Genomic DNA, 56,824 nt, shown 5'->3' with positions numbered 1-56,824 from the left:
GCAACGTGGTCGATGTCGACCACGGTAATGGCTACGTCACCCGCTACGCGCACAATTCGCGCCTGGTGGTGAAGGCCGGTGACCTGGTCCGTGCCGGGCAGGAAGTGGCCAAGGCCGGTTCCACCGGACGTTCGACCGGCGCCCACGTGCACTTCGAGGTGTGGGAGAACGGCAACGTGGTCAACCCGCGCAAGTTCCTCGGCGACGGCGGCAACACGCCGGTCGGCCGCATCAGCCGCGGCTGATGCCCGGGTCGGATCCCTTCCGCGCCGCGGTAGGGCTCTGACCCGATGCGGTTGATCTGGTAGTGCCGGCCGCTGGCCGGCAACCTCATGATCTTCGGCAGCATCGCGGATCACCGGCCAGCGGCCGGCACTACCTCTCGGGGTTGAAACCTCAGCCGCCCGTCCCAAGCTACAATGGGTGTTGCCATCGACAGGGCGCCAGGCGCCCTGTTTCGTTTGCGGCGGACGGATCCCAAGGGGGAGGCCGGGCGTCGTGTCCATCCAACCCGGTTCCTTCAATGATCAACAGCCTGCTTACCCGCGTATTTGGCAGTCGTAACGAACGACAGCTGCGCCAGCTCAACCGCATCGTCGCCAAGATCAATGCGCTGGAGCCGGAGATCGAGAAGCTTTCCGACGAGCAGCTTCAGGCCAAGACGCCGGAGTTCAAGCAGCGCATCGCCGATGGTGAAGCCCTGGACAAGGTGCTGCCGGAAGCCTTCGCGGTCTGCCGTGAAGCCGGCCGCCGCGTGCTGGGCATGCGCCACTACGACGTGCAGCTGATCGGCGGCATGGTGCTTCACCTGGGCAAGATCGCAGAAATGCGCACCGGTGAAGGCAAGACCCTGGTGGCGACCCTGCCGGTGTACCTCAACGCGCTGGAAGGCAAGGGCGTGCACGTGGTCACCGTGAACGACTACCTGGCCCGCCGCGACGCCGCGCAGATGGGCAAGCTGTACAACTGGCTGGGCCTGAGCGTGGGCGTGGTCTACCCGGGCATGCCGCACAGCGACAAGCGCGAAGCCTACGCCGCCGACATCACCTACGGCACCAACAACGAATTCGGTTTCGACTACCTGCGCGACAACATGGCGCTGTCCAAGGCCGACCGCTACCAGCGCGGCCTGCACTACGCCATCGTCGACGAAGTCGACTCCATCCTGATCGACGAAGCGCGTACCCCGTTGATCATCTCCGGCCCGGCCGACGATTCCCCGGAGCTGTACATCCGTGTCAACCGCGTCGTGCCGCACCTGGTCAAGCAGGAAGCGGAAGACGGCGAGGGCGACTTCTGGGTCGACGAGAAGGGCAAGCAGGTGCACCTGTCCGAAGCGGGCATGGAGCACGCCGAGCAGCTGCTGGTGGAAGCCGGCATCCTCAACGGCGAAACCGAAGGCCTGTACGCGGCGCAGAACCTGACCGTGGTCCACCATCTCAACGCCGCCCTGCGCGCGCACGCGATCTACCAGCGTGACGTTGACTACATCGTGCGCGACGGCGAAGTGGTCATCGTCGACGAGTTCACCGGCCGTACCCTGGCCGGCCGCCGCTGGTCCGATGGCCTGCACCAGGCGGTGGAAGCGAAGGAAGGCGTGCCGGTCCAGCGCGAGAACCAGACGCTGGCGAGCATCACCTTCCAGAACCTGTTCCGCATGTACAAGAAGCTGTCCGGCATGACCGGCACGGCCGATACCGAAGCCTTCGAGTTCCAGAGCATCTACGGCCTGGAAGTGGTGGTGATCCCGACCAACCGCCCGACCATCCGCAAGGACAGCCCGGACCAGGTGTTCCTCAACCGCAAGGGCAAGTTCAATGCGGTGCTGGCCGACATCGAAGAGTGCGCCAAGCGCGGCCAGCCGGTGCTGGTCGGTACCACCTCGATTGAAACTTCGGAAATGCTGTCCGAGCACCTGAGCAAGGCCGGTGTGAAGCACGAAGTGCTCAATGCCAAGCAGCACGACCGCGAAGCGACCATCGTCGCCAACGCCGGCCGTCCGGGCGCGGTGACCATCGCCACCAACATGGCCGGCCGTGGTACCGACATCGTGCTGGGCGGTTCGTTGGAAGCAGAGCTCCACGCGCTGGGCGAGGACGCGACCGACGAGCAGAAGGCCGCGGTCAAGGCCGACTGGCAGAAGCGCCACGAGGCAGTGAAGGCGGCGGGCGGCCTGCACATCGTCGGCACCGAGCGCCATGAGTCGCGCCGTATCGACAACCAGTTGCGTGGCCGTTCGGGCCGCCAGGGTGACCCGGGTTCGTCCCGCTTCTACCTGTCGCTGGAAGACAACCTGATGCGCATCTTCGCCTCCGACTGGGTGCAGAAGGCCATGCGCATGATGGGCATGAAGGAAGACGACGTCATCGAAGACCGCCTGGTCAGCCGCCAGATCGAGAAGGCGCAGCGCAAGGTCGAGGCCCACAACTTCGACATCCGCAAGAACCTGCTGGACTTCGACGACGTCAACAACGACCAGCGCAAGGTGATCTACGCCCAGCGCGACGAACTGCTGGACGCCGAGTCGGTGAAGGACAACGTCGACGGTATCCGCGACGATGTGATCTTCGACGTGGTGGCCCGCTTCGTGCCGCCGAACTCGATCGACGAGCAGTGGGACCTGCGTGGCCTGGAAGCGACCCTGGAGTCGGACTTCGGCCTGCAGATGTCGCTGACCGACCTGGTCAAGGAACACGAGGAGCTGGACGCCGAGGCGATTGCCGCCAAGGTGCAGGAACGCGTCAACCAGCACTTCGCCGAGAAGGAAGCCGGCGTGGGCGAAGAGACCATGCGCGCGCTGGAGAAGCACGTGATGCTGACCGTGCTGGACCAGAGCTGGAAGGAGCACCTGGCGCGCATGGATTACCTGCGCCAGGGCATCTACCTGCGTGGTTACGCGCAGAAGCAGCCGAAGCAGGAATACAAGAAGGAAGCCTTCGAGCTGTTCTCGGACATGCTGGAAAACGTCAAGCGCGAAGTGGTGACCCTGCTGTCGCGCGTGCGTATCCGCAGCGACGAGGAAGTGCAGGCGCTGGAAGCGGCCGAACGCCAGCAGGCCGAAGCCCGCCTGAGCCAGTCGCAGTTCCAGCACCAGGACGTGGGCGGCTACAGCGCCGACGAGGAAGCCGCGCAGGTGCAGGCTGCCCAGCAGGGCGTGGCGCAGATGCAGCGCGACGAGCCGAAGATCGGCCGCAACGATCCGTGCCCGTGCGGCAGTGGCAAGAAGTACAAGCACTGCCACGGCCAGCTGAGCTGATGCCGAAGAGCCCCGCGAAAGCGGGGCTTTTCGTTTGTGGCAGGGGAGTTGCAGCGGATCCGTGATTGCGCCGGCCGCCCTGTTCTGGGCATGCTTCCCCCATGCCTTCCCCCACCCGATCGATCCATGTCGTGGCCGCCGTCATCACCGACGCCCGTGGCCGCGTGCTGCTCAACCGCCGTACCGAGAACCGCGACATGGCCGGCCTGTGGGAGTTTCCCGGCGGCAAACGCGAATCCGGCGAGACCTCCGAACAGGCGCTGGTGCGCGAGCTGCGCGAGGAACTGGGCATCGAGGCCGATGTCGGCGAGTGGCTGATGGATGTGCCGCAGCGCTATCCGGACAAGCACCTGACCCTGGAGGTGCGCCATGTACGCAGCTGGAAGGGGACGCCGCGCGGGCGGGAGGGCCAGGCAATCACCTGGGTGGCGCCGGACAAGCTGGGCCGCTATTCAATGCCACCGGCCGACCTGCCGGTGGTGGCTGCCCTGCGCCAGCCCGACAGCTACCTGATCACCCCGGCACCGGCCGATGATGAGGGCGGCGTGCAGCATTGGCATGAACAGCTGCAGCGCGTGGTGGCCGCGGGCCAGCAGCGCATCCAGCTGCGGTTGCCGACGGCGCATCCGCAGCGGCAGGCGATGGTCGAACAGGCCGTGCGCGCGCATCGTCGCAGTGGGGTGCAGTGGCTGCTCAATCGCGATATCGAACTGGCGCGTGCATTGGGCGTGGGCGTACACCTGGGCAGCGAGCAGTTGCAGGAACTGTCGCAGCGTCCACTTCCCCAAGGCCAGCTGGTGGCCGCATCCTGCCACGACCTGCAGCAGCTGCAGGCAGCACAGCAGCTGGGCTGCGACTTCGCCGTGCTGGGCCCGGTGCAGGCCACGGCCAGCCATCCGGACGCGGTGCCGCTGGGTTGGGACGCGTTCGCCGAGCTGCGCGCGCAGGTGTCACTGCCGATCTATGCGCTGGGCGGCATGGGCCGCGGTCACGTCGCCGAAGCGCGTCGCCATGGCGGGCAGGGCATCGCCGCCATTCGCGGGCTGTGGCCAGAGTGAGCCGGCATGCGGGGTCAGATCCCTGCGCAGCAGGGCTCTGCCCCCTCCCGATCACAGCGTGATCCAGAAACAACCATATTGCCGCCGCAACCCCAGCACCGTCGAGGCGCGCGCCACGCTGCCCGGCAACGTCTGCTCCAGGCGCAGGCCGACCGGATGGCGCACGGCCGGCGGCTCGGGGTCGAACCCCTGCGCAGCAGGGCTCTGACCCTCCTCCGGCACTGCGACCTGGTCCTGCCGCGGATACACCGGCACCACGTCCACCAGCGGCCGCCGGGCCAACGATTCCAGTTGGCCGAGAATGCGCTGCGCGCCCGCGTCGGACACCGAGCCCCACAGGTACAGCGAGGACAGCCGATTGACGTCGTTGCTGAGGATGCCGTTGCGCAATGCGTCCACGAGCTCGCTCAGCCGGCGCGGGCAGCGTGCACCCAGCGTGTCGCGCGCTGCGGTATTGCCGGTCGGGGAGGGCGGCGGCAGCCGTGACCGTGCACCCACGCTGTCGCAGGGCCGGTCGGTATACACGCTCTGGCCCTGCGCATCGGTGCAGCGGTTCAGGCGCGTGGACTGTGCGTGGGCGACGTTCGACAGCACGCATAGCGGCAGCAGCAACAGCAGGAAGGAAAGCCGGATCATCCTCGCAGGGTAGCGCCGATCCGGTCCGCATGGCGTGCTTTCAGCCGTGCAGCAGCTTCAGCACCGAGGTGGTCGGCTTGGCCAGGTTCAAGGTGTAGAAGTGCAGGCCGGGCGCGCCGCCTTCGATCAGGCGCTGGCACAGCCGGGCCACCACTTCCGTGCCGAATGCACGTACCGACTCGGCGTCATCGCCGTAGGCCTGCATCTTGCGGCCGATCCAGCGCGGAATCTCCGCACCGCACTGTTCGGAGAAGCGGCGCAGCTGGCTGAAGTTGGCGATCGGCATGATGCCGGGCGTGATCGGCACCTGCACGCCGAGCCGGCGCACTTCATCGACGAAGTGGAAGTAGGCATCCGGGTTGAAGAAGTACTGGGTGATCGCCGCATCGGCACCGGCATCGATCTTGGCCTTGAAGTGCTTCAGGTCAGCCAGCGCATCGGTCGCCTGCGGATGCGTTTCCGGATACGCGCCCACTTCGATGTGGAACGCATCGCCGTGCTCGGTGCGGATGAAGTCGATCAGCTCGGCGGCGTAGCGCATGTCGCCGGGGAAGCCCATGCCCGAGGGAAGGTCACCGCGCAGCGCGACCAGGCGACGGCAGCCGATGGCGCGGTACAGCTTGAGCAGTTCGCGGATCTCCTGGCGGGTGCCGCCCACGCACGACAGGTGCGGCGCGGCATCGAACCCATGGTGCTGGTTGAGGTGGCGCACGGTCTCGGAGGTATAGCTCAGGGTCGAGCCACCGGCGCCGAAGGTACACGACACGTATTCGGGGGCGTAGTCCTTCAGCTTGGCCGCAGCACGGTCCAGCTGGCTGCGCTGTTCGTCGGTCTTGGGCGGATAGAACTCGAAGCTGATGGCGGTCATGGCGCGGATGGCGGCGGCGGGTGCAGATCAGTATATCGCTTCATCAAGATGGATGTGCGATTGATATGTGAGGGTGGGCCATCCATGGCATGCGACCGTTCGCCCCGCCGTGCGGCCGCTGCTCCGAAATCGCAACCGGGGTGCCTCCGCCAGGCCCACGCTGCTCCCATCCCGGCACCACCCACCCAATGAAGGAGCAGACGATGAAGATCTTCCTGGCACTCTGGTACGCAATGAAGGCCCTGGCCCGGCTGGCGATGATCGGCATGGCGATGGCCGTGCTCGGTTCCGGCTCGGCGCATGCGGCGGCCGCCACCGGCACCGGCAAGGTGCAGGTCGAGGTGGTCGGCAAGGGCCGTCCGCTGCTGATGATCCCCGGCCTGAACAGCAGCGCCGAGGTCTGGCGCGAGACCTGCCCGGCGCTGAAGGACGTGCAGTGCCATCTGGTGCAGCTGCCGGGCTTTGCCGGCGCTGCGCCCGTCGACCCGCGCCCGGCCGAATTCCTGCCGGCCATGCGCGGGCAGCTGCTGGCCTACCTGCATGACCAACAGCTGGGCCCGGTGGTGGTGATCGGCCACAGTCTTGGCGGCCTGCTGGGGCTGCAGATGGCGCAGGCCGAGCCGAAGGCAGTCAGTGCGCTGGTGGTGGTCGACGCATTGCCGTTCCTGCCGGCCGCGCGTGACCCGAACGCCACCGCAGACAGCGTGCGGCCAATGGCCGACCAGCTGCGCAAGGGCATGCTCGCCGCCGATGCCGCGCAGTGGCAGGCGCAGCTGAAGGCCGGCCTGCCGGGCATGACCCGCGATCCACAGCGGCAGGCCGAGCTGGGGCGCTGGGGCGAAGCCAGCGACCGCCAGACCACCGCTGACGCCATGCATGCGGTGATGACCACCGACCTGCGTGACAACATCGCCTCGATCACCGCACCGACGCTGGTGCTGGGCAGCTGGGCCGGCTACCAGCCGATGGGCGGCACCGAGGACAGCACGCGCGCGGTGTTCCAGGCGCAGTACGCGAAACTGCAGGGCGTGCAGATCGCGATGAGCGCGCAGGGTTTCCACTTCCTGATGTGGGATGATCCGCGCTGGCTGCGCGGTCAGGTGCAGGCCTTCCTCGACCACCACCACTGAGTTTCAACACGCCTCGGAATGGACATGCCGGATTCCTCCTCGACGGTACGCTTCTGGCTGCTCAATGCGCTGGTGTGGGTGCTCTATGGCGTTGCCGGAATCGGCCTGCGCCAGGCCTATTTCAGCGATGCCGGAAGCGCAGGCGTGTTGATCACGCTGGGTCTGGCGTTGGCCCTGTTCGGGTGCAGCGGTGCCATCCGCGCGCTGGCGCTGCGTGCCGACTGGTGGGCGCGCGGCACGGCCGGGCTGTTGCTGCGGCTGGCGCTGTCGGTGGCATTGGGCGCGGCAGTGGCGCAGCTGCTGGTGAACATCGCGCTGCACTCGGCGCTGGCCTGGAACTGGGTGAGCCTGGGACGGCAGACGGCCGACTTCAGCCCCAAGGCGCTGCTGCTCTACTGGTACACCACTGCGGTGATGCTGGCCCTGTGGGCAGCGCTCTGGGCAGGCCTGCACAGCCTGCGCCGGATACGCAGTGCGGAACTGGCCCGCCTGCGCGCCGAGGCCGAGCGCAGCGCGCTGGAGCGCGATGCACTGCGTGCACGGCTCAACCCGCATTTCATGTTCAATGCGCTGAACAACCTGCGCGCGCTGATCCTGGAAGATCCTGAGCGTGCGCGCGACATGGTCACCCGCCTGTCGCGCACGCTGCGCCAGGCGCTGGCACACAACCGCAGCGAGCAGGTCACCCTGGCCGAGGAACTGGTGGTCGTGGACGACTACCTGGCCATCGAGGCAGTCCACTTCGAACAGCGCCTGCAGGTAAGCCAGCACATTGATGCCGATGCCATGCAGGCACAGCTGCCGGCGATGGCGCTGCAGCTGCTGGTGGAGAATGCGATCAAGCATGGCATCGCCAGCCGCCCGGGCGGCGGTGAGGTGCAGATCCGTGCCACGCTGGACAATGATGTGCTGCGCCTGCAGGTGGACAATCCGCTGGGCAGCGCCAACGAGCCCACCCATGGCCATGGCGTTGGCCTTGCCTACCTGCGTGCGCAGCTCGGCACGCAGGGTCGTTTCACCCTGCAGCCGGTCGGCGACCGCATGCAGGCCCTGCTGGAGATTCCGCAATGAGTGGCGTGCTGCGTGTGTTGATCGTTGATGATGCACGGCTGGCGCGGCAGGAGCTGCGCACGCTGTTGTCGGCGCTGCCATGGGTGCAGTGCGTGGGCGAGGCCGACGATGTGCCCGCTGCACGCGAGGCGATCGCCACACTGGCGCCAGACCTGGTGCTGCTGGATGTGCAGATGCCCTCCGGCAGCGGCTTCGATGTGCTGGATGGGCTGGAGACGGTTCCGGCGGTGGTCTTCGTTACTGCCTACGACACCTACGCGGTGCGCGCGTTCCAGGCCAATGCGCTGGATTATCTGGTGAAGCCGGTCGAGGCGCCGCGCTTGCTGGAAGCGTTGCAGCGGGCGCGCCAGCGCGAGGTGGTGGCGGGCGAAACGCCGGAGCCGCGCAGCACGCTGGGCGCGCAGGACCAGGTGTTTGTGCGCGAGGGCGAACGCTGCTGGTTCGTCGCGGTCTCGGAGATCCGTCGGCTGGTGGTGGATGGCAACTACACACGGCTATGGTTCCGCGACCAGAACGCCCTGCTGACCCGCAGCCTGAGCGCGCTGGAAGCACGCCTGCCGCCGGAGTTGTTCTTCCGCGCCAACCGCAACACGCTGGTCAACCTGCGCCGCATCCGAGGCGTGACGCCCAGCATCGCTGATGGCTACGACCTGGCGCTGGACGACGGCAGCGAGGTGGAGGTATCGCGGCGGCAGGCACGTGAACTGCGCGAGCGGATGGCGTTGTAGCTGCCGCTACAGCTCGGCACTGACCGGGCTGGTGATGAATCCCCACAGCAGGCGTGCCATCACTGCGGGCGAGCGTGCCTGCCTGCGCGCATAAGTCTGTAGCGCATCCAGCCGCGGGTGGTCATAGAGGTGGCCGGCCAGCAGCACGGCATGCACGCGGCGGGTATTGGCGATGTCGTGCAGCGGGTTGCCATCAAGCAGCACCAGGTCTGCGGCTTTGCCGACCTCGACGCTTCCATGCGATGCCTGCCGTTGCAGATGACGTGCGGCCTGCAGCGTAGCTGCGCGCAGCACGTCGGCCTGGCTCAGGCCGGCCTGTCGCAGCCACTGCAGTTCATCGTGGTAGCGGAAGCCGCCCAATCCGGTATCGGTGCCGACCAGCACGGTGACGCCAGCACGATGGGCCGCACCGGTGAGAGCCAGGCCATGCTCGAAGTAGGTCTTCAGTGCGTCTTGGCCGCGTCGGCCGGGATAGCGCGCTGCGGTGGCCTGCAGGTCATCACGCCACGCCCAGCGTGAAAGCGGGTCCAGATAGGCCAGGCGCGGATCGTCGACGAAGGCGGGGTCGCTTGCGCGTGCATCTTCTTCGCGGGTGACATGGGTCGGTACGAACGCGGCACCGCTGGCCTGCATCAAAGCGAACGCCTTGTTGCAGAGCGTGGGCTGATAGCTGGCAACCATGCGTTCGGCCAATACGATCGGGTCTTCGCCGTCGAGCGTGCCACCGCGCCATGCCGCCGCGTTGTCGAAGCAGTGGCGCACGAACAGATGGGCGTGCTCGAAGCTGCGCTGGCCCGCCTGCACCGCGTCGTCCAGAGGCACCGCCTTGGGCAGGTGGCCGACCAACGGACGGCGCAGCTGCTGCGCCTCGGTGGCCAGCCGCTGATAGGTGTCCGCACGCAGCCGGTTGTAGACCTTCAACGCCTCGACCCCGCGCGCGCTGTACGTCCGTGCACGCGCAGCGGCGGCCTCCGGCGTGAGTGACGGATCTTCGAAGTAGAAACTGGCGATCTGTACGAAGCGCGGTGCAACCTGCTGCCCGGCAATGGCCTGTGCGGTCCAGCGGCGCTTGTCGGCCACGCAGGCGATCAGCGGATCGGTGGTCTGCGGGCAGTCCATCATGTCACGGGTGCCGGTGATGCCGTTGGCCAGCATCAGCGGGAACTGCAGCTGCGGCGACAATTGCAGTGCATGGGTGTGCATGTCCCAGAAACCGGGCAGCAGCCAGCGGCCGCCGGCGTCGAGCACGGGAAGCCGCGCGTCCTGCGGATCTTCCCCAATGGCAGTGATGGTGCCGTGGCGCACTGTCACGGTGGTGGGTTCGCTGACCTGGCCGCGCGCCACGTCCACCACCCGCGCGTTGACGATCACGCGGCTGTTGCCCGGCTCGGGCAACGGCGGAGCCGACAGCGGCCAGAGCAGAGCGGCGGCGAACAGCAATGGCGGCGCCAGCAGGAGGATGACCAGTACGATCGGCCACTGCCGAAGGTGGGCGGAACGGGGCAATGCGCATGCTGCATCCATGAGCCGGCGATCCTTGTAGTGGGTCGCCCGCAGGGTGCTGCAAGCGGGACGCTGGCGCCAGTGACCATCGGCATCCGGCCCTGTCTGCCTCCGGGGCGGTTACCCTGTGCAGCAGAACTCCTGATCACACCCGCGCCATGTCCATCGTCCTCACCGATTTCGCCCGTCCCCGCCTGTTCCCGCGCGTGCCGCGTGGCAACACCATCCAGGACTGCACTGCCGAGCAGTTCGAGGCACACCTAAATGCGCATGCGCCGCTGAAGGTGCTGGATGGCTACGCGCCGTTCTGCAAGCTGTTCGTCTACGAGAACTGGACCAGCACGCGCTGCCTGACCGTACCGATCACCGAGGCCAACCGCCACCTGCTGCGCAGTGGTTACGAAGCGCGCAACCGCGAGGAACTACCGGTCCTGGTGCGCTGGTTCGAGGGCGTGGAATCACCGCGTGCGAACTACCTGGTGGTGATCCTGTACAGCGCCGGGCAGCTGGCCAGGGAAGGCTCGCCGATCGAGGCCGACTGGGGCATCGTCGGCTGCATCTACACCGCCGAACCGGAAGAGGTACCGATGGCGCCGATCACGATGATGCGCAATGCGCTGGGCGTGGACGAGGGCGGATCCGGCGTGCCGCTGGACCGCGAAGCCTACCGGCGTTCCGTCGAGTTCTGGGAGAACAACGCGAACTGGCGGCCGTGAGCAACATTTGTCATCCACGCATCGCGTGAATGTGCGGACCGCAGTAGAGCCACGCCATGCGTGGCCGCTTGGCCTTCAGGCAGCTTTCCATTCCCACCACGGGTAATGGTACTCGCGGTCGATGGCCTGCCAATGCTGGCCGCATTGCGTGCAGGCAACGGTGTGGCAGTCGCCCCAGCAGCCCTCAGCCTCTTCCACCGAGAGCAGCTGCATCTGTCCTTGTTCAATCAGGCGACGGGGATCGAAGAACGGGTAGCCGGGGTTGAGCGCGCACAGGCAACCCTCGCGTGCACGCCAGTAACGCAGCCGACGCAGGGCGGCCTTCAGATACGCCTGGTTGCTGATCAGCATGCCGCCAAGCGCGATGCCCTGGCAGCGTTGTTCGATCAGATCCACATGTGCGCTCAACGCGTCCAACGATGAGGCACTGAACAGTCGTGCGACAACGCGGGCGGCATCGGTGATGCGCGTTGCGTCGCGCGACAACAGGTCCTGCAGCAGCACATCGGCCTGTGCATCGTCGAGCCGGGGAATGGGCGCTGCAGACCACGGCCAGCGCATCAGCGTGACTTGCCGATGGCAGCGTAGTTGCCGGTTGTCAGGCGCAGCAGATCGGCCGGCGCCAGTTCCACTTCCAGACCGCGGCGACCGGCGCTGACATGCAGCCTGGGCAGCGCTTCGGCGCTGGCGTCCAGGAAGGTGCGCAGGCGCTTCTTCTGCCCGAGCGGGCTGATGCCACCGACCAGGTAACCGGTCGCGCGCTGCGCGGCATCAGCAGCAGCCATCTCGCACTTCTTGCAGCCGGCCGCTTCGGCCAGTGCCTTCAGGTCCAGCTGGCCGGCCACCGGCACGATCGCCACCAGCAGTTCGTGTGCCTCGGTGCTGGCCAGCAGGGTCTTGAACACCTGGGCCGGATCGAGGCCGAGCTTGTCGACAGCTTCGCCGCCATAGGATTCGGCGTGGGCGTCATGCACGTAGCTGCGCACGGTGTGGGCGATCTTCTCGCGCTTGAGCAGGTTGATGGCCGGGGTCATGTAGGCATGGTAGCGCGCGCTGGGCGCGTTGCCTTGACCGAGCCTACTGCCGGAGAGCATCCACGCATGGCGTGGATCTACCGTGGGGACTGGATGAGGGGTGTACGGCCACACGCAAACGCAGAACGGACGCCCGAAGGCGCCCGTTCCGTGTGTTGCATGCACCGGTGGTGCCGGCCGCTGGCCGGCACCCCGCAGGCATCAGTAGCGGTAGTGGTCCGGCTTGAACGGGCCTTCCACCGGCACGCCGATGTAGTCGGCCTGTTCCTGGCTCAGGGTGGTCAGCTTCACGCCGATCTTTTCCAGGTGCAGGCGGGCCACTTCCTCGTCCAGCTTCTTCGGCAGCAGGTAGACCTTCTTCTCGTAGCTGTCCTTGTTCGCCCACAGGTCGATCTGTGCCAGGGTCTGGTTGGCGAAGCTGTTGGACATCACGAAGCTCGGGTGGCCGGTGGCGCAGCCCAGGTTCACCAGGCGGCCTTCGGCCAGCAGGAAGATCGCGTTGCCGTTCGGGAAGATGTACTTGTCCACCTGCGGCTTGATGTTGACGTGCTTGATGCCGGCGAACGACACCAGCGCATCGACCTGGATCTCGTTGTCGAAGTGGCCGATGTTGCAGACGATGGCCTGGTCCTTCATCGCGCTCAGGTGCTCGATGCGGATGATGTCCTTGTTGCCGGTGGTGGTGACGTACAGGTCGGCACGGCCCAGGGTCGATTCGATGGTGTTGACTTCATAGCCTTCCATCGCCGCCTGCAGGGCGCAGATCGGGTCGATTTCGGTGACGATCACGCGCGCGCCGTAGGCACGCAGCGAGGCGGCGCAGCCCTTGCCGACGTCGCCGTAACCGCAGACCACGGCCACCTTGCCGGCCAGCATCACGTCCATCGCGCGCTTCAGGCCGTCGGCCAGCGACTCGCGGCAGCCGTACAGGTTGTCGAACTTGCTCTTGGTGACCGAGTCGTTGACGTTGATCGCCGGGATCAGCAGGGTGCCGGCCTGGGCCAGCTGGTACAGGCGGTGCACGCCGGTGGTGGTCTCTTCGGAGACGCCCTTCCAGTCCTTGACCACGCGGCCCCAGTAACCCGGGCGCTCCTTGGCGACGCGCTTGAGCAGGTTCTTGATGACCTGTTCTTCGTGCGAGGCAGAGGGGGTGTTGACCCAGTCGCTGCCGTTTTCCAGTTCGTAGCCCTTGTGGATCAGCAGGGTCACGTCGCCGCCGTCGTCCACCACCAGCTCCGGGCCGGTCAGGGTGCCATCGGCCAGGGTGAAGGTCAGCGCGTCCAGGGTGCAGTCCCAGTACTCTTCCAGGGTCTCGCCCTTCCAGGCAAACACCGGGGTGCCGGTGGCCGCAATGGCGGCAGCGGCGTGGTCCTGGGTCGAGAAGATGTTGCACGAGGCCCAGCGCACGTCGGCGCCGATGTCCTTCAGGGTCTCGATCAGCACCGCGGTCTGGATGGTCATGTGCAGCGAGCCGGTCACGCGCACGCCCTTCAGCGGCAGCTCGGCCTGGTACTTGCGGCGGATCGACATCAGGCCCGGCATTTCGTGCTCGGCGATGTCCAGTTCCTTGCGGCCCCAGTCGGCCAGCGTGATATCGCGGATCTTGTAGTCACCTTCGGTGGAGAAGGTCTTGGCAACAGCGTTCATTCGTGTGCTCCGGTTGTGGACGAGCGGGTGCTCGCATCTAGCCGGGCGCCGTTGTTACAAAGCCACCTTACCGAGCCTGGCCGGGCCTCGTGGGATCCGGTCGCAGCGCCCCTCGGCAGGGGAGAACCCCCATTATATCGCGGCCCCGACGTGACATCCGGATGACCCAACCATCGGCAGATGGGGCCGCGTGCACGGCCTGTTAAGGTCGGTGTTTTCACGCATCACACAGGTGGAACGATGAGCATGCACGCGCGCCGTACTCGGCGCTGGACCGGCCTGGTCCTGTCGATGGGACTGCTGGCGGTGGCCCCGCTGGCCTGGGCCGCAGCGCCGCAGCCGGTGGCCGCACAGGCCCAGGGCGTCAACGGCTACGAACTGCCGTCGGCCGCGCTGCAGGCGGTGGTGGACGCGCCGCGTGCACCCTCGTTGTACCTGTCGCCGCGCCGCGACGTGGCCGCGATGATGCAGATGCCGTCGCTGCCTTCGATCCAGGTGGTGGCGCAGCCGGAACTGAAGCTGGCCGGCCTGCGCATCAACCCGCGCACGTTCTCCGACAGCCGCTTCAGCTTCGGCGAGAAGCTGTGGCTGATGAACGTGGCCGACGGCAAGGAGCGGCAGATCAGCGGCCTGCCTGCCAAGCTGTCGATCGCCAGTGTGACGTGGTCGCCGGACCAGAAGTGGCTGGCCTTCAACCAGGTCGACGCCGGCAGTGGCGCCAATGAACTGTGGCTGGTGGACGTGGCCGGCGGCAGCGCCCGTCGCCTGGTTGCCGGCCTGAACACGGTGATCGGCAGCGGCTACCAGTGGCTGCCGGACAGCCGCGGACTGGTGGTGTTCACCCGCCCGGCCAACCTCGGTGCGGCCCCGGCCGCCGACGGCATTCCGACCGGCCCGGCCGTGCAGCAGACCAGCCAGGGCGGCGGCGTGGTGTCGATCCGTACCTACCAGGACCTGCTTAAGAACGAGGCTGATGCGCGCCAGTTCGATTACTACGCGACCACCCAGCCGATGGAAGTCAGCCTGGATGGCACTACCCGCGCGATCGGCGCGGCCGGCATCTTCATGGGCTTCTCGGTGTCGCCGGATGGCCGCTTCGTGCTGCGCCAGCCGGTGCAGCGCCCGTATTCGTACGTGGTGCCGGTGGACAGCTTCCCGCGCCGCATTGAAGTGATCGACCGTGCCAGCGGCAAGCTGGTGCACACCGTGGCCGTGCGCCCGCTGGTGGAAGGGCTGCCGACCGGCAACGACGCCGAAGTGACCGGCGTGCGCGACATCCGCTGGCGCGGTGATGCCGACGCCACGCTGGTCTGGGCCGAAGCGCAGGACGGCGGCGACCCGAACAGGGACGCCAAGGTACGCGATGCGGTGCTGATGCAGGCCGCGCCGTTCGACAAACCGCCGGTCACCCTGGCCCAGCTTGGCAGTCGCCTGGCCGGCATCAGCTGGGGCCGCGGTGACCTGGCCCTGCTGACCGAATCGTGGTGGAAGACCCGCAGGACCAAGACCTGGTTGATCGCCCCGGACAACGCCGGTGCCGAGCCGCGCCTGCTTTGGGATCGAGACGGGCAGGACCGCTATTCCGATCCGGGCCGGCCGCTGTTGTCCAGCGACGACCGCGGGCGCTCGCTGCTGCAGACCAGCGCCGATGGCAGCAGCCTGTATCTGGCCGGTGCCGGTGCATCGCCGGAAGGCGATCGTCCGTTCGTGGACCGCTTCGACATCGCCACGGGCAAGGCAACCCGCCTGTTCCACTCGCAGGCGCCGAGCTATTCGCTGCCGGTGGCATTGCTGGACAACCAGGGCAGCTCGCTGCTGCTGAGCCGCGAGAGCCCGGACGAGCCGGCCAACTTCTACGTGCAGTCGCTGGCCGATGCTGGGAGCGCACCGCGCGCGCTGACCCACTTCGCCCATCCGTTGCCGCAGCTGAAGGGCGTGCAGAAGGAGCAGATCCGCTACAAGCGCAAGGACGGCGTCGACCTGACCGCGACTCTGCTGCTGCCGCCGGGCTACGACCCGAAGCGCGACGGCCCGCGCCCGCTGCTGATGTGGGCCTATCCGGGTGAGTTCAAGAGCGCAGCCGCGGCCAGCCAGGTGACCGATTCGCCGTACCGCTTCAATGCGGTCAGCTACTGGGGCCCGCAGGCGTTCCTGGCCAAGGGCTACGTGGTGCTGGCCAGCCCGTCGATGCCGATCATCGGCGAGGGTGACAAGGAGCCGAACGACACCTACATCGAACAGCTGGTGGCCAACGCGCAGGCAGCCGTGGATGAAGTGGTGCGCCGTGGCGTGACCGATCGCGATCACATCGCCATTGGTGGCCATTCCTACGGTGCGTTCATGACCGCCAACCTGCTGGCGCATACGCGCCTGTTCAAGGCGGGTATCGCGCGCAGCGGCGCCTACAACCGCACACTCACGCCGTTCGGCTTCCAGGCCGAGGAGCGCAACTACTGGCAGGCGCAGGACGTCTACCAGAAGATGGCGCCGTTCAACTACGCCGACAGGATCAAGGACCCGATCCTCTTCATCCACGGCGTGGACGACAACAACTCCGGCACCTTCCCGATCCAGAGCGAGCGCATGTTTGCTGCGGTGAAGGGCCTGGGTGGCACCGCGCGGCTGGTGATGCTGCCGAACGAATCGCACGCCTACCGCGCACGCGAATCGATCATGACCATGCTGGCCGAGAGCGAGCGCTGGCTGGAGCAGACCATCGGCCCGGCCGAGCAGGGCAAGGCGAAGAAGAAGCGCTGACCGGGCCCGGTAGTGCCGGCCGCTGGCCGGCAACCTCATGGAGCCATGCAACCTGAGGTTGCCGGCCAGCGGCCGGCACTACCAGATGAAACCATTTTTGCATCGCAGCACGACGCCCGATCTGGGATAGGCTTGGGGCCTGGATCCGTTGACCGAGGCCTGTGCGTCGCCGATGAACGAGTACCGCAGCAGCATCGAATTTGCTTCTCCCGATCTTCCGCTTCGCGATGATGTGCGCCGGCTTGGCGCACTGGTCGGCGACCTGCTGGTCGAACAGGTGTCGGCCGCGTTTCTTGATGACGTCGAGGACGTGCGTACCCGCGCCATCGCCCGTCGCGAAAACCAGGCGCCGCTGTCGGAGCTGGCCGATGGCCTGGCCGGGCGCACGCCGCAGCAGGCCGAGACCATGGTGCGGGCCTTCAGCACCTACTTCCAGGTGGTCAACATCGCCGAGCGCGTGCATCGCATCCGCCGCCGCCGCGATTACCAGCGCGCCGGTACCGCCGCGCCGCAGCCCGATGGCCTGCAGGATGCGCTGCAGCACCTGAAGGCACAGGGCGTGGGCCTGGACGAACTGGCGCAGTGGCTGCCGCGCATCGACATCGAACCGGTGTTCACCGCGCATCCGACCGAAGCGGTGCGCCGTGCGCTGCTGGAGAAGGAACAGCTGATGGTGGCCAGTCTGGTCGACAACCTCGACGGCCAGCGCACGCCGGGTGAAGCCGCCGCCGATGCCGCGCGCTTCCGCATGGCGCTCACCGCGTCGTGGCAGACCACCGATTCCTCACCGGTGCGGCCGACCGTCGATGACGAGCGCGAGCACGTCGGCTTCTATCTGGGGGAGGTGCTGTACCGGGTGATCCCGGTGCTGTACGAATCGCTGCAGCAGGCGCTGCGCGATACCTACGGCGAAGAACTGCCGCTGCCGCGCCTGCTGCGCTTTGGTACGTGGGTGGGCGGCGACATGGACGGCAACCCGAACGTGGATGCCACCACCATCCGCAACACGCTGGATGCGCAGCGGCAGGCGGTGCTCGGGCGCTACCAGAAGGAACTACTGCAGCTGGCCAGCCTGCTCAGCCAGTCCACCGAGCGGGTAGGGGTGAGCGATGCGCTGCAGGCGCGCGTGGCGCAGTACCAGCAGCTGCTGCCGCAGGTGCAGTCGCGCCCGCGCCATGCCGACATGCCGTACCGCCTGCTCAACGACCGCATGCGCGCGCGCCTTCAGGCCACGCTGGATGATGGCGAAGGCAACTACGCTGGCCCGGACGAGCTGATCGAGGATCTGCAGCTGATCCTCGACAGCCTGCGTGCGAACCGCGGCGAGCATGCCGGTGGCTTTGCCGTGCAGCGCCTGCTGTGGCGGGTGAAGACCTTCGGCTTCCATCTGGCGCGGTTGGACGTGCGCCAGGAGTCGAGCGTGCACGCGCGCGCGCTGGCCGCCGTGCTGGGCGGCGAGGAGGCCTGGCAGGCGCTGGATGCACTGGGTCGTGCGCGGCTGCTGGGCCCGCATGCCAGCGGTGAAACGGCATTGCCCAACGGTGACGACGAAGGCAACCAGCGGCTGGATGCGGTATTCGCGGCACTGGCCGATGCACGCGCACGCCATGGCGGTGATGCGCTGGGCAGCTACATCATCTCGATGGCACACGACCGCAGCGATGTGCTGGCGGTGCTGGCGCTGGCACGCCGTGGCGGGCTGGTGGAAGAGAACGGATCAGTGCCGCTGGATATCGCGCCGTTGTTTGAAACGGTGGACGACCTCAAGCGCGGTACCGCCACCCTGCGCGACCTGCTGGCGGACCCGGTGTACCGCGCCCATCTGCGTGCGCGCGGCGACGTGCAGATGGTGATGCTGGGTTATTCGGACAGCAGCAAGGACGGCGGTATCGCCGCCTCGCGCTGGGGCCTGCAGCGCGCGCAGGTGGAACTGCTGGAGGTGGCGGCCGAGGCGGGCATCCGGCTGACCTTCTTCCATGGCCGCGGCGGCTCGATCAGCCGTGGCGGTGGCAAGACCACGCACGCAGTCGACGCGTCGCCGCGCGGCAGCATCGACGGCCGCCTGCGGGTGACCGAGCAGGGCGAGGTGATCCATCGCAAATACGGCATTCGTGCGTTGGCGCTGCGTTCGCTGGAACAGGCCACCGGCGCGGTGCTGCGCGCCAGCCTGCGCCCGCGCGCGGCTGAGCCGCGCGAGGACGACTGGCGGCCGGTGATGGACGTGGTGTCCGCTGCCAGCAGCGAGGTCTACCGTGGCTTCGTCGGCCAGGCCGGCTTCATGGACTACTTCCGCACCGCCACGCCGATCGATGTGATCGAACGGATGACGCTGGGCTCGCGTCCGTCGCGCCGGCTCGGCCAGGACGCAGCACTGGGCAACCTGCGTGCGATTCCCTGGGTGTTCGCCTGGAGCCAGGCGCGTGCCGTCATTCCCGGTTGGTATGGCGTGGGCAGTGGCCTGCAGGCGGCGGTGGATGCCGGTCACGAGGGTACCTTGCGCGAGATGGCGCGCGACTGGCCGTTCTTCCGCACCTTCCTGGACGACATCGCGATGGTGCTGTCCAAGGGCGATATCACCATCGCCGAGCAGTTCTCGAAGCTGTCGGGCGAACTGCACGAACGCTTCTTCCCGCAGGTGCAGCGCGAGCTGGACCTGACCCGGCACTGGCTGCTGGCGTTGATGGACCAGCAGACGCTGCTGGACCACGACGCGCGGCTGGCGCTGTCGATCCGCCTGCGAAATCCCTACGTCGATCCGATCAGCGTGCTGCAGGTGGATCTGCTGCAGCGCTGGCGGGCCAGCGGCCGCGAGGACGACGACCTGCTGCGCGCGCTGGTTGCGTGCGTGAACGGTGTTTCGCAGGGCGTGCAGAACACCGGGTGAGGTGTAGCGGTAGTGCCGGCCGCTGGCCGGCAACCTCATGATGTTTGGCGGCACGCACGAGGTTGCCGGCCAGCGGCCGGCACTACCTCATTCCTCCGGCGACGGCGGGTTCGACGCCAGCAGTTCCAGATGGCGCTGTTCCATTTCCTGACGCAGCTGGCGGCGGATCTGTGCGGCGGCCTGGCGGCGCTTCTCGTCGGATGTGGCCGGCTGCAGGGGCGGCACCGGCGTCGGCCGGCCTTCCTCGTCCACCGCCACCATCGTGAAGAAGCAGCTGTTGGCGTGGCGCACGCTGCGCTTGAGGATGTCCTCGGCCACCACCTTGATGCCGATCTCCATCGACGAGGTGCCGGTGTAGTTCACCGAGGCCAGGAAGGTGACCAGTTCGCCCACCGCGATGGGCTGGCGGAACATCACCTGGTCCACCGACAGGGTGACTACGTAGCTGCCGGCGTAACGGCTGGCGCAGGCGTAGGCGACCTGGTCGAGCAGGCGCAGGATCGCACCACCGTGGACCTTGCCGGAGAAATTGGCCATTTCCGGCGACATCAGCACGGTCATGGACAGCTGGTGGGTTTTCAGTTCGGTCGACATGCGGCGGATTGTATCGGCAACCGCGCGATTGTTTCCGGAGGCCATGAAAAAGCCGGCCAGCGGCCGGCTCTACCAGAAAGCAGAAGGGCCGCTTGCGCGGCCCTTCTTCAAGGTCAGCCGACTAACAGTCGGCTCTACCGGTCGGCTCTACCCGCCGGCTTTACTTCAGCTTCGCATCGGCGCGCAGGGCGGCGGCGCGGTCGGTCTTCTCCCAGGAGAAGGCCGTGGCGTTGACGGTCTCGCCTTCGCCGTTGAGGTAGCTGAACTCCTTCGGCTTGCGGCCGAAGTGGCCATAGGCCGCGGTCTGCTGGTACATCGGGTGGATCAGGTCCAGCATCTTGATGATGCCGTACGGGCGCAGGTCGAAGTGCTTGCGGATCAGCTTCTCGATCTTGTCGTCGCTGATCTTGCCGGTGCCGAAGGTGGTGACCGAGATCGAGGTCGGCTCAGCCACGCCGATGGCGTAGGAGACCTGCACTTCGCAACGGTCGGCCAGGCCGGCGGCAACCACGTTCTTGGCGACGTAGCGGGCCGCGTAGGCCGCCGAACGATCGACCTTGGACGGATCCTTGCCGGAGAAGGCGCCACCACCGTGACGGGCCCAGCCGCCGTAGGTGTCGACGATGATCTTGCGGCCGGTCAGGCCGCAGTCGCCCACCGGGCCGCCGATCTCGAACTTGCCGGTCGGGTTGATGTGGAACTTGGTGCCCTTGTGCAGCCACTTGGCCGGCAGCACCGGCTTGATGATCTCTTCGCGGACGGCCTCGATGAGGTCCTTCTGCTTGATGCCCGGGGCATGCTGGGTCGACAGCACCACGGCGTCGATGGCCGAGACCACGCCGTTTTCATAGCGCAGGGTGACCTGGCTCTTGGCGTCCGGACGCAGCCACGACAGCGGCGAGTTCTTCTTCTTGCGGATCTTGGCCTGCTGCTCGACCAGGCGGTGCGACAGGTGGATCGCGGCCGGCATGTAGCTGTCGGTCTCGTTGGTGGCATAGCCGAACATCAGGCCCTGGTCGCCAGCGCCCATTTCTTCCGGCTTCTTGCGATCCACGCCCTGGGCGATGTGCGGCGACTGCTTGCCGATCAGGTTCAGCACGCCGCAGGTGGCGCCGTCGAAGCCGACGTCGGAGCTGTCATAGCCGATGTCCGTGATGACCTTGCGGGTCAGGGCTTCCAGGTCGATCCAGGCGCTGGTGGTGATTTCACCGGCCACGATGGCAACGCCGGTCTTGACCATGGTCTCGCAGGCCACGCGGGCGCGCTGGTCCTGGGTCAGGATCGCGTCCAGCACCGCATCGGAGATCTGGTCGGCAACCTTGTCCGGATGGCCTTCGGAGACCGACTCGGAGGTGAAGAGATAGCTGGACATCAGGCGTAATATCCCTTGATTCGGATGGAAAGATGGGCGCGCATGATACACGGGGTGCGCCGCCTGTGCATTGTGAACCTGTACCGGTTGCCGGTGGTTAAGCCCGCGTAGGCCCGGCAAGGGCCGTCCTGACGGGATTGGGCCCCGGCCTCGAGGCCCAGTGTTCCACCAGTGTGACGGCGGGCCGGGTGGCGAGGGGGGCGGTTGCGGCCCCTCCGGCCGGGGACGACCGTCATCGTTCTGCCCCGAAACCGCCATCTGGCTGCCGCCTGCCGGGCGCAGGCTGTCGGCCAATACGGCCGCCGGGCATGAGTGGATCCGCCATGCAGGAACTTGAACAGCGTCTCCAGCAACGCTTTCCCGATTGGTTCCATGGCCGTCGTGGCCAACTGGCGCGGCCATTGCTTCGCAGCGTCGGGCGCTGGTCGCGGTTGGACCAGATCGAAGCATTCCTGCAGCGCAGTGCAGGATTGCGCGGATTCGGCTTCGTCGCCGCCGGGCTGGAGTTCATCGATGGCCAGTACCAGGTGGATCCGGCCGCGTTGGCGAAGATCCCGGCCACCGGTCGCTTGCTGATCGTCGCCAACCACCCGTCCGGCGCACTGGACGCGCTGGCCCTGCTGGACGCGGTCGGCCGCATCCGCCGCGATGTGCGGATCGTGGCCAACGACCTGCTGGGGGCGATTGCGCCACTGCAGGACCTGCTGTTGCCGGTGCGCATCCTTGGTGGCAAGGCCCAGCGTGGCAGCCTGCACGCTGTGGAGGAGGCGTTGGCCGCCGAGCAGTGCGTGATCGTGTTCCCGGCCGGCGAGGTCTCGCGCCTCTCGCTGCGAGGCATCCGCGATGGTCGCTGGCAGCGCGGTTTCGTCCGCTTTGCCCGTGCCGCCGGCGCGCCGGTGCTGCCGGTACGGGTGGAAGCGCGCAACTCGGCGCTGTTCTACGGCGCCTCGACCCTGTTCAAGCCGGCCGGCACCGCGCTGCTGGCGCGCGAGATGTTCACCCGCCGCGGCCGCCCGCTGCGCCTGAGCATCGGTGAGCCGATGCAGCTGGGCAAGGGCGGTGACCCGGGCGCGCAGCTGCTGTCGGTACGCCGCGCGCTGTATGCGCTGGGCCGCAATGGCGCGGCCGGCAATGCCGCTGCCTTCGCAGGCCCCGAGCCGCTGGCGGCGCCGGTGCCACCCTCGCAGGTCGCCGCTGGGATTGCCGCAGCCACCCAGCTGGGCCAGACCGCCGACGGCAAGCAGATTCTGCTGGCCACTTGTACTGCCGATTCGCCGCTGCTGCTGGAGCTGGGCCGCCTGCGCGAACTGACCTTCCGCCAGGTGGGCGAGGGCACCGGGCGCAGCCGGGACCTGGACGATTACGACCCGCAGTACGAGCACATCGTGATCTGGGACGCGGCCGCGCAGCGCATCGCCGGCGCGTACCGGATCATGCGGGGCGCCCATGCGCTGGCCCGGCACGGACTGTCCGGGCTCTACAGCGCGTCGCTGTTCCGCTATTCCGACGATGCCATCACCCACATCGCCGAAGGCCTGGAACTGGGCCGCAGCTTCGTGGTGCCCGACTACTGGGGCAGCCGCAGCCTGGACTACCTGTGGCAGGGCATCGGTGCCTACCTGCAGTGCCGGCCGGGTATCCGCTACCTGTTCGGCGCCGTGTCGATCAGCGCGGCGCTGCCACGCGATGCGCGCGAGCAGCTGGTGGCGTACTACCAGCGCTATTACGGCGGTACCGCCGGCCTGGCCGAATCGAACCGCCCGTTCCAGTACTTCGCCGCGCCGCCGAGTTTTGGCGAGCTGGATGCAGGCGCCGCGTTCGATGTGCTCAAGGCCAACCTGGCCGCACTCGGCACCGGCGTGCCGACGCTGTATCGCCAGTACACCGATCTGTGCGAACCCGGTGGCGCGCGCTTCCTCGCCTTCGGTGTCGACCCGGACTTCAGCGATTCGATCGACGGCCTGATCGAAGTGGACCTGTGCGCGATCCGGCCGAACAAGCGCAAACGCTACCTGCGCGATGCGGGGATGCCGGCATGAGCGTGCTGGCGAACCTGTCGCCGCACCGGCGCGCAGTGTTCGTCTCCGACGTGCACCTGGGTTCACGTCATTGCCATGCCACCGAACTGGCACGTTTTCTCTCGCAGCTGCGCTGTGAGCGTCTGTACCTGGTCGGTGACATCATCGACCTGTGGTGGATGGCCCATCGCCGTGCCAACTGGCGGCAGTCGCACAGCGAGGTCATCCAGGCCCTGCACGCGCTGCGCCGTGCCGGCACCGAGATCATCTACATTCCCGGCAACCACGATGCCTCGCTGCGCCAGGTGTGCGGGCTGATGCTGCCGGCGATGCAGGTGCGCCGCCGCGCCATCCACGTGACCGCCGATGGCCGCCGGCTGCTGGTCGCGCATGGCGACGACTACGACGGCGTGACCCACTTCGGCGGCCTGCAGGAAAAGTTCGGTGACTGGCTGTACTACCGCATCCTCACCGGCAACCAGGCGCTGAATGCAGTGCGGCGCCGGCTGGGCATGCGCTACTGGTCGCTGTCGGAGTTCCTGAAAAAGCGCAGTGGTGCGGCCGAACGCTACATCGAGCGCTTCGTGCAGGCCGGGCTGGACGACGTGCGCCGGCGTGGCCTGGATGGCATCGTCTGTGGCCATATCCACCGCGCCGCGCTGGTCGAACGCGACGGCCTGGTCTATGCGAACGATGGTGACTGGGTGGAAAGCCTGACCGCGCTGGTCGAAGACCACGACGGCGCGCTGCGCCTGCTGGACCACAACGGGCAGACCTTGGTGGAGCTACCGGGCGCGCGCTTGTCACAGGCGGCGTAACCCGTTTCCGTAGAGTCGACTGTTAGTCGACTATCGCGCGCAGCGCGCGGTGTCCGCAGCCTGATGGAAGAGCAGTCGACTAACAGTCGACTCTACAGAAACGGTGTCCGGGAGTGAGACGGCACGCCCGTAAGCCGTTAGCATCGGCCCATGGATTCCCTGACCCAGATCGTACTTGGTGGCGCCGTCGCCGCTGCCATTGCTCCGCCCGGCCATCGCCGTGCGGCACTGCTGGCCGGTGCCGCGCTCGGTACTCTGCCGGACCTCGACGCGCTGTGGCTCGGCTTCACCGCCACCGGCCCGGTAGCGAACATGGTCGAGCACCGCAGCTTCAGCCATTCGTTGCTGGTGCTGCCGTGGGTGGCGGCGCTGATCTGGTGGTTGTTCAAGCGCTTTGGAAATGGCCGGGTCGCGCAGTCACCGGTGCGCTGGTTCTGGGCGATCCAGCTGGCGCTGGTGACCCACCCGGTGCTGGATGCGTTCACTGTCTATGGCACCCAGTTGTGGTGGCCGCTGCGGCCACATCCAACCATGGGCTCCAGCGTCTTCATCATCGACCCTGCATACACTGTGTGGCTGCTGCTGGGCTGCGTAGTGGCCTGGTTCGGTCGTGCGCGCCCCTGGGTCGGCAAGGTGCTGGGCGTGTCACTGCTGGTCAGCAGCGCATACCTGGGCTGGGGCCTGATCGCCAAGGCGCAGGTCGACCGCGTCGCGCAGCAGAGCCTGGCCGCGATGGGCCTGGCCGATGCGCCGCGCTTCTCGGTACCGATGCCGTTCAACACGCTGCTATGGCGGGTAGTGGCGATGACGCCCAATGGCTACGTGGTCGGAGACCGCTCGCTGGTCGCCGATCATGGGCCGATGCAGTTCGAAGGCCATCCCTCCAACGTGCAGGCACTGCGCGAGGCGCAGGCGATTCCGGCGGTGCAGCGACTGCAGTGGTTCAACCGCGGCTTCATGCGTGCGCAGGTCGTTGACGGGCGCCTGGTGCTGAGTGATCTGCGCATGGGCCTGGAACCGGATTACACCTTCAACTTCGCCGTGGCCGAACAGGTGGGCGGGCAGTGGCGGCCGATCGTGCCCGAACAGCTGCGCGTGGACTACAGCAGCCCGGCAGCACGCGCCGACGCCGGGCGCCGGCTGGCGGCGATGTGGCAACGCATCTGGCACGAGCCGGCAGCATCCGCGACCGGCGCTGCGCACCCGTAGATCCACGCCATGCGTGGATGGCGCGAACAACAGCCACGCAGGGCGTGGCTCTACTGCGGCTGGCGGTTGAGCTTGATCGAACGGTTCAGCACCTGGCGCGGCACGTTGGCGATGTCAAAGCCAACGAACGCCAGCAGGAACTGCAGCCCGGAGATCAGCGCGACCATGGCGATCATGATGGTACCCACCGGCGTGGCGACATCGGCCTGGGCCGACCGTACCCAGTGGTACAGCCCGAACAGCCCCCCGAAGGCGAGCAGGCTGCTGCCGGCGATCAGCTCCAGCGACGCGATGCTGAGGTCGCGCAGGAAATAGTTGTAGGCAATGCGCTTGAGCGTGTTGCGCAGGTGCTTGAAGGTGAACTCACCCAGGATGCGACCAATGCGCAGGTTGCTGGTTTCGTCGCCGTAGTGGGCATCCATTGCCACATCCTGCACGACCGCGCGCACGGTGTTCAGTCGGAACAGCATGTCGGTCTCGAAGAAATAGCGGTCGCTGACCGCCTCGAGTTTCAGGTGGCTGGCGACCTTGGCATGGATGGCGGTGTAGCCGTTGGTCGGATCGAACACCTGCCAGTACCCGGACGAAGCCTTGGTCATGAAGGACAGCAGCAGGTTGCCCAGGCGCCGCACCGGGGGCATGCGGCGGATGTGGGTCAGGTTCCAGAATCGGTTGCCCTTGGTGTAGTCGGCATGGCCGTCGGCGATCGGCGCGACGAAGTCCATCAGCAGCGCCGGGTCCATCTGCCCATCGCCATCGACCTTGACCAGAATGTCCATGCCATCGGCGATGGCCGCGCGGTACCCGGTCTTGATCGCGCCGCCGACGCCGAGGTTGTGCTGATGGAACAGCACGGTGATGCGCGGGTCGTTGGCTTCGGCCTGGATCAGGCGGCCGCTGCCGTCGGGGCACGCATCGTCCACGCAGTAGATCGCCGTTACCGCATCATCGATCGCCGCCAGCACGGACAGCACGTGGCGGGTCACTTTGTAGCAGGGGATGATCACGGCGATCCGAGCCGGCGTGGATGCGGAGGGCGAAGTGGTGGTCATCGGATTCATGGGGCTGGGTGGGCCAGCAGGGGTTTTGCCGGCAGTTCCACCAGATCCCCCTGCAGCACCCGTGGTGCGTCGCCCTCAGGCGCTACGGTGATGTGGTGGTAGCGGTTGAAGGTGAAGTCGAACTGCTCGTCGGGCAGGGATGGGAAGTAGCGGCGGAAGTAATCCATCTGTGGCAGGTACAGCACATGGTTCACGGCGGGAATGCCAACACCCGGCAGGAGGGCCCCGAACCCACCGGGAGCCACCAGCGCGCCTTCGGTCGTGGTGGCTGAGCCGCGGGCCTGCAGGGAGTGCAGGACGGCAGTGCGGTCCATTGCGAAGATCGGGCCGGCCGGCTGCACGGGATTGAACAGGCCGTTGCCCAGCAGGTTGGCCAGCGCGGCCGTGGCCAGCACCAGGCTCGCGGCGTGAACCGACAACTGCGGGCGCCGCGCGGCGACGGCGAGTGCGGCCAGGCACAGGTAGGGAATGGCATCGGCAGCGCTGTGCAGGCGACTGAACTGGCCTTCACCGAACAGGAACTTGGCCAGGCTGCCGACCATCAGCAACGCCGCCAGAAGCAGCAGGCGCCAGCGCTGCAGGCGCACGCCGCAGTGCACCAGGATCATCGCGCAGGCGATGTTGAGCAACAGGCCGAAGGCCAGCAGTGCGCGAGCGGGGGGCACCATCGACAGGGTGGTCAGTTTGCCAACCACGGCAGGCACAGGCAGGAAGATCCAGCAGGCGATGAACAGCAGGCCGGCGGCGAGGATCAGCAGGGAGCTGCGATGGCTTTTCGCCCATTCACGCAGCCGTGCGCCATCGGCCAGCACCAGCGTGAACAGTGGCAGCAGGCTGCCCAGCACCGCGATTTCGCAATCGTTGGATGCCTTGAACAACGGCAGCGGTGCGAACCGGTAGGTCATCAGGTTCGGGAAGAGGTGCGCGAGCAGGCTGGTCAGGCCGACACCGCCACCGGCGCTCTGGCGCTGGCCGGGGTACACCGTGTTGCGCACGATCGGGATGATGTCGTGGAAGTAGCCGACGAACACCGCCAGTGCGATCGCGCCTGCGATGGCGGCATCGACCAGACGTACAACGGTGATGGCATCGCGCCGGACCGCCAGCACCAGCACCGCCAGGGCCAGCACCGAGGAAATGATGAAAGGTGGGTAGGACACCGCGATCAGCCATGCCGCCAGTGCATAGGCGCAGGCCACGATGCGCAGCGCGCGATGGCCGATGCCCAGCCATGCCACCGCAGCCCAGGGTGCCAGCGCGAAGGCACCGGCATTACTGGTCCACCAGACCTGCACGAACGGCGCGAAGAACAGCGTGGTCGAAACCAGTACTGCGGCTAGTGCCGGCATCCGCAGTTGGCGCAGGAGCAGGGCCCATCCGCTCAGGAAGGCCATGGCCATGAACATGAAGAAGAATGAATAGGCGTTCGCTGCAGGCAGCATGAAGAACGCCCAGTGGTACGGCTTGAACAGCAGCCCCCAGTCGAGCAGCGGCAGCGCCTGGAAGGTGCGCAGTGACTCGTGGTACGGCGAGTGTGCGTTGAACTGGCCGAAATCGTTGTTGACCGCGATCTGGATGTAGGGCGTGAACACGATCCACTCATCGCTGCGGATCATGCGGGCGCTGCCAAGTACCGGGTTCTGTGGCGCCAGGCCGAGATACTCGTAGGCCAGCGAGTAGGAGGATGGCGTCAGCGCGAATGCGACGTAGAGAATGCACAACAGCGCGATGATCCCGGCGAGCAGGCGCGTCTGGCTGGGCAGGAGTCCGCCCGGCAGGTTCACATCATGGGTGGAGAAAGGCGTTCGTCCGCTGTCACTCATCATGCGCTCGCAGGTAAGGTCCATCCATGCGCGACGTACCCGCACACCGATGCCTGAGGGCAATAGAGGGGGATCCCGGCACGCGCCGTTCCGAGGCCGGGACTGCGGGATTCTAGCCGGTTGCCGCCGGAGCCGCAGGCCATCCTGTGGCGAGGATGGGCCTCAATACACCGTCGCGCGGCCCTGCACGAACGAGTAGAAGAACACCGCGTTCGGGTCGTTCTGCACCAGGCGGAACTCGCGGCGCATGCCCTCCACGGTTTCCTCGTCCACCGAGCCGGCCTGCAGCAGCTGGTCGGCGGCCGACAGCAGCAGCTGTTCCCAGAACGCGATCATCGTCTTGCGACGCGCCGGCTCGCGGTTGTCCAGGTGGATGGTCTTGATCTCGGTGTGCACGTCGCGGAAGCCGCCGGCCAGCAGCAGGTTGCCCAGCTTGGCGCCGACGAACGGGTCGCCCCCGTGGTCGTACTGGAAATCGTTGAAGGCCATCCAGTAGCGCCAGATGTGCGGCGAATACGGATCGAGCAGGAACGAGGCATTCATCACTTCGGTGATGTACACCGGCGAACCCGGTGCCAGCACCCGGCGCACTTCGCTCAGCACACGTGCGGGTGACGGCACGTGCTCCAGCACCCAGCACAGGAACGCCGCGTCGAAGCTGCGTGCCTCGAACGGCAGCTCACCGGCATCGGCCTGCTGCAGGGTATAGCGGTCGCTGCACCACGGCGTGCGCGCCAGGTTCTCGCGCGCGGTGGCCAGCTGCGTTTCGCTCAGGTCCACGCCGGTCACGTGCAGCTCGGGGAAGCGGCGCAGCAGGATCTCGGTCTGTGCGCCCACGCCGCTGCCGACTTCCAGCAGGCGACGTGCGCCGCTGTAGTCGATCTGGCCGAAGATGCTTGACTCCAGCAGCCGGGCCTGGGTCATCAGGCGCTGCTGCTCGGTGCCGGAAAACCCGTGCAGATAGGTCGGGGAGGAAATCGGCGGGGTCATGGTGGGCTCTTGTAGCGTCGAGCTGGCTCGACTGTTCGCAGACGCGGGGCTGGCGGCTCAGGCCGCCGAAGGCAGCGCCGGTTCCCCGGCGATCAGGCGGTCGAAGTATTCGGTGGTCAATGCGATCTGGCTGGCCGGATCCTCGGCACGGTTGACCACCGCGCGGAAAGCGGCATTCTCCGGCCGGTCCTTGGCATACCAGCCCAGGTGCTTGCGCGCGATGCGCACGCCCTGCGGCTCGCCATAGAACGCATGCAGCGCGTGCAGGTGGCCAAGCAGGATGTCGCGCACTTCCGCCAGTGATGGCGGTGGCAGTTCCTCGCCGGTGGCCAGGTAGTGCGCCACTTCGCGGAAGATCCACGGCCGACCCTGCGCCGAGCGACCGATCATCACCGCATCCACGCCGGTTTCCTTCAGGACGTAGGCGGCCTTCTGCGGCGAATCGATATCGCCGTTGGCGATCACCGGAATGCGCAGCGCGGCCTTGATCTCGCCGATCGTGGCGTACTCCGCCTGGCCGGTGTAGTGCTGGTCGCGGGTACGGCCGTGCACCGCCAGTGCCGCGATACCGCTGTCCTCCGCGATGCGTGCGATCAGCGGGCCATTGCGATGATCGCAGTCCCAACCGGTACGGATCTTCAGCGTGACCGGCACGTCCACCGCGTTGACCACGGCCTCGAGGATGCGCGCCACCAGTTGCTCGTCGCGCATCAGTGCCGAACCGGCCCAGGCGTTGCACACCTTCTTGGCCGGGCACCCCATGTTGATGTCGATGATCTGCGCGCCGTGGTCGACGTTGTAGCGCGCGGCCTCGGCCAGCTGCTGCGGCTCGGTGCCGGCGATCTGCACGCTGATCGGGGCCGGTTCGCCGTCATGGTCCATGCGGTGGATCGACTTGCGCGTGTTCCAGAAGCGCGGATCACTGATGGTCATTTCCGAGGCGGCCAGACCCGCGCCCAGCCGTTTGCACAGCAGGCGGAAGGGCTTGTCGGTGACGCCGGCCATGGGCGCCAGCACGACGTTGGGGGCAATGGTGTACGGGCCGATCTGCATGCGCCCATTGTAGGGCGCGCGCGGCGGTACGGCCGCGTCGGGCGCGGTCCGGTTCAGGCCGATCGGCACCGACCTCATGCCGTACCGGCATCAGCAGATGCTTGATGGTTGCTTCCACCGCCCCCAAGGGCGGGTGATGGTGGGGTGCTTGGTGAAGGCCAATGCCGCCGGGCTGGGGATGTGGCGAGACGGGGTAGAGTCGACTGTCAGTCGACTATCGCGCGAAGCGCGGGGTTTCCGCGGCCTGGCCGGAAAGCAGTCGACTACCAGTCGACTCTACCCGGTCGCGCTGCCCCCGGCTGCCAGGCCCGGCGTTGCCCAGGCTTGGGAATGCCTCCAGCCTAGGGAGAATCGATTATCAGTCGACCAGGCTGCGATGGCACTGCCTGCGGTCGTCCCTGATGGCCCCGCGCTCAGCGCGGCGGATCGATCTGCAACCCGGCGCCGAGACGGTCCAATGCCACATCCACGCGCGGCAACAGCTGCCGGCCCTGTGGCCACAACAGGCGCAAGGGCAGGCCGCGGCAGTCCAGCGTTGGCAGGATCGAAACCAGGCTGCCGCGTGCCAGCGCGTCATCGACCAGCCAGGTGGCCAGCTGGGCGATGCCAAAGCCGGCCTCGACCGCCGCCACCTGCGCTTCGGCACTACCGACCACCAGGCGTGCGCGGGCCTGCAGCCATGCGCTGCGATTCCCGGCGTCAGCCACCTGCCACGGCCCGATGCTGCCGTCGGCGCGGCCGAACATCACGCCGTCGTGGTCGGCCAGTTCGGAGGTCGAACGGGGCAGGCCGTGCCGTTCCAGATAGGCCGGCGACGCGCAGAAGCACAGGCGCTCGTAGCCGAGCAGGCGGCTGCCCAGGGTCGCTGGCAGCGGCTCGGGGCCACCGATGCGCACAGCCAGATCGATGCCGTCCTCGGCCAGGTCGATGAAGCGGTCGCCGAAGGTCACCTGCGGCCGCAGGTGCGGGAACGCATCGGCCAGCTGCAGCAGCAACGGCCAGACTTTGAGGCGCCCGAAGGTGGCCGGCGCATCCACGCGCAGACGCCCCACGGGCGCCCCGCCATGTGCGGCCAGCACTGATTCGGCATCAGCCAGTTCGGCCAGCACCCGCACGCAGGTGCGATGGAATCCTTCACCGGCTTCGGTCAGGCGCAATCGCCGGGTGCTGCGTTCGAACAATCTGGCTCCCAGCCGTGCCTCGAGCCGTGCGATGGTCTTGCCGACCGCCGAACTGGTTACATGCAGGCGCTCGGCGGCAGCGGTGAAGCTGCCGGCGTCAGCGGTGGCGACGAAGGCCTCGATGCCACGCAGGCGTTCGGTGGGGAGCATGGGAAATTTTGTCTTGAATAGGTGGAAAATATAGCAGTAATCGGAACTACGGGAATAAATAGTCTGGCGGCTCCAGTTCTGGTGCTCCTCCATGTCCTCCCCCGATTCTCCCGTGGCCGCTGGCCACGCCAATGTGCGCCGACAGCTTTCGGTCGCCCTGCTGGCGGTGTCCGCTTTCGTCATCGTTACCACCGAGTTCCTGATCGTCGGCCTGCTGCCGGCACTGGCCCACGACCTTGGCCTGGGCATTGCCCGTGCCGGGCAACTGGTCACCCTGTTTGCGTTCACCGTGATGCTGGCCGGGCCACCGTTGACCGCGCTGCTCGCGCACGTCGACCGACGCCGCCTGTTCGTGGCCATCCTGCTGCTGTTCGCCGGCTCCAACGCGCTGGCCGCGATGTCCACGCAGCCATGGCTGCTGGCGCTGGCACGGGTGCTGCCGGCGCTGGCCCTGCCGGTGTTCTGGGGCACGGCCAGCGAGACTGCTGCACTGCTGGCACCTGCGGAGCAGGGGGGGCGTGCGGTGGCACGGGTCTATCTGGGCATCACCGCCGCGATGCTGTTCGGCATTCCGCTGGGCACGTTGGCTGCCGATGCCATCGGTTGGCGCGGCAGCTTCTGGTTGCTGGCAGCGTTGTCACTGCTGATGGCCGCTGCATTAGCGTTGTGGATGCCCGATACGGTTGCCGGGCCGCGGCGCGCGCTGCGCGAACAGGCACGCGTGCTGCGCCAGCCCTGGCTGCAGGGCAATGTGCTGTTGTCGGTGCTGGTGTTCACCGCCATGTTCGCTGCCTATACCTATCTGGCCGATGTACTCGAACGGCTGCTGTGGGTTCCTGCCGCACAGGTGGGGTGGTGGCTGATGGGCTTCGGTGCGGTTGGATTGATCGGCAACGCGTTGGGCGGCCGCTGGGTGGATCGCGCGCCACTGGGTGCGACCTTGGCGTTCTGTGGCGTATTGGCGCTGGGCGTGCTGGGCAGCGTCGGGCTGGCCGGGCAGGGAGCATTCGCGCTCATCGCGCTGGCGGTCTGGGGCGTGGCCCACACCGCGCTGTTTCCGCTGTGCCAGGTGCGGGTGATGCGTGCAGCGCCGCAGGCACAGGCGCTGGCCGGAACCTTGAATGTCTCGGCGGCCAATGCAGGCATCGGCCTGGGGGCGCTGTTGGGAGGCGGCGCCATCGAACGCTTCGGCCTGGCATCGCTGGGTGCGGTGGGCGCGGCCGTTGCGTTGCTGGCGATTGCCGCAGGCCTGTTGCTGCGATGGCTTGCCCGGTCTCGTGCATCCACGCATGGCGTGGATCTACCCCATTGAACGTGCCGCCGTGGTGCTTGCAGTAGATCCACGCCATGCGTGGATGGAAGACCCACAAAAAAGCACGGGCATCTGCATGCCCGGGCTTCTTCATCCACGCATGGCGTGGATCTACTTTGCTTCGGCGTCGGCCGGGGTGAAGCGCGGCATCGCCGCTGCAGCACCTTCCTTCTCGGTCGAACGACCGGCGAACTGGTTGGCGAAGCGCACGTGGCGGGCGAACGGGGCGTCGGCCACCTGCGCCAGCGACGCGGCCAGCGCACCGTTGAAGGCGTCACCGGCACCGGTGGTGTCGATGGCCTGTACCTGTTCGGCGCCCACGCGGTAGTACGGCTGGGTATCGCCGCGCAGGTTCTCGTCGGCATGCGACACGAACACGCCCACCGAGCCCAGGGTGACCACCACGGTACCGTTGCCGACCAGCTTGCGGCACAGCGCGTGCAGGCTGGCGCCATCCAGCGCGGCGACGTCGTTGGCATCCACGCGCTCACCGACATGGCGGCCGAGCAGGGCAGCGAACTCGGTCTCGTTCGGGGTGATCACATCGGCCAGCTTGAGCAGGCCGATGGTCGAGGGGGCATCGGCCGGTGCAGTGTTGAGCACGGTGGTGACGCCGGCCTCGCGGGCCGTGGCCAGTGCCGCTTCGATGGTCTGCACCGGCGATTCCAGCTGCACCAGCACCACCCTGGCGCCGGTCAGCAGGGCCTGCTGCTGTTGCAGGAAGTCGGTGCTCAGCGCAGCGTTGGCACCCGGGCCGATCACGATGGTGTTGCGGCCACGGGCATCGACGTAGATGCCGGCGGTGCCGGTCGGTTCGCTGCTGGCTTCGGCGATGAGGCCGAAACCATCCTGCGCCGCCAGTTCGCGCGCGGTGGCGCCACCGGCGTCGTCGCCCAGCGCGCACACGAAGTGCGTCTCGGCACCGGCGCGGCAGGCCGCCACGGCCTGGTTGAAGCCCTTGCCACCGGGGCCGGTGCTGTAGCGGCCGGCAATGGTCGCGCCCGGTGCCGGCAGCGACTCGCACCGCCACACGTGATCGACATTGAAGGAACCGACGACAACGACACTGCTGCTCATAGGGAATCTTTTCTCAACCAAGGGTTCAACTGAAGTGCGTCAGCACGCCGGCGATGGTCGCCGTCATGAAGGTGGCAATGGTACCGCCCAGCACCGCGCGCAGGCCGAACTTGGCCAGGTCGTGGCGACGTTCCGGGGCCAGGCCACCGATGCCGCCGATCTGGATCGCGATCGAGCTGAAGTTGGCGAAGCCGCACAGCGCGTAGGTCGCGATCAGGCGACCTTCGCTGGACAGGCTGACGCCAGCCACCTGGCCGTTCACGATCTGCGACAGCTCGGTGTAGGCCACGAACTCGTTGATCACGACCTTCTGGCCGATCAGCGAACCGACGGTGGTGGCATCGGCCCACGGCGTACCGATCACCCAGGCGATCGGGGCCAGCAGGTAGCCGAAGATGGTCGACAGGTTGGTCGGCTTGCCGATCTGCGCAGCCAGGCCGGTCACTTCACCGATCCAGGTCAGCGGGGCGTTCAGCAGCGCGATCAGGGCGATGAAGGCCAGCAGCATCGCGCCGATGTTCAGCGCCAGCTTCAGGCCGTCGCCGGCGCCGGCCGCAGCCGCGTCGATGATGTTGCTGGAGGTCTTTTCGACTTCCATCTTCACCGTGCCGCGGGTGAGCGGGGTGCCGGTTTCCGGGATCAGCAGCTTGGCCACGACCAGGGTGGCCGGCGCGGCCATGATGCTGGCCGCCAGCAGATGCTTGGCGTAGAAGGCCTGCTGCGCTGGGTCGCCGCCGCCAAGCATGCCCACGTAGGCCGCCAGCACGCCGCCGGCGATGTGTGCCATGCCGCCGATCATCATGGTCAGCAGCTCGGACTGGGTCATCCTGGCGATGTACGGGCGCACGGTCAGCGGCGCCTCGGTCTGGCCGATGAAGACGCTGGCGCAGACGCTGGTGGTTTCCGCACCGGATACACGCATGACCTTGGTGATCGCCCACGCCATCACGCGCACGATCGCCTGCATGATGTTCAGGTGGTACATCACCCCCATCAGCGCCGAGAAGAAGATGATGGTCGGCAGCACCTGGAAGGCGAAGATGAAGCCGTAATTCTTGGTGTCCATCAACGAGCCGAAGATGAAACCGGAACCCTCGTTGACGAAGCTCAGCACCTTGACGAAGCCGTGGCCCAGCGCGTCGAACACGTCGCGCCCGCCCGGCACCAGGATCACCAGCGCCGCGAAGGCGATCTGCAGGGTGATACCGGTGGCAACCAGCTTCCAGTCAACCGCGCGCTTGTTATTGGAAAACAACCAGGTGATGCCGATCAGCACCGCCAACCCGAACAGGCCGAAGCCGATCCTGCCCAAACCTTCGACCATGTGAGTGACTCCCCTGGGGCGTCGCGAAAAACGGGAAGCCTAGTGCAGGGCAGGGGCCGGGGCAAGAAAAAGCAGCGTGCGCGCGGCCAACGGTACCGATCAGGCCAGCAACGGCAAGGGCTTGCGGCTGGCGGCGGCAGGTAGAATGGGGGTCGATCCCGGCCCGGATGCGGGCCCGCAGCAGGAGATTCGCATGCAATACCGTCGCCTGGGCTCCACCGGCCTGCCGATTTCCGCCCTTTCCTTCGGCGCCTGGGTGACCTTCGGTGACCAGATCCCGCGTGATGAGGCCCGCAACCTGGTGGCCGCCGCCTGGGATCATGGTGTCAACTTCTTCGACAACGCCGAGGGCTATGCCAACGGCCGTGCCGAACAGGTCATGGGTGACGTGATCGCCGACCTGCGCCTGCCGCGCGACGGTTTCTGCGTGTCCAGCAAGGTGTTTTTCGGCAGCGCCAAGGACCCGCGGCCGACCCAGCGCGGGCTGTCGCGCAAGCACGTGACCGACGCCTGCCACGCTGCACTCAAGCGCCTGCGGGTGGACTACCTGGACCTTTACTACTGCCATCGCCCGGATCCGGACGCGCCGATCGCCGAGACCGTGCATGCGATGGACACCCTGGTGCGGCAGGGCAAGATCCTCTACTGGGGCACCTCGGAGTGGTCGGCGGTGCAGATCCAGCAGGCGCTGGACATCGCCGAGGCGCGCAACCTGCAGGGCCCGTCGATGGAGCAGCCGCAGTACAACCTGCTGCACCGCGAGCGGGTCGAGGTCGAGTACGCGCCGCTGTATGCCGGTGCCGGCCTGGGTACCACCATCTTCTCGCCGCTGGCGTCGGGCCTGCTCACCGGCAAGTACGACCAGGGTATTCCGGCCGATGCACGGCTGGGGCGGGAAGGCATGGAATGGTTGCAGGACCTGGTGCTGGGGGCCGACGCCGGTGCCCGCCTGGGCCAGGTGCGGCGCTTCAGCGAGGTGGCACGCGCGCTGGGCCACGCCCCGGCCACGCTGGCCATCGCCTGGTGCCTGCGCAACCCGAACGTTTCCAGCGTGATCCTCGGCGCCAGCCGGGTCAGCCAACTGCTGCAGAACCTGCAGGCACTGGACGTGCTGGAGCAGGTCGACGCGGCCGGCTGGGCGCAGGTCGAAGCCGTCTTCGCCTGAACCCCGGGGCCGACCGGGCCTCGGGGGCCTCGCTCGGGCCGGTTCGGCCGAGGGAACGGGACGGGAACGCGAACGGGAACGGTAGAGTCGCCTGTCAGTCGACTGCTTCGAATAACCGACTGCTTCGAGCAACAGCAGTCGACCAACAGTCGACTCTACACACCTGCGTCGCCATTTAATTGATGCGATCTATCGGATTACGGAATTCGATCATTAATCCCATCAATCAAATTGAGAATGGTTGTTGATTGTCAACTGAGAATCATTATCATTTAACTCGTCCCTCGCACGAGTCCAGATGCTCATGAATGCTCAACCTGTACTGCTGCGCCCCGAAACACTGACCCTCCGCGATCGTCCGGTCCGCGTCGTTCCGCCGGAAGAGGTCATCGACAGCGAAGCCCTGCTCAAGGGCCGTCGTGAAATCCTGATCCAGCACGGCGACCGCTTCTATCGCCTGCGGCACACCAGCAACGACAAGCTGATCCTGACCAAGTAATCGCGGTCTGGTCGCCCGCCTCCCTCCCTCCTGCCGGCAGCGCCGACAGGGTGGGCGACCCGTCCGCTCCCGCTCTCTCCCCCTCGGTCTACCGCGTGCACCTTCCGGGTGCGCCGGTAACCGGGGGTTCCCCTGCCTGACCGAACGAACCCGATGACCCGCCATACCGCCCTTTGCCTTGCTGTCTGGATGGCGCTGCCGCTGTCCGCCCACGCTGCTGCCACTGCTGCCCCCGATGCGCGCGAATTCGATCGGGTGCAGGTCACCGCCACCCGCACCGAGCGGGCGCTGAGCGACGTGGCGGCCACGGTGGATGTCATCGACCGTGAGCAGATGGACCGGCACCTGGTGCAGGACATCAAGGATCTGGTGCGCTACGAGCCGGGCCTGTCGGTCACCCGCAGCGCGACCCGCTTCGGCCTGGATGGTTTCCGCATCCGTGGCCTGGACGGCAACCGCGTGCGCATCCAGACCGACGGCATCGTCATGCCGACCCGGTTCGACATCGGTTCGTTCGCCAGTTCCAACCGCAACTTCACCGACCTCGATACGCTCAAGCGCGTCGAGATCGTGCGTGGCCCGGCCAGCTCGCTGTACGGCTCCGATGCACTCGGTGGCGTGGTCGCGTTCGTGACCAAGGACCCGGCCGACTACCTCAAGGGCGGCAAGAACAGCTACTTCGGCCTGAAGTTCGGCTACGACGGTGAGTGGAAGGGCCTGCTCGGCGGTGCCACCGCCGCCTTCGGTGGCGACCACTGGAGCGGCCTGGTCAACGTCAACCATCACCAGGGCCAGGAAACGGACAACAAGGGGACGGTGCGCAGCGACAACGACACCCGCACCGCGTCCAATCCGCAGGATCGCGACGGCCGCAGCCTGCTCAGCAAACTGGTCTATGCACCCAGCGAGGACCAGCGCTTCCGCCTGACCGTGGAAGGCAACGAAGACACCACCGATACCAATGTGCTGTCGGCGATCGCCAGCGTTGCACCGCGCCCCGGCGCGATGGCTGCGGCCACTGGCATGAAGTCCCACGACACCCAGAAGCGCAACCGCGTGTCCTTCGCCCACGAGATGGATGCGCTGGACCAGCCGTTCGCCGACAGCCTGCATTGGCAGGTGTACGCGCAGAACAGCGAAACCCGGCAGCAGACCGACGAGACCCGCACCGACGGCACCCGTCGCCACCGCGTGTTCTCCTTCGACCAGCATGCCTATGGCCTGCAGGCGCAGTTCAACAAGGCGTTCGCCACCGGCAGCGTCGAGCACGCATTGACCTACGGTTTCGAAGGCACCCGTACCGAGATCCGCCAGAAGCGCGACGGCTATCAGGTCAGCAAGGCTGGCGTGGTCAGCAACACGGTGCTGCCGGACACCTTCCCGGTGCGTGACTTCCCGATCAGCAAGACCACCGAGCTGGGCCTGTATGCACAGGATGAGATGCGCTTTGCCGATGGCCGGCTGTCGCTGGTGCCGGGCGTGCGCGTGGACCGCTACGAGCTGAAGCCGGAAGTGGACAGCATCTTCGCCGAAGACAACCCGACCACGGCCGTGGCGCAACTGAAGAAGACCAGCGTGTCGCCGAAGCTGGGCATGGTCTGGCGCTTTACCGACGAATGGTCGCTGTTCGCCGGTTATGCGCGTGGCTTCCGTTCGCCGCCGTACAACGACGTCAACATCGGCCTGACCAACGTCGCCTTCCGCTATACCGCCATCGCCAACCCGGATCTGAAGCCGGAAACCAGCGACGGTTACGAACTGGGCCTGCGCTTCATCGCGCCGGCGGCGTACGTCAGCGTCAGCGGCTACTACAACGACTACAAGGATTTCATCCAGTCCAACGTCGATACCGGTCGCAACGCACAGGGTCTGACCGTGTTCCAGTCGCAGAACATCGCCGACGCGCGCATCTATGGCGCGGAAATGAAGGCCGGCATCGAGTTCGGCGAACTCAGCCCGGCGCTGAAGGGCTGGGCGCTGCGCAGTGCGTTGGCATGGTCGCGTGGTGACAACCGGACCGATGACGAACCGCTGGCCTCGGTCGATCCGCTGCGTGGCACGCTGGGCCTGATGTACGACACCGATACCTGGGGCGTCGAACTGGCCGGTACCTTCGTGCAGCGCAAGAAGCGCCTGCCGCCGCCTGCAGCGCAGACCAATCCGAACGCACCGGCGCCGTTCGTCTACCAGCCGGCCGGCTACGGCGTGCTGGACCTGATGGCGCACTGGAACTTCGCGCCGGGTGCCACCTTCAATGTCGGCGTGTTCAACCTGGCCGACAAGCGCTACATCGAATGGTCGTCGATCACCCCGAGCCTGATCAGCGATCGCGCACTGAGCGATCGTTTCAGCAGCCCGGGCCGCACCTTCTCCGCCAGCCTTGCCGTTTCCTGGTGACCTCATGAGCCGAGCACTGTCCGCACGCAGGAATGACTCCATCGCCGCGCCGAACAGCGCGGCCTGGCCGACCCCGGCACAGCTGGCCACGCTCGGCACCGTGTTGTGCCTGTACCACGCCGACGGCAACGAGCTGGGCGGCTGGCGCCAGGCCGTACGCGTACACGCCTGTCAGGGCGTGGACAGCGAGGGCCTGCGCGAAAGCCTGTGCTTCCTTGATGGCCGCGGCCGCTGCGTGTGGCGCCTGTACCTGCTGCCCGACAGCGATTTCCTGGCCTGGGACCGTCTGGTCGCGGCGCTGCCGCCGGGACCGGAACACGACAGCGAGGCGAGCGTTGGCGAACGCCTGTGGCGGCGTTTGGCCGGCCATCTTGGCGGCCAGCGCTGGCGCCTGTGCGCGCTGCGCCTGCATGCCGCCGACGACGGACGCACGCTGGCCGCCAGTCTGTCGACCCTGTCCTCGCTGGGCGCGGCCACCGCGCGCCGCATCGCACGCCTGGAAGGTGCTGAAGGCGAGCTGGCGATCGACGACTGCTGCTGTGCCGACGCCGCCCGGCGTCCGGCTCCCCACATTCCCGGCGACCTGCCGCTGATCCGCCTGTGACCCTCTCCTGATGGAACGCCCGTTGGCCACGGATGGCCCCTCAATGAATCTGCAACCCCGAAGGAAGACCCCGATGAAGCTCCAGACAGCCAGCGCCATGCTGCTGCTCGCCGCCAGCGGCGTGGCCAGCGCGCAGCCCTCCGATATCGCCCGCGACCACGACAGCATCCTTGCCATGCAGGGTGAGTACACCGTGGACTTCGCCTTCGACGAGACCGTGCTGCTGAAGCCGGGCTACGAGCGTGCACCGGCGATGCGCAGCGGCGGCAGCGAAGTGGTCATCGTGGTTGAGGACACCCCGAAGCGCATCGTGCTGCAGCACCTGCTGCTGGATGAAAAGAGCGGCCACATCACCAAGCACTGGCGCCAGGACTGGGTGTACGAAGCACCGAACCGTTTCGAGTTCAGCGCCGACCAGACCTGGAAGGTGCGCAGTATTCCGTCGGCGGTGAACCAGGGCGCCTGGACCCAGTGCGTGTACGAAGTGAGCGACGCACCGCGCTACTGCGGCACCGGCACCTGGACCTACACCAACAACGTGCCGAGCTGGACCAGCGATCTGAGCTGGCGCCCGCTGCCGCGCCGTGAGTACACCAAGCGCAGCGACTACAACGCGCTGGCCGTGGTCAACCGCCACACGCTCACGCCCAATGGCTGGACCCACGAACAGTTCAACACCAAGGTGCAGCGCAACGCCGATGGCAGCCAGGTGGAGATCGCACGCGAGTTCGGCTTCAACGACTACGTGAAGACCACCGAGGTCGACTTCACCCCGGCGCGCAGCTACTGGAAGGCCACCGCCGGCTACTGGGCCAAGGTGCGCCAGCGCTGGGACGGTTTCCTGACCCAGGCCCCGGGCGTGCACCTGAAGACCAGGATCGACGGCATGGCGATGATCATTCCGCTGTTCACCCAGGCCGAAGAGATCCAGTCCGGCAAGAAGGTGAAGGACAAGCAGATCGACGAAGTGTTCGCCAAGTACGTGGAAAAGGCCCAGTAGATCCACGCCATGCGTGGATGTGCTTGTTCCTTGAATACTGGGAACGCCGTCATGTGCTTTTGGTAGGTGCCGAGCTTGCTCGGCACGCTTTCCGCGGCGACTGACGCGGCGTCCGCGCGTGGCACCGGACGGAATGGGGTATTGCGCGCAAAAATATGACGCATTCAGCCTCACTTTGCCCCAAGGCCGCTTGCTGGCTCTTGCGGATGCGGTAGGGTGGCGGCCCACGCACCCATTTGTCATCGTGGTCAATGAAACTCTCCGACCTCTGCCGCCCAGCCGGCGCGAAGATGTTCCTGGCATCCAGCCTTGCCGATTTCGAGCTGCACGCGGAAGGGCGTGCTGCTCCTTGACGACTTCTACAATTCGGGTTCCGCGAATCGCGTTTGGAAACCGGCGCCGGCACGAATGCGGCAGAAGCGCCTCGGCTGAAGTCCACGCCGTAGTCTCCGTGTTCGAAGGTGCTGGCCTGGCCGGGGGATTACGACGTGGTTGGTGTCTCTGCAAATCCAACGCCTGGAAATGAGGCTTGCTGATGGTCGTTCCAGAACGCCAGATGTTCGATACCTATCTGTCCGATCCGCAGGTCTACGATCGTCTTGAGCAGCATATCCACGACCACTTCATGACGGGAATCAACGCGGCAAGCCTGCGCATTGAAGACTTCCGCAGCCCGCACTACAACACGTTCTTCGTCGATGGCACTAAGGATCGCGATGCCAACCCGATCTTCTCCGCCAAGCACCTGCCCAGCGGCAACATCGTTCGTATCGTCATTTTTGACAGCCCGCCTGAATACAGCGAAGTCCGTAAGCGGGTAGGGGATAACGAGGAGAAGGACGAGCTCTGCCTGTTCATAACGCTTCTGGGCGTGCAGCGCGCGATGAGCACGACCGTGGCCTGGGCCCAGCAACAGGCGTCCATCATCCCGGCCACTCGTCAGTAGACCCACGCCATGTGTGGATGCGCTTAGGTGGAGCGCGCAGCGTACAGCCGGCCCCACCCGCAGCGTGTCACGGCCGCCTCAGGCCTCGCGCAGCGCCAATGCCGGTGGCGTATGCAGGATCGCCCGCGTACCCCACCAGCCTGCCAGCAGGCTCAGCCCGATGCCGACCACGCCGCCGATCAGCAGGCCCGGCCACGGCGGCAGCAATGGCAGCTCGAACACCTTCTGCGAGACTGCCACGCCGATGGCGGCTGCCGCGCCCACCGCGAGCAACGCGGCCAGCGTGCCCAGTGCGCCGAACTCCACCAGCACCGCACCGCGCAGCTGGCGCCGGGTCGCGCCCAGCGTGCGCAGCACCGCGCTGTCGTAGCGACGCTCGCCCGCCGTGGCCTGCAGCGCGGCCAGCAGCACCAGCACGCCGGCCAGCAGGCTGAACACCATCACCAGCTGCACCGCCTGTGCCACCCGCTCCATCACATCGCGCACCTGCGAGATCACCGCGTCCACGTCCAGCAGCGACAGGTTGGGCTGAGCGCGCACCAGCTCGCCCAGTCCGGCTGCCTTGCCGGCCGGCAGGTGGAATGCCGACAGCAGGTTGTGCGGTGTATCGCCCACCGCGTTCGGGTTCAGCAGCACGAAGAAGTTCGGCCGGAAGGTGTTCCAGTCGGCCTTGCGCACACTGGTCACGGTGAACTCGCGCTCCTGCTCGCCTACTGCAATGGTGATGCGGTCGCCCGGATATACGCCGTAGCGCTTGGCCCAGCCGATCTCAACCGACGCCTCCGATGCCGTGCTGTCGGGCGTCCAGAAGGTGCCGTTCATCAGCGTGTTGGCCGGCGGGAAGCTGCTGCGCCAGCTGAAGTTCAACGGCCGGTTCTCGTCGTCGTCATCGCGCTGGGCTTCGCCTGACGCCGGCTGCCCGCTCTGGTCCGGCGAGCGATCCACGCGCAGCGGCGGCTTGCCGTTGATCGCGATCAGGCGGCCGGTGGCCATCGGTTCGATGCTGGCGTCGTTGGCGCCCAGTCCACGCAGCGCGGCCAGCACGCTGTCGCGCTGTTCGGGCTGGATGTTGATCAGGAAGTAGTTCGGCGTATCCGCGGGCAGGCGTTCGCGCCATTGCTGCAGCAGGCCGGGGCCGGTCACCGCCAGCAGCAACAGCGCGCACAGCGACAACGACAGCCCGACCAGTTGCATCACCGCCAGCATCCGGCGCCGGGTCAGCGCCGCCAGGCCCAGCCGCCAGTGGCCGTGCAGGCGGTGCTGCAGGCCGCGCAGCAGCTGCAGCAGCACGAAGCCGACCACGCCGGCCGCGACCGCCAACGCGGCCAGGCCGCCCAGCACCCATAGCGCCAGCTTGAGATCACCGGTCACCTGCACCGCCAGCAGCAGGCTCGCCGCCAGCGCTGCTACGTAGGCCAGCAGCGAGGCCGGGGGCAGGGCGGCGAAGGAGCGGTTGAGCACGCGCATCGGCGGCACCCCGCGTAGGCGCAGCAGCGGCGGCAGGCCGAAGCCGAACAGCAGCAACAGGCCGATGCCGGCGCCGGTCAGCGCCGGCATCGCTTCCGGCAGCGGCAGGCGCTGCGGCACCAGGCTGCCCAGCACCTGCACCAGGCCTTCCTGCGCGGCCATGCCCAGGCCGATGCCGAGCGCACAGGCTGGCACCGCCAGCATCAGCAGCTGCAGCGCCAGGCCCAGCAGGATGTCGCGCTGGCGTGCGCCCAGGCAGCGCAGGATCGCCACCTGGTCGATGCGACGCAGGGCGAAGCGGTTGGCCGCCAGCGCGGTGGCCACACCGGCCAGCAGTACCGCCAGCAGCGCGCTCAGGCCGAGGAAGCGCCCGGCCAGATCGAATGCCTGGCGCACGCCACGCTGGGTGTCGTCCACGCTCAGCAGGCGCAGGCCTTTCACCTGCGGCAGCAGCCACTGGCGCAGCGCCGCGATCGGCTCCGCTGCGCCGGCGAACATCAGCCGGTAGTTGATACGGCTGCCCGGGCCGAGCAGGCCCGTGCCCTCCACATCGGCGCGGTTGACCAGCAGGGTGGGCGAGAGTGTCAGCAGGTCGCCACCGCTGTCCGGCTCGGCCTCGATGATGCCGGCGATGCGCAGCGTGCCGGCGCCGAACTCGAGGTCATCGCCGGCCTTCAGCCCCAATCCCTGCAGCAGGCGTGGGTCGGCATAGGCCTGGCCCTTGGGCGGCATGCCGGCATCGGCGATCAACGCACCGCCGGGCGTGGCCCGGACCCGCAGCGTGCCGCGCAGTGGATAACCTGCCTGTACCGCCTTGATGCTGGCCATCTGGCTGGCATCGCCGTTGAACAGCACGCTGCCGAAGCTGGCGATGCGGGTATGCGCCAGTCCACGCCGCTGCGCCTCGTCGGCGAACGCCTGCGGCGGGTCATCGCGCCCGGCGATGCCGAGGTCGCCACCGAGCATTTCCGCTGCGCTGCCGGTCAGTGCCAGGTTGACCCGGTTCACCAGCGTGCCGACCGCGGTCATCACCGCCACGCCCAGCACCAGTGCGGCGAACACGGTCAGCAGGTCACCGGCCAGCGCCTCGCGGCGCAGCGCGCGCCACGCATGCCGCAGCAGGTTCATGCCTGCGCCCCACGCTCGACCGGCAGCAGGCGGCCGTTGTCGATGCGGTGGATGTACTGGCAGCGCTGGGCCAGGCGCAGGTCGTGGGTGACCAGCACCAGAGTGGTGCCGCTGCCGGCGTTGAGTTCGAACAGCAGGTCGCTGATGTGCTGGCCGGTGGCGTGGTCCAGCGAGCCGGTCGGTTCGTCGGCGAACAGGATGCACGGGCGGGTGACGAACGCACGTGCCAATGCCACGCGTTGCTGCTCGCCGCCCGACAACTGGCGCGGATAGTGGCGGGCGCGATGGGCCAGCCCGACCTGGGCCAGCACTTCATCGACCCGCGCCCGGTCTTCGCGTCCGGCCAGTTCCAGCGGCAGCGCGACATTCTCGGCGGCGGTCAGCGCCGGCAGCAGGTGGAAACTCTGGAACACGAAGCCGACCTCACGCGCGCGCAGCTGGGCGCGGGCCTCCTCGTCCAGCGCCGACAGGTCCTGGCCAGCCAGTGCGATGCGGCCGTGACTGGGCAGGTCCAGCCCGGCCAGCAGGCCAAGCAGGGTGGTCTTGCCGGAACCGGAGGCGCCGACGATGGCCACGCTGGTGCCTTCATGGACCGTCAGGGTGATGTTGTCCAGTATGTGGACTTCACCCTCCGGGCCCTGCACGGACTTGCCGACCTGGTCGGCGGCGATGGCGACGGGCGCGCTGCGGGGGGACAGGCTGTCGATGAGGAGACTCCAATGCGCAAGACGGGATGGAGCCGGCGAGCCGGCGCGATGATGGTGCTGCTGCTAGGGTTCCTGCTGTTGCCGGGGCTGGCCTGTGCCAAAGGTCCGGCCGGCACCGTGCTGGTGCTCGGCGACAGCCTCAGTGCTGCCCACAATATCCCTGCCGACGCCGGCTGGGTCAGCCTGCTGCAGCAGCGGGTCAGGCAGCAGTCGAAAACCCCGGCGCGCATCGTCAACGCCAGCATGAGCGGCGAGACCACCGCCGGCGCACTCACCCGCCTGCCGGCCCTGCTGGCGAAGGAAAAGCCGACCGTGGTAGTGATCGCCCTTGGCGGCAACGACGCACTGCGCGGGCTGACCCCGGCGCAGGTGCAGGGCAACCTGGAAAAGATGGTGCAGGCCAGCCAGAAGGCCGGCGCGAAGGTGCTGCTGCTGGGCATTGACGTGCCGCCCAACTACGGGCCGGCCTATCGCCAGCGCCTGGCGGCGGCCTACAGGGCGCTGGCCACGCAGTACAAGGTGCCGCTGCTGCCCTTCCTGCTGGAGGGGGTGGCCCTGCAGCCGGGCATGATGCAGGCCGACGGCCTGCACCCGACCGCACAGGCGCAGCCAAAGGTGCTGGACAACGTCTGGCCGCTGCTCAGGCCACTGCTCTGAATCGTTTGTTTACCTCTTGACGGAACTTCACATCGCGTCCACCGTCGATCCGGCATGTTTCACAAAGCTGAAGTTAGAGGGAATCACATGCGTCAGACGAAGGAGACCTCCGGCTTGGTGCTGGTGGTCGAAGACAACCGCAACATCTCCGAGATGATCGGGGAATACCTGGAAGGTCGCGGCTTCGAAGTCGACTATGCACAGGACGGCCTGGATGGCTACCGCCTTGCGGCGGAGAACAGCTATGACGTCGTGGTGCTCGACTTGATGTTGCCGCGCCTGGATGGCATCGAAGTGTGCCGTCGCCTGCGCAATGATGCGCGCAAGTCCACCCCGGTGCTGATGCTCACGGCACGCGACACGCTGGACGACAAGCTCACCGGCCTGGGTTTCGGTGCCGATGACTACCTGACCAAGCCGTTCGCGATCCAGGAGCTGGAAGCCCGCCTGCGCGCGCTGATCCGTCGCGAACGTCGCCAGGTCGGTTCGGAAGTGCTGAAGGTGGCCGACCTGGTGCTCGATCCGGTCAGCATGCGTGCGACCCGTGCCGGCACCGAGCTGCAGCTTTCGCCGATCGGCCTGCGCCTGCTGACCATCCTGATGCGCGAATCGCCGCGCGTGGTCACCCGCCAGGAGATCGAGCGCGAGATCTGGGGCAATGGCCTGCCGGATTCGGACACCCTGCGCAGCCACCTGTACAACCTGCGCAAGATCATCGACAAGCCGTTCGACCGTCCGCTGCTGCACACCGTGCAGAGTGCCGGCTACCGCATTGCCGACATCGCCCAGCCGATGGCCTGAGCAGGATACTCGCCGGTGCAGCAGCAGGCCCGGCCGGGTTGTGGCCACGTACGAGGGCAGGGCATGACCGGCCGGCGTTGCCGCCGGTCATCGCCCATGCACCCGCACGGCGTGGCGCGCTGCCTATAATCGCAGCGCTCTGACCGGGACTCCGCAATGCCGCACGGCCTGCCGCGCAAGATCCGTATCGCCTTCATCCTGCAGGCAGTGCTGGCCAGCCTGGGCATCCTGCTGGGTGCGTGGCTGGTCTCGCTGGTGATCAAGCACAGCCTGGTGGGCGCTGCCCTGCGCGAGGAGGCGGCGTACTACTGGACGCTGCACGAAGCGTCCCCGGTGCAGCCGCCGCCCAATACCCAGAACATCCGCGGCTACCTGCTGGAAAGCGGGCAGTCGGCACTGTCGTTGCCGGCCAACCTGCGCAATCTGGAGCCCGGCTTCCACGAACTGCCCAAGGACGACCAGCTGGTGCTGGTTGATGTGCGCCCGGCTGGCCGCCTGTACCTGGTGTTCCTGCGCTCGCGCGCAGAGATGCTGGCGTTCTGGTTCGGCATCGTGCCGGTGCTGCTGACCCTGTTGGCGGTGTATGGCGCCAGCTGGGTGACCTACCGCGCGTCCAAGCGCCTGGTGTCGCCGGTGAACTGGCTGGCTCGGCGCGTCTCGCGCTGGGACCCGGGGCATCCGGAAGCGGCCGACCTGGAGCCCAACAAGCTGCCGGCGGACATGCAGGGCGAGACCCGGCAGCTGGCGGCCGCGTTGCACTCGCTGGCCAACCGGGTGAGCGCGCACGTGGCACGCGAGCGCAACTTCACCCGCGATGCCAGCCATGAACTGCGCACGCCGCTGACCGTCATCCGCGTTGCCAGCGACATGGCACTGGGTGATGAAAGCCTGCAGCCGCGCCTGCGCCGCAGCCTGCAGCGCATCCAGCGGGCTGGCCGCGACATGGAAGCGGTGATCGATGCGTTCCTGATCCTGGCCCGCGAGGCAGACGTCGAACCGCAGATCGAGCTGTTCGACGTCAACGACATCGTCCGCTATGAAGTGGACAACGCCAACGAACTGCTGGGGGCTCGCCCGGTGTCGGTGCACCTGCACAGCGATGGCCCGGTGCAGCTGCATGCGCCGCCGCGGGTGCTGCAGGTGGTGGTCAGCAACCTGGTGCGCAATGCATGCAGCTACACCGACGAGGGGCGCATCGACGTGCATGTGCACAACGATCGGGTGGTGGTGCACGATACCGGCATCGGCATGTCCCCCGAAGCGCTGTCGCGGGCGTTCGAACCGTTCTATCGCGCCGAACCCAGCCGGCCGCAGGGTACCGGCCTGGGCCTGTCGATCGTACGCAGGCTGTGTGATCGCTTCGGCTGGAAGGTCAGCCTGGCCAGCGAGCCGGGTCAGGGCACCGAGGCAACGGTGATCTTCCGGTAGAGGGATTTTGCCGGGCTGCGCCCGGCACCCGCCGAGGCAACATCAACATCAAAAGCGGGCATTCCGTGGAATGGCGGGGCGGTGTGGGTTTGCAGGACACGCCGTAAACCCCCCTCCGGGGTCCGGCCCAGCCGCTGGCGGCTGTGCGTTCGGGCGCTTGCGAAGCAGTGCTTCGCAAGCAAAGCGCCCTCACCCATGGGGGCTCGATGGCGCCATCCATGGCGCCAACGGTCCTGCAAACCCACACCGCCCCGCCTTCGACAGTTTCCCGCGATCCGCAGTAGATCCACGCCATGCGTGGATGGGGTGCGGTAGCGCCGGGCCATGCCCGGCGTCCACAGTGCCTCAGTTGCAGTTGACCTTCGGCGCCAGCGCCTTGGTCCAGATCGCATACCCAGCCGGGGTCATGTGCAGCATGTCCTCGCGGAACAGCGTTGCATCCGGCTGGCCATCCGCGCCCAGCATCGGCGTGTAGATATCGGTGAAGCCGGTGTTGGGCAGCTTGGCCAGCGCGGCCTTGATCAGCGTGTTGGCCTCGTTGATCGCCGGCAGCAGGTGCGCCCGCGACGGGCTCGGCTTGATCGACAGGTACTCGACCTTGGTCTTCGGCAGGTCGCGATGCACGCGCTGCACGAAGGCGACCACGTCGTCGCGGACCTGGGTCGCGGTGCGGCCGCTGTTGAGGTCGTTGTCACCGGCGTAGAAGAACACCTTGCACGGCGCATACGGCACCACGATCTGGCCGGCATACCAGGTGCTGTCACGCACTTCCGAGCCGCCGAAACCGCGGTTGAATACAGGCTGGCCGGGGAAGTCGGTGGCCAGGCTCTCCCAGAAGCGGATGGAGGAGCTGCCGATGAATTCGATGCCACCGCGGGGCGGCGGGTTGGCCTGGTCGGCGCTGGCGAACCGGGCCATGTCGCCGGCCCAGGCCACGTTGGAGACCTGTTCAGGTACCCGGGGCGACGTGGTCGGGCCCAGGGCCTGGGCCAGCGGTGCGGCGGTCAGCAGGCCCAGCATCAGCAGGCAGGTATGGCGACGGGACATCAGGCGCTCCAGCAGGGAAGGGAACGCCATCATAGAAGCTGGGGCGGGCCGGGGCTTGCCCCTGGCGGTCCATTCACCGGGCCGGTGCCGGGATGCGGCTGGCGGCCTTGTGGCAAAATGGCGGCCATCTGCCTATTCCTGTGCACCCATGATTCCCTGCCGTGCGTCTGAGCGGTCGCTGCGCCGCGCCCCTGTTGCTGGATGTTCCACCCGTGGCTGATCAGTTCGGCCATCTGCCGCGCGGCCCGCGCCGCATCTTCCAGGCCGCCCGCTGGTCCTGGCAGGGCCTGCGCGCCGCCTGGCTGCACGAATCGTCGTTCCGGCTGGAGGTCTACCTGCTGATCCTGCTGGCGCCGGTCGCGGTCTGGCTGGGGCAGACGCCGGTCGAGCGTGCGCTGATGATCGGTTCGATGCTGCTGGTGCTGGCGATGGAACTGGCCAACTCGGCGATCGAGGCGGTGATCGAACGTTACGGCAGCGAAATCCACGAGTTGGCTGGCCGCGCCAAGGACATGGGCTCGGCGGCGGTGTTCGTGCTGATGATGAACGTGCTGTTGTGCTGGGCCCTGGTCGTGGTTCCACACGCGCTGGCCGGCAGCTACGGCTGAAACCCCATTCCCCCACTGCCTTGAAGAGATTCCATGTCCTTTGAGTTCCTCGCCGACCCCAATGCCTGGGTAACCCTGTTCACGCTCAGCGCGCTGGAAATCGTGCTCGGCATCGACAACCTGGTGTTCATTTCCATCGCGGTCAGCAAGCTGCCAGAAGAACGTCGCCCGTTCGCACGCAAGCTCGGTATCGCCGTGGCCTGCATCACCCGTATCGGTCTGCTGGTGTCGCTGGCGTATCTGGCGCACATGGCGGCCAACCTGTTCACGGTGGCCGGCATGGGCATCTCCATCCGTGACCTGGTGCTGATCGTCGGTGGCCTGTTCCTGATCATCAAGGGCTGCATGGAGATCAAGGAACTGATCAGCGGTGGCGAGGATGAAGATCCGAGCACCACCAAGGCCTCGGCCGTGTTCGGCTACGTGATCGCGCAGATCGCGGTGATCGACATCGTGTTCTCGCTGGACTCGGTGATCACCGCGGTTGGCATCGCCGACCACATCCCGGTCATGGTCGCCGCCATTCTGCTGTCGGTGTTGGTGATGCTGCTGGCCGCCAACCCGCTGGGCCGCTTCATCGACGCCAACCCGACAGTGAAGATGCTGGCGCTGGCCTTCATCCTGATGATCGGTGCGGTGCTTATCCTGGACGGCCTGGACGTGCACGTGCCCAAGCCCTACATCTACGCCGCGATGGGCTTCTCGGTGCTGGTGGAATGGCTGAACCTGCTGATGCGCCGTCGCGCCCGCGAGCACAACGTGCCGGGCGCCGGCAACTGGTAAGCGCCTCTGGCATGTAAGTCCCTCAGAACCCCCGGCCCGGCCGGGGGTTCTGCGTTTGTGGGGGGCACGGCTCTGCTACGGTGCTGCGGTTTTTGCACTTGTAGCGGGTTTCCGTGCCCCACTTGTGAACCAGAATCAACAGTGTTTTCCCGGGGCGAGGCTTAATCCGCCACAGCAAAGCGCGCAGGCTACGCACTCCCGAATCCCTCCCCCAGGACCCCCCCATGAATTCCAGAGCCGCCTTGCTGGCGCTTGCCGTCGGCGCCTTCGCCATCGGAACCACCGAGTTTGCGCCGATGGGCCTGTTGCCGGTCATCGCCGACGGCGTGGGCGTGGGCATTCCCACTGCCGGCATGCTGATCACCGCTTACGCCGTGGGCGTGATGCTGGGCGCACCGGTGATGACCCTGCTGATGGGACGGTTCGGCAAGCGCACCGCGCTGATGCTGCTGATGTCGATCTTCGTGGTCGGCAACCTGCTCTCGGCACTGGCCCCGAACTACGGCCTGCTGTTGCTGTCGCGCCTGGTCACCAGCCTCAACCACGGTGCCTTCTTCGGCATCGGTGCGGTGGTTGCCGCCAGCCTGGTGCCGAAGGACAAGCAGGCCGCCGCCGTGGCCACCATGTTCATGGGCCTGACCATCGCCAATATCGGCGGCGTGCCGCTGGCCACGTGGGTGGGCCAGCAGCTGGGCTGGCGCCTGTCTTTCGCCGGCACCGCGGTGCTGGGCGTGGTAGCGATCACCGCGCTGGGCCTGGCCCTGCCGGCATCGGCACCGGGCCCGCGCCCGGACGTGCGCCGCGAGATGAAGGCCATCCTGCAGCCGCAGGTACTGCTGGCGATGGGCACCACGGTGCTCGGCGCGGGTGCGATGTTCACCCTCTACACCTACGTGGCGCCGGTGCTGACCGAACTGACCGGTGCCTCCAACGCCTTCATCGCGATGTCGCTGGCGCTGATCGGTATCGGCTTCACTTTCGGCAACGGCATCGGCGGGCGCATGGCCGACTGGTCGCTGGACGGTGCCACGCGCATCCTGCTGGCAGTCCTGGCCCTGCTGATGTTCGTGCTGCCGCTGGCCTTCATGAGTCACGCCACCGCGGCGCTGGGCGTGCTGCTGTTCGGCGCGGCGACCTTCGCCATCGTGCCGCCGTTGCAGATCCGGGTGATGCAGGCGGCGAGCGAGGCGCCGGGCCTGGCGTCGTCGATCAACGTGGGTGCGTTCAACCTGGGCAATGCTGTGGGTGCCGCGCTGGGGGGCGCGGTGATCAGCTCGGGTTTGGGTTACGCGGCGATTCCGGTGGCCGGTGGCCTGCTGGCGGCATCGGGCCTGCTGCTGGCATGGCTGGGGCGTCCCCGCACTGCGGTGGCTGAAGCCTGCTGAGGGGTGTTGGATTCCGGCAGGGCTTGCAGCCCTGCACCCGCTGCAATCAACGTCAACGTCAACGGCAAAAGCCTGCATTCCGTGGGTTGGCGGGGTGGGTCCGGTTGAGGGGGACGCTGCAAGTACGTCCATGTAAGCTCGGTCGCCGCATCCATGCGGCTCACGCCCCCACAACCGGACCCACCCCGCCTTCGACAGATTCCCGCGGTCTGTCGGAACGGCGTTCTGCTCTGGTAGGTGTCGACCTTGGTCGACACGAATGCCTGAAGAATCGATTTTTGCTTTTGATTTTTCTTTTGATCTTCCCGCGGTGCGCAGGAAATTGTCTGTGGCCGGGCGGGTGGGCGTGGCGGGGGTATCCGCGCCATGGATGGCGCGGCTAAGCCTCCAGGGACGGATTCACGGCGTCCCCCGCCATGCCCACCCGCCCGGACTACTCAGGCGATCCATGAGCATGGCCACCGCGGAGGGGGCGGCGCCCGATGGCCGGTCTTTCACCCGAACCGTGGCATGCTCGGTGCCCAGTCCACCCGGAACCTCCGCCATGCGCCTGTTCACCCGTGTCCTGCCCCTGATGCTGCTGGCCTCCCTGCTGTCCGGCTGCGGCTACAACGCCATCCAGCAGAAGGATGAAGCGGTCAAGGCCAGCTGGTCCGAAGTGCTCAACCAGTACAAGCGCCGCGCCGATCTGGTGCCCAACCTGGTGCAGACCGTGAAGGGCTTCGCCAGCCAGGAAGAGCGCGTGCTGACCGAAGTCACCAACGCCCGCTCGCGTGTTGGCCAGATCAACGTCAACGCCGACGACGAAGCCTCGCTCAAGCAGTTCCAGCAGGCCCAGGGTGAACTCGGCAGCGCACTGTCGCGGCTGCTGGTGGTCACCGAGAATTACCCGGTGCTGAAGTCGGACCAGAACTTCCGCGACCTGCAGGCCCAGCTGGAAGGCACTGAAAACCGCATCACCGTCGCCCGCGGCCGCTACATCCAGCAGGTGCAGGACTACAACACCTACATCCGCTCGTTCCCGCAGGTGATCACCGCCAAGCTCTTCGGTTACAAGACCAAACCGAACTTCACCGTGGAAAACGAAGCGCAGATCTCCAACGCGCCGGCGGTCGATTTCGGCAGCGCGCCGCAGCAGCAGCCGGCACCGCAGCCGGGCCACTGACCCATGCGCCTGGCCACTGCGCTCCTGGCCCTGCTGCTATGGCTGCCGCTGGCATCGCACGCCCAGCAGCTGGCGCCGGTTCCGGCGCTGGATTCGCCGGTGGTCGACACCACCGGCACGCTGGATGCCGCGCAGAAGCAGGCGCTGGTGCAGCAGGCGATTGAGCTGCAGCAGCTCAAGGGCAGCCAGCTGCAGGTGCTGGTGGTGCCCACCACCCAGCCGGAGGACATCGCGCAGTACACCACGCGGGTCTTCGATCAATGGCAGATCGGCCGCAAGGGCGTGGACGACGGGGTGCTGCTGGTGGTGGCCAAGGACGACCGGCGCGTGCGCATTGAACCCGGTTATGGTCTGGAGGGAGCGATTCCCGATGCCATCGCCAACCGGGTCATCCAGGAGTACCTGGTGCCGCGCTTCCGCAGCGGCGACTACGCCGGTGGCATCACCGACGCCACGGCGGTGCTGGTCAAGCTGATCGACGGGGAAGCGCTGCCGGCGCCGGTCAGCGGCCATCGCGGGCGTGAGCCCAGCGGCGGTGGCGATACCTGGTTCCTGGCGCTGTTCATCGGTGTGTTCGCCGGCAGCATCCTGCGCGGGATCTTCTCGCGCGTGCCGCGTCCGCTGCGTGGCCTGCTCGGCGGTGCCGGTGCGGCGCTGGCGGCATTCCTGTTCACCTCCACACTACTCGCCAGTGGCCTGGCTGGCGTCGTGGGCCTGATTGTTGCCATGCTCTCCGGTCACCCGGGCCGCTTTGCCGGTGGCGGTGGCTGGGGCGGTGGCAGCTGGGGCGGCGGAGGCGGCTTCGGCGGGGGCGGTGGATTCGGCGGCGGTGGCCGCTCCGGCGGTGGTGGTGCTTCGGGGGGCTGGTGATGATCCAACGACTGTGTCGTCATGTATTTTCGCCGTCGGTACGGCGCGCGTTCCCGCCGGCCACGCTGCAGGCGATCACCGAGGCCATCGCAGCCGGTGAGCAGCGCCACGGTGGCCAGGTGATGTTCGCGGTGGAAGCGGACCTGCCGCTGGCCGCGCTGTGGCACAAGGTCACCCCGCGCCAGGCCGCCGAACATGCCTTCGCGCGCCTGCGCACCTGGGATACCACCCACAACAACGGTGTGCTGATCTACCTGCTGCTGGCCGACCACGCCATCGAGATCGTCGCCGACCGTGGCCTGCAGGGCCGGGTCAGCCCGGCACAATGGCAGCGGGTCTGCACCCACCTGCGCGAGGGCCTGCGTGGCTCCAATCCGGTGGAAGCGCTGCAGGATGCCATCGACGAGGTCTCCAGCCTGATCGAAGGGCACTTTCCGGCCTCGACCCGGTCGAACGATGACGCGTTGCCGAACTCGCCCCAGCTCCTTGGTTGAGCCGGGGCGGCACTGGCCCGAGAATAGGCGTTCAACCGCAAGGCACCTTCCATGATCTATTTCCACGACATCGACCCCATCGCCCTCTCGCTGGGGCCGATCAAGGTGCATTGGTACGGCATCATGTACCTGCTGGGCTTCACCGCCGCCTGGCTGCTGGGACGCAAGCGCATCGCCGCCGGCCGCCTGCCGGGCGTTGACGCCAATGGTTTCTCCGACCTGCTGTTCTACGCCATGCTCGGCGTGGTGCTGGGCGGGCGCATCGGCTACATGCTGTTCTACGCGCTGGGCGATTTCCTGCACAACCCGCTGCTGCTGTTCAAGGTGTGGGATGGTGGCATGAGTTTCCACGGCGGCCTGCTGGGCGTGCTGGGCGCCTGCTGGTGGTGGTCGCGCAAGCACAAGCTGCATTTCTTCGACACCATGGATTTCATGGCGCCGCTGGTGCCGCTGGGCCTGGGCTTCGGCCGCATCGGCAACTTCATCGGTGCCGAGCTGTGGGGCAAGTACACCGACGGCACGTGGGGCGTGGTGTTCCCGTCCGGCCTGCCGGCGCCGCTGAACCAGCTGGACCACGCGACCCTGCAGGCGCAGTTCGCCACCGGCGCGCTGAACCAGTTCGCGCGCCATCCGTCGCAGCTGTATGAAGCTTTCCTGGAAGGCCTGGTGATGTTCGTGGTGCTGTGGGCCGTGTCGGCCAAGCCGCGTCACCGTTACCTGGTGGGCGGCCTGTTCGCGCTGATGTACGGACTGTTCCGCTTCGCGGTGGAGTTCGTGCGCATGCCCGACAACGGCGTCTACGTGGCCTTCGACTGGCTGACCCGTGGCCAGATCCTCAGCCTGCCGCTGATTGCCTTCGGCCTGGTGCTGCTGGTGATGTCGCGCCGTGCGCCGGTACTGCAGCCGCAGCTGCCGGTGACTGCCGGGGGCAAGGCATGAAGGCTTACCTGGACCTGCTCTCGCATGTGCTCGAGCACGGCGCCGAGAAGAGCGATCGCACCGGCACCGGCACCCGCAGCGTGTTCGGCTGGCAGATGCGTTTCAACCTGGCCGAAGGCTTCCCGCTGGTGACCACCAAGAAACTGCACCTGCGCTCGATCATCCACGAGCTGCTGTGGTTCCTGAAAGGCGACACCAACATCGGCTACCTGAAGGACAACCAGGTGCGGATCTGGGACGAGTGGGCCGACGGGAACGGCGATCTCGGCCCGGTGTACGGCAAGCAGTGGCGCAGCTGGGCCACCGCCGATGGCCGTGAGATCGACCAGATGCAGTGGCTGGTCGACGAGATCAAGCGCAACCCCGATTCGCGCCGGCTGGTGGTCAGCGCCTGGAACGTGGGCGAACTTTCGCAGATGGCGCTGATGCCGTGCCACAACCTGTTCCAGTTCTACGTGGTGGACGGCAAGCTCAGCTGCCAGCTGTACCAGCGCAGCGGCGACATCTTCCTCGGCGTGCCGTTCAACATCGCCAGCTACGCGCTGCTGACCCACATGGTGGCGCAGGCCACCGGCCTGGGCGTGGGCGATTTCGTGCATACGCTGGGCGACGCGCACCTGTATTCGAACCACTTCGAGCAGGCGCGCGAGCAGCTGTCGCGTGAACCGCGCGCGCTGCCCAAGCTGTGGTTGAACCCGGAAGTGACCGATCTGTTCGGCTTCCAGTTCGACGACATCCGCATCGACGGTTACGATCCGCACCCGGCCATCAAGGCGCCGGTGGCGGTATGAGCGCGATGAAGCTGTCGATGATCGTGGCGCTGGACCGCAACCGTGGCATCGGCCAGGGCAATGCCATGCCCTGGCACCTGCCGGACGACTTCAAGCACTTCAAGGCGCTCACCCTGGGCAAGCCGATCCTGATGGGGCGCAAGACGGCCGAATCGATCGGCCGCGTGCTGCCGGGACGGACCAACCTGGTGCTGACCCGCAGCGGCCAGGTGCCGTTCGAGGGCATGCGCGCGGTGGCGTCGCTGGACGAAGCCAAGACGATTGCCGAAGGCGAGGGGGCCAGCGAGCTGTGCATCATCGGTGGTGGCGAGATCTTCCACCAGCTGCTGGACCAGGCCAGTGACCTGTACCTGACCTGGGTGGATGCCGAAATCCCCGCTGATACCCATTTCCCCGAAGTCGACATGCAGGACTGGCGGGAAGTGAGCAGCGAGCCGCACCCGGCCGACGAACGCCATGCCTACGCGTTCCGCTTCGCGCACTACGTGCGCCGCTGATCGCGCAAGTACCAACGAAAACACCGACGGGGATGTCGACGGGGTAGAGTCGACTGTTAGTTGTGATCTCTCTGTACGTTGTTCATCCGGGACATCTTTGGAAAATGGTGGTTACCACACCTCTCCAGACCCCAAAGAGCCCGGATGAACCACCATAAAAATGCCCGTTTGACCGT

The 56,824-nt window shown here is 67.1% G+C and carries 49 protein-coding genes and 1 riboswitch (1 of these 50 cut by a window edge); of the genes, 31 read left to right on the top strand and 18 right to left on the bottom strand.

Features of this window, described 5'->3' with window-relative positions:
• The 3 genes from AC5P9F_RS15240 to AC5P9F_RS15230 form a co-directional block, all read left to right on the top strand.
• A protein-coding gene (locus tag AC5P9F_RS15240) for a M23 family metallopeptidase (RefSeq protein WP_005408087.1) crosses the window boundary here: on the top strand, window positions 1–245 show its end. It extends 712 nt beyond the left edge of the window; only the last 245 of its 957 coding nucleotides appear in the window; its start codon lies off the left edge, out of view; its stop codon occupies window positions 243–245.
• Between the two features lie 278 nt (window positions 246–523).
• Window positions 524–3,256 carry a preprotein translocase subunit SecA gene (secA, locus tag AC5P9F_RS15235; protein WP_005408088.1) on the top strand — a complete coding sequence of 911 codons (2,733 nt, stop codon included), beginning with the start codon at window positions 524–526 and terminating at the stop codon, window positions 3,254–3,256.
• Between the two features lie 101 nt (window positions 3,257–3,357).
• Window positions 3,358–4,314 (top strand): Nudix family hydrolase, encoded by a 957-nt coding sequence (locus AC5P9F_RS15230; RefSeq protein ID WP_099475460.1) that lies wholly within the window; start codon window positions 3,358–3,360, stop codon window positions 4,312–4,314.
• Between the two features lie 51 nt (window positions 4,315–4,365).
• Here AC5P9F_RS15230 and AC5P9F_RS15225 read toward each other — a convergent pair whose 3' ends face one another.
• Entirely contained in the window at window positions 4,366–4,950 is a 585-nt protein-coding gene (locus AC5P9F_RS15225) for a DUF4124 domain-containing protein (RefSeq protein ID WP_060380070.1), read from the bottom strand.
• 40 nt (window positions 4,951–4,990) lie between these two features.
• Window positions 4,991–5,818, bottom strand: coding sequence for a methylenetetrahydrofolate reductase [NAD(P)H] (gene metF, locus AC5P9F_RS15220; RefSeq protein ID WP_005412254.1), 828 nt, complete (start codon window positions 5,816–5,818; stop codon window positions 4,991–4,993).
• 203 nt (window positions 5,819–6,021) lie between these two features.
• Here metF and AC5P9F_RS15215 point away from each other — a divergent pair, with 203 nt between their 5' ends.
• From AC5P9F_RS15215 to AC5P9F_RS15205, 3 genes are read left to right on the top strand one after another with little or no spacing between them, the layout of a single operon-like run.
• On the top strand, window positions 6,022–6,948 hold the full coding sequence (locus AC5P9F_RS15215; protein ID WP_495231992.1) for an alpha/beta fold hydrolase: 927 nt from the start codon (window positions 6,022–6,024) through the stop codon (window positions 6,946–6,948).
• Window positions 6,949–6,972: 24 nt separating this feature from the next.
• Window positions 6,973–8,019, top strand: a complete 1,047-nt coding sequence (locus tag AC5P9F_RS15210; RefSeq protein WP_059036362.1) for a sensor histidine kinase — start codon at window positions 6,973–6,975, stop codon at window positions 8,017–8,019.
• Window positions 8,016–8,747 (top strand): LytR/AlgR family response regulator transcription factor, encoded by a 732-nt coding sequence (locus AC5P9F_RS15205; protein ID WP_005408094.1) that lies wholly within the window; start codon window positions 8,016–8,018, stop codon window positions 8,745–8,747. The genes AC5P9F_RS15210 and AC5P9F_RS15205 overlap by 4 nt, the downstream gene beginning before the upstream one ends.
• Before the next feature lie 6 nt (window positions 8,748–8,753).
• On the opposite strand, the gene AC5P9F_RS15200 is transcribed toward AC5P9F_RS15205, so the two are convergent.
• Window positions 8,754–10,271, bottom strand: coding sequence for an amidohydrolase family protein (locus AC5P9F_RS15200; RefSeq protein WP_100438882.1), 1,518 nt, complete (start codon window positions 10,269–10,271; stop codon window positions 8,754–8,756).
• Window positions 10,272–10,408: 137 nt separating this feature from the next.
• Between AC5P9F_RS15200 and AC5P9F_RS15195 the strand changes: the two genes are divergently transcribed.
• Complete coding sequence (locus tag AC5P9F_RS15195; protein WP_033834446.1) at window positions 10,409–10,966, top strand: DUF3228 family protein; 558 nt, start codon at window positions 10,409–10,411, stop codon at window positions 10,964–10,966.
• A gap of 75 nt (window positions 10,967–11,041) precedes the next feature.
• On the opposite strand, the gene AC5P9F_RS15190 is transcribed toward AC5P9F_RS15195, so the two are convergent.
• The 3 genes from AC5P9F_RS15190 to ahcY form a co-directional block, all read right to left on the bottom strand.
• Window positions 11,042–11,527, bottom strand: a complete 486-nt coding sequence (locus AC5P9F_RS15190) for a hypothetical protein (protein ID WP_033834447.1) — start codon at window positions 11,525–11,527, stop codon at window positions 11,042–11,044.
• Window positions 11,527–12,000: a Cys-tRNA(Pro) deacylase gene (gene ybaK / locus AC5P9F_RS15185; protein ID WP_100438883.1), complete on the bottom strand. Its 474-nt coding sequence runs from the start codon at window positions 11,998–12,000 to the stop codon at window positions 11,527–11,529. Before ybaK ends, AC5P9F_RS15190 begins: the two co-directional genes overlap by 1 nt.
• A 201-nt stretch (window positions 12,001–12,201) precedes the next feature.
• Entirely contained in the window at window positions 12,202–13,647 is a 1,446-nt protein-coding gene (gene ahcY, locus AC5P9F_RS15180) for an adenosylhomocysteinase (protein WP_024957291.1), read from the bottom strand.
• Between the two features lie 36 nt (window positions 13,648–13,683).
• A riboswitch (S-adenosyl-L-homocysteine riboswitch) is annotated at window positions 13,684–13,767 on the bottom strand.
• A 120-nt stretch (window positions 13,768–13,887) separates the two neighbouring features.
• On the opposite strand from ahcY, the gene AC5P9F_RS15175 reads away from it, so the two are divergent.
• On the top strand, window positions 13,888–16,404 hold the full coding sequence (locus AC5P9F_RS15175) for a S9 family peptidase (RefSeq protein ID WP_043035372.1): 2,517 nt from the start codon (window positions 13,888–13,890) through the stop codon (window positions 16,402–16,404).
• A gap of 172 nt (window positions 16,405–16,576) precedes the next feature.
• Complete coding sequence (gene ppc / locus AC5P9F_RS15170; protein ID WP_043035373.1) at window positions 16,577–19,288, top strand: phosphoenolpyruvate carboxylase; 2,712 nt, start codon at window positions 16,577–16,579, stop codon at window positions 19,286–19,288.
• Window positions 19,289–19,375: 87 nt separating this feature from the next.
• On the opposite strand, the gene AC5P9F_RS15165 is transcribed toward ppc, so the two are convergent.
• Together AC5P9F_RS15165 and metK are read right to left on the bottom strand one after the other, a co-directional pair.
• Window positions 19,376–19,882: an acyl-CoA thioesterase gene (locus tag AC5P9F_RS15165; protein WP_005415314.1), complete on the bottom strand. Its 507-nt coding sequence runs from the start codon at window positions 19,880–19,882 to the stop codon at window positions 19,376–19,378.
• Window positions 19,883–20,042: 160 nt separating this feature from the next.
• Window positions 20,043–21,254 (bottom strand): methionine adenosyltransferase, encoded by a 1,212-nt coding sequence (gene metK, locus AC5P9F_RS15160; RefSeq protein WP_005408103.1) that lies wholly within the window; start codon window positions 21,252–21,254, stop codon window positions 20,043–20,045.
• Window positions 21,255–21,577: 323 nt separating this feature from the next.
• On the opposite strand from metK, the gene olsF reads away from it, so the two are divergent.
• The 3 genes from olsF (at window position 21,578) to AC5P9F_RS15145 (ending at window position 25,299) form a co-directional block, all read left to right on the top strand.
• A complete protein-coding gene (gene olsF, locus AC5P9F_RS15155; protein WP_049459460.1) occupies window positions 21,578–23,293 on the top strand; it encodes a bifunctional ornithine lipid synthase OlsF in 1,716 nt (571 codons plus the stop codon).
• A complete protein-coding gene (locus AC5P9F_RS15150; protein WP_049459459.1) occupies window positions 23,290–24,090 on the top strand; it encodes a UDP-2,3-diacylglucosamine diphosphatase in 801 nt (266 codons plus the stop codon). Before olsF ends, AC5P9F_RS15150 begins: the two co-directional genes overlap by 4 nt.
• Window positions 24,091–24,240: 150 nt before the next feature.
• A complete protein-coding gene (locus AC5P9F_RS15145; protein ID WP_099472864.1) occupies window positions 24,241–25,299 on the top strand; it encodes a metal-dependent hydrolase in 1,059 nt (352 codons plus the stop codon).
• 50 nt (window positions 25,300–25,349) lie between these two features.
• Here AC5P9F_RS15145 and AC5P9F_RS15140 read toward each other — a convergent pair whose 3' ends face one another.
• The 5 genes from AC5P9F_RS15140 to AC5P9F_RS15120 form a co-directional block, all read right to left on the bottom strand.
• Window positions 25,350–26,360 (bottom strand): glycosyltransferase family 2 protein, encoded by a 1,011-nt coding sequence (locus tag AC5P9F_RS15140; RefSeq protein ID WP_049459457.1) that lies wholly within the window; start codon window positions 26,358–26,360, stop codon window positions 25,350–25,352.
• Entirely contained in the window at window positions 26,357–28,183 is a 1,827-nt protein-coding gene (locus tag AC5P9F_RS15135) for a DUF7657 domain-containing protein (RefSeq protein WP_241898578.1), read from the bottom strand. The genes AC5P9F_RS15140 and AC5P9F_RS15135 overlap by 4 nt, the downstream gene beginning before the upstream one ends.
• A 162-nt stretch (window positions 28,184–28,345) precedes the next feature.
• Window positions 28,346–29,173 (bottom strand): class I SAM-dependent methyltransferase, encoded by an 828-nt coding sequence (locus AC5P9F_RS15130; protein ID WP_005408109.1) that lies wholly within the window; start codon window positions 29,171–29,173, stop codon window positions 28,346–28,348.
• Window positions 29,174–29,230: 57 nt separating this feature from the next.
• Window positions 29,231–30,226, bottom strand: a complete 996-nt coding sequence (gene dusB / locus AC5P9F_RS15125) for a tRNA dihydrouridine synthase DusB (RefSeq protein ID WP_012479176.1) — start codon at window positions 30,224–30,226, stop codon at window positions 29,231–29,233.
• Window positions 30,227–30,639: 413 nt separating this feature from the next.
• A complete protein-coding gene (locus tag AC5P9F_RS15120) occupies window positions 30,640–31,557 on the bottom strand; it encodes a LysR family transcriptional regulator (protein WP_043035379.1) in 918 nt (305 codons plus the stop codon).
• A 91-nt stretch (window positions 31,558–31,648) separates the two neighbouring features.
• On the opposite strand from AC5P9F_RS15120, the gene AC5P9F_RS15115 reads away from it, so the two are divergent.
• Complete coding sequence (locus tag AC5P9F_RS15115) at window positions 31,649–32,869, top strand: MFS transporter (RefSeq protein WP_043035380.1); 1,221 nt, start codon at window positions 31,649–31,651, stop codon at window positions 32,867–32,869.
• 111 nt (window positions 32,870–32,980) lie between these two features.
• Here AC5P9F_RS15115 and AC5P9F_RS15110 read toward each other — a convergent pair whose 3' ends face one another.
• Both AC5P9F_RS15110 and AC5P9F_RS15105 read right to left on the bottom strand, forming a co-directional pair.
• The gene (locus AC5P9F_RS15110; RefSeq protein ID WP_005408114.1) at window positions 32,981–33,946 is read right to left on the bottom strand and encodes a ribokinase; all 966 of its coding nucleotides are present in this window, start codon (window positions 33,944–33,946) and stop codon (window positions 32,981–32,983) included.
• 25 nt (window positions 33,947–33,971) lie between these two features.
• The gene (locus tag AC5P9F_RS15105; RefSeq protein ID WP_005408115.1) at window positions 33,972–35,270 is read right to left on the bottom strand and encodes a NupC/NupG family nucleoside CNT transporter; all 1,299 of its coding nucleotides are present in this window, start codon (window positions 35,268–35,270) and stop codon (window positions 33,972–33,974) included.
• A gap of 193 nt (window positions 35,271–35,463) precedes the next feature.
• On the opposite strand from AC5P9F_RS15105, the gene AC5P9F_RS15100 reads away from it, so the two are divergent.
• The 6 genes from AC5P9F_RS15100 to AC5P9F_RS15075 all read left to right on the top strand — a co-directional run bounded on the left by AC5P9F_RS15100 (window position 35,464) and on the right by AC5P9F_RS15075 (window position 41,881).
• Window positions 35,464–36,435, top strand: coding sequence for an aldo/keto reductase (locus AC5P9F_RS15100; protein WP_024957304.1), 972 nt, complete (start codon window positions 35,464–35,466; stop codon window positions 36,433–36,435).
• A gap of 304 nt (window positions 36,436–36,739) precedes the next feature.
• Window positions 36,740–36,934 carry a hemin uptake protein HemP gene (hemP, locus tag AC5P9F_RS15095; RefSeq protein WP_005412278.1) on the top strand — a complete coding sequence of 65 codons (195 nt, stop codon included), beginning with the start codon at window positions 36,740–36,742 and terminating at the stop codon, window positions 36,932–36,934.
• 153 nt (window positions 36,935–37,087) lie between these two features.
• Complete coding sequence (locus AC5P9F_RS15090; RefSeq protein WP_308679966.1) at window positions 37,088–39,331, top strand: TonB-dependent hemoglobin/transferrin/lactoferrin family receptor; 2,244 nt, start codon at window positions 37,088–37,090, stop codon at window positions 39,329–39,331.
• A 4-nt stretch (window positions 39,332–39,335) separates the two neighbouring features.
• Window positions 39,336–39,935 (top strand): ChuX/HutX family heme-like substrate-binding protein, encoded by a 600-nt coding sequence (locus tag AC5P9F_RS15085; RefSeq protein ID WP_180872649.1) that lies wholly within the window; start codon window positions 39,336–39,338, stop codon window positions 39,933–39,935.
• 73 nt (window positions 39,936–40,008) lie between these two features.
• Complete coding sequence (locus AC5P9F_RS15080; RefSeq protein WP_161771963.1) at window positions 40,009–40,935, top strand: DUF6607 family protein; 927 nt, start codon at window positions 40,009–40,011, stop codon at window positions 40,933–40,935.
• Between the two features lie 529 nt (window positions 40,936–41,464).
• On the top strand, window positions 41,465–41,881 hold the full coding sequence (locus AC5P9F_RS15075; RefSeq protein ID WP_087802802.1) for a hypothetical protein: 417 nt from the start codon (window positions 41,465–41,467) through the stop codon (window positions 41,879–41,881).
• A gap of 78 nt (window positions 41,882–41,959) precedes the next feature.
• Here the strand turns inward: AC5P9F_RS15075 and AC5P9F_RS15070 are convergent, their stop codons facing one another.
• Both AC5P9F_RS15070 and AC5P9F_RS15065 read right to left on the bottom strand, forming a co-directional pair.
• The gene (locus tag AC5P9F_RS15070; protein WP_180872650.1) at window positions 41,960–44,476 is read right to left on the bottom strand and encodes an ABC transporter permease; all 2,517 of its coding nucleotides are present in this window, start codon (window positions 44,474–44,476) and stop codon (window positions 41,960–41,962) included.
• The gene (locus AC5P9F_RS15065; protein WP_109337971.1) at window positions 44,473–45,120 is read right to left on the bottom strand and encodes an ABC transporter ATP-binding protein; all 648 of its coding nucleotides are present in this window, start codon (window positions 45,118–45,120) and stop codon (window positions 44,473–44,475) included. The genes AC5P9F_RS15070 and AC5P9F_RS15065 overlap by 4 nt, the downstream gene beginning before the upstream one ends.
• Before the next feature lie 75 nt (window positions 45,121–45,195).
• Here AC5P9F_RS15065 and AC5P9F_RS15060 point away from each other — a divergent pair, with 75 nt between their 5' ends.
• The 3 genes from AC5P9F_RS15060 (at window position 45,196) to AC5P9F_RS15050 (ending at window position 48,069) form a co-directional block, all read left to right on the top strand.
• The gene (locus tag AC5P9F_RS15060; RefSeq protein WP_087802800.1) at window positions 45,196–45,840 is read left to right on the top strand and encodes an arylesterase; all 645 of its coding nucleotides are present in this window, start codon (window positions 45,196–45,198) and stop codon (window positions 45,838–45,840) included.
• Window positions 45,841–45,927: 87 nt separating this feature from the next.
• Complete coding sequence (locus tag AC5P9F_RS15055; RefSeq protein WP_002811889.1) at window positions 45,928–46,641, top strand: response regulator transcription factor; 714 nt, start codon at window positions 45,928–45,930, stop codon at window positions 46,639–46,641.
• 156 nt (window positions 46,642–46,797) lie between these two features.
• Complete coding sequence (locus AC5P9F_RS15050) at window positions 46,798–48,069, top strand: sensor histidine kinase (RefSeq protein ID WP_005412286.1); 1,272 nt, start codon at window positions 46,798–46,800, stop codon at window positions 48,067–48,069.
• Between the two features lie 345 nt (window positions 48,070–48,414).
• Here the strand turns inward: AC5P9F_RS15050 and AC5P9F_RS15045 are convergent, their stop codons facing one another.
• Entirely contained in the window at window positions 48,415–49,116 is a 702-nt protein-coding gene (locus tag AC5P9F_RS15045; protein WP_241889457.1) for an SGNH/GDSL hydrolase family protein, read from the bottom strand.
• 212 nt (window positions 49,117–49,328) lie between these two features.
• Between AC5P9F_RS15045 and AC5P9F_RS15040 the strand changes: the two genes are divergently transcribed.
• The 9 genes from AC5P9F_RS15040 (at window position 49,329) to AC5P9F_RS15000 (ending at window position 56,648) form a co-directional block, all read left to right on the top strand.
• Complete coding sequence (locus AC5P9F_RS15040; RefSeq protein ID WP_005408126.1) at window positions 49,329–49,724, top strand: diacylglycerol kinase; 396 nt, start codon at window positions 49,329–49,331, stop codon at window positions 49,722–49,724.
• A 33-nt stretch (window positions 49,725–49,757) separates the two neighbouring features.
• A complete protein-coding gene (locus AC5P9F_RS15035) occupies window positions 49,758–50,507 on the top strand; it encodes a TerC family protein (protein WP_005408127.1) in 750 nt (249 codons plus the stop codon).
• A 224-nt stretch (window positions 50,508–50,731) separates the two neighbouring features.
• Window positions 50,732–51,892: an MFS transporter gene (locus tag AC5P9F_RS15030; RefSeq protein ID WP_065183607.1), complete on the top strand. Its 1,161-nt coding sequence runs from the start codon at window positions 50,732–50,734 to the stop codon at window positions 51,890–51,892.
• A gap of 544 nt (window positions 51,893–52,436) precedes the next feature.
• Window positions 52,437–53,057, top strand: coding sequence for a LemA family protein (locus AC5P9F_RS15025; RefSeq protein ID WP_065183608.1), 621 nt, complete (start codon window positions 52,437–52,439; stop codon window positions 53,055–53,057).
• A 3-nt stretch (window positions 53,058–53,060) separates the two neighbouring features.
• Window positions 53,061–53,927, top strand: coding sequence for a TPM domain-containing protein (locus AC5P9F_RS15020; protein WP_308679979.1), 867 nt, complete (start codon window positions 53,061–53,063; stop codon window positions 53,925–53,927).
• Window positions 53,927–54,421: a TPM domain-containing protein gene (locus AC5P9F_RS15015; RefSeq protein ID WP_033834745.1), complete on the top strand. Its 495-nt coding sequence runs from the start codon at window positions 53,927–53,929 to the stop codon at window positions 54,419–54,421. The genes AC5P9F_RS15020 and AC5P9F_RS15015 overlap by 1 nt, the downstream gene beginning before the upstream one ends.
• Window positions 54,422–54,472: 51 nt before the next feature.
• Window positions 54,473–55,360 (top strand): prolipoprotein diacylglyceryl transferase, encoded by an 888-nt coding sequence (lgt, locus tag AC5P9F_RS15010; RefSeq protein ID WP_012479192.1) that lies wholly within the window; start codon window positions 54,473–54,475, stop codon window positions 55,358–55,360.
• On the top strand, window positions 55,357–56,151 hold the full coding sequence (locus AC5P9F_RS15005) for a thymidylate synthase (RefSeq protein ID WP_088429509.1): 795 nt from the start codon (window positions 55,357–55,359) through the stop codon (window positions 56,149–56,151). The genes lgt and AC5P9F_RS15005 overlap by 4 nt, the downstream gene beginning before the upstream one ends.
• A 5-nt stretch (window positions 56,152–56,156) precedes the next feature.
• Window positions 56,157–56,648 (top strand): dihydrofolate reductase, encoded by a 492-nt coding sequence (locus AC5P9F_RS15000; protein ID WP_012479194.1) that lies wholly within the window; start codon window positions 56,157–56,159, stop codon window positions 56,646–56,648.
• Window positions 56,649–56,824: the final 176 nt, after the last annotated feature.

The organism is Stenotrophomonas sp. YJH_SMC_4 (assembly GCF_059371575.1).
The sequence above is the reverse complement of the archived record's forward strand: the minus strand, read 5'-3'. Positions and strand labels throughout refer to the sequence as shown.

Coding starts and splice junctions, on each gene's coding strand:
- AC5P9F_RS15165 (WP_005415314.1), bottom strand. CDS start 19,882: ATGTCGACCGAACTGAAAACCCACCAGCTGTCCATGACCGTGCTGATG.
- ppc (WP_043035373.1), top strand. CDS start 16,577: ATGAACGAGTACCGCAGCAGCATCGAATTTGCTTCTCCCGATCTTCCG.
- AC5P9F_RS15130 (WP_005408109.1), bottom strand. CDS start 29,173: ATGACCCCGCCGATTTCCTCCCCGACCTATCTGCACGGGTTTTCCGGC.
- AC5P9F_RS15020 (WP_308679979.1), top strand. CDS start 53,061: ATGCGCCTGGCCACTGCGCTCCTGGCCCTGCTGCTATGGCTGCCGCTG.
- lgt (WP_012479192.1), top strand. CDS start 54,473: ATGATCTATTTCCACGACATCGACCCCATCGCCCTCTCGCTGGGGCCG.
- metK (WP_005408103.1), bottom strand. CDS start 21,254: ATGTCCAGCTATCTCTTCACCTCCGAGTCGGTCTCCGAAGGCCATCCG.
- AC5P9F_RS15050 (WP_005412286.1), top strand. CDS start 46,798: ATGCCGCACGGCCTGCCGCGCAAGATCCGTATCGCCTTCATCCTGCAG.
- AC5P9F_RS15025 (WP_065183608.1), top strand. CDS start 52,437: ATGCGCCTGTTCACCCGTGTCCTGCCCCTGATGCTGCTGGCCTCCCTG.
- AC5P9F_RS15190 (WP_033834447.1), bottom strand. CDS start 11,527: ATGCGCTGGCCGTGGTCTGCAGCGCCCATTCCCCGGCTCGACGATGCA.
- AC5P9F_RS15035 (WP_005408127.1), top strand. CDS start 49,758: ATGTCCTTTGAGTTCCTCGCCGACCCCAATGCCTGGGTAACCCTGTTC.
- AC5P9F_RS15015 (WP_033834745.1), top strand. CDS start 53,927: ATGATCCAACGACTGTGTCGTCATGTATTTTCGCCGTCGGTACGGCGC.
- ybaK (WP_100438883.1), bottom strand. CDS start 12,000: ATGACCCCGGCCATCAACCTGCTCAAGCGCGAGAAGATCGCCCACACC.
- AC5P9F_RS15205 (WP_005408094.1), top strand. CDS start 8,016: ATGAGTGGCGTGCTGCGTGTGTTGATCGTTGATGATGCACGGCTGGCG.
- AC5P9F_RS15005 (WP_088429509.1), top strand. CDS start 55,357: ATGAAGGCTTACCTGGACCTGCTCTCGCATGTGCTCGAGCACGGCGCC.
- ahcY (WP_024957291.1), bottom strand. CDS start 13,647: ATGAACGCTGTTGCCAAGACCTTCTCCACCGAAGGTGACTACAAGATC.
- AC5P9F_RS15055 (WP_002811889.1), top strand. CDS start 45,928: ATGCGTCAGACGAAGGAGACCTCCGGCTTGGTGCTGGTGGTCGAAGAC.
- AC5P9F_RS15105 (WP_005408115.1), bottom strand. CDS start 35,270: ATGGTCGAAGGTTTGGGCAGGATCGGCTTCGGCCTGTTCGGGTTGGCG.
- AC5P9F_RS15210 (WP_059036362.1), top strand. CDS start 6,973: ATGCCGGATTCCTCCTCGACGGTACGCTTCTGGCTGCTCAATGCGCTG.
- AC5P9F_RS15070 (WP_180872650.1), bottom strand. CDS start 44,476: ATGAACCTGCTGCGGCATGCGTGGCGCGCGCTGCGCCGCGAGGCGCTG.
- metF (WP_005412254.1), bottom strand. CDS start 5,818: ATGACCGCCATCAGCTTCGAGTTCTATCCGCCCAAGACCGACGAACAG.
- hemP (WP_005412278.1), top strand. CDS start 36,740: ATGAATGCTCAACCTGTACTGCTGCGCCCCGAAACACTGACCCTCCGC.
- AC5P9F_RS15115 (WP_043035380.1), top strand. CDS start 31,649: ATGTCCTCCCCCGATTCTCCCGTGGCCGCTGGCCACGCCAATGTGCGC.
- AC5P9F_RS15145 (WP_099472864.1), top strand. CDS start 24,241: ATGGATTCCCTGACCCAGATCGTACTTGGTGGCGCCGTCGCCGCTGCC.
- AC5P9F_RS15135 (WP_241898578.1), bottom strand. CDS start 28,183: ATGAGTGACAGCGGACGAACGCCTTTCTCCACCCATGATGTGAACCTG.
- AC5P9F_RS15030 (WP_065183607.1), top strand. CDS start 50,732: ATGAATTCCAGAGCCGCCTTGCTGGCGCTTGCCGTCGGCGCCTTCGCC.
- AC5P9F_RS15200 (WP_100438882.1), bottom strand. CDS start 10,271: ATGGATGCAGCATGCGCATTGCCCCGTTCCGCCCACCTTCGGCAGTGG.
- AC5P9F_RS15000 (WP_012479194.1), top strand. CDS start 56,157: ATGAAGCTGTCGATGATCGTGGCGCTGGACCGCAACCGTGGCATCGGC.
- AC5P9F_RS15080 (WP_161771963.1), top strand. CDS start 40,009: ATGAAGCTCCAGACAGCCAGCGCCATGCTGCTGCTCGCCGCCAGCGGC.
- AC5P9F_RS15140 (WP_049459457.1), bottom strand. CDS start 26,360: ATGAATCCGATGACCACCACTTCGCCCTCCGCATCCACGCCGGCTCGG.
- AC5P9F_RS15060 (WP_087802800.1), top strand. CDS start 45,196: ATGCGCAAGACGGGATGGAGCCGGCGAGCCGGCGCGATGATGGTGCTG.
- AC5P9F_RS15110 (WP_005408114.1), bottom strand. CDS start 33,946: ATGAGCAGCAGTGTCGTTGTCGTCGGTTCCTTCAATGTCGATCACGTG.
- AC5P9F_RS15085 (WP_180872649.1), top strand. CDS start 39,336: ATGAGCCGAGCACTGTCCGCACGCAGGAATGACTCCATCGCCGCGCCG.
- AC5P9F_RS15090 (WP_308679966.1), top strand. CDS start 37,088: ATGACCCGCCATACCGCCCTTTGCCTTGCTGTCTGGATGGCGCTGCCG.
- AC5P9F_RS15045 (WP_241889457.1), bottom strand. CDS start 49,116: ATGTCCCGTCGCCATACCTGCCTGCTGATGCTGGGCCTGCTGACCGCC.
- secA (WP_005408088.1), top strand. CDS start 524: ATGATCAACAGCCTGCTTACCCGCGTATTTGGCAGTCGTAACGAACGA.
- AC5P9F_RS15175 (WP_043035372.1), top strand. CDS start 13,888: ATGAGCATGCACGCGCGCCGTACTCGGCGCTGGACCGGCCTGGTCCTG.
- AC5P9F_RS15150 (WP_049459459.1), top strand. CDS start 23,290: ATGAGCGTGCTGGCGAACCTGTCGCCGCACCGGCGCGCAGTGTTCGTC.
- olsF (WP_049459460.1), top strand. CDS start 21,578: ATGCAGGAACTTGAACAGCGTCTCCAGCAACGCTTTCCCGATTGGTTC.
- AC5P9F_RS15230 (WP_099475460.1), top strand. CDS start 3,358: ATGCCTTCCCCCACCCGATCGATCCATGTCGTGGCCGCCGTCATCACC.
- AC5P9F_RS15225 (WP_060380070.1), bottom strand. CDS start 4,950: ATGATCCGGCTTTCCTTCCTGCTGTTGCTGCTGCCGCTATGCGTGCTG.
- AC5P9F_RS15215 (WP_495231992.1), top strand. CDS start 6,022: ATGAAGATCTTCCTGGCACTCTGGTACGCAATGAAGGCCCTGGCCCGG.
- AC5P9F_RS15100 (WP_024957304.1), top strand. CDS start 35,464: ATGCAATACCGTCGCCTGGGCTCCACCGGCCTGCCGATTTCCGCCCTT.
- AC5P9F_RS15120 (WP_043035379.1), bottom strand. CDS start 31,557: ATGCTCCCCACCGAACGCCTGCGTGGCATCGAGGCCTTCGTCGCCACC.
- AC5P9F_RS15195 (WP_033834446.1), top strand. CDS start 10,409: ATGTCCATCGTCCTCACCGATTTCGCCCGTCCCCGCCTGTTCCCGCGC.
- dusB (WP_012479176.1), bottom strand. CDS start 30,226: ATGCAGATCGGCCCGTACACCATTGCCCCCAACGTCGTGCTGGCGCCC.